General features: G+C 67.6%; 49 protein-coding genes (2 of these 49 cut by a window edge). 38 read left to right on the forward strand and 11 right to left on the reverse strand.

Annotated elements, in window-relative coordinates; genetic code table 11:
- Nucleotides 1-502 carry the 5' portion of a LytTR family DNA-binding domain-containing protein gene (locus BV908_RS05015; RefSeq protein WP_015914004.1) on the reverse strand. The gene continues 251 nt to the left of window position 1, outside the view, so 502 of the gene's 753 nt are visible here — the first part of the coding sequence; it begins with the start codon at nt 500-502; its stop codon lies off the left edge, out of view.
- 46 nt (nt 503-548) lie between these two features.
- On the reverse strand, nt 549-1,616 hold the full coding sequence (locus BV908_RS05020) for a histidine kinase (RefSeq protein ID WP_103737402.1): 1,068 nt from the start codon (nt 1,614-1,616) through the stop codon (nt 549-551).
- Nucleotides 1,617-1,665: 49 nt separating this feature from the next.
- Between BV908_RS05020 and argH the strand changes: the two genes are divergently transcribed.
- Both argH and BV908_RS05030 read left to right on the forward strand, forming a co-directional pair.
- Entirely contained in the window at nt 1,666-3,126 is a 1,461-nt protein-coding gene (argH, locus tag BV908_RS05025; RefSeq protein WP_103737403.1) for an argininosuccinate lyase, read from the forward strand.
- 133 nt (nt 3,127-3,259) lie between these two features.
- The gene (locus BV908_RS05030; protein WP_103737404.1) at nt 3,260-4,234 is read left to right on the forward strand and encodes a Bug family tripartite tricarboxylate transporter substrate binding protein; all 975 of its coding nucleotides are present in this window, start codon (nt 3,260-3,262) and stop codon (nt 4,232-4,234) included.
- 78 nt (nt 4,235-4,312) lie between these two features.
- On the opposite strand, the gene BV908_RS05035 is transcribed toward BV908_RS05030, so the two are convergent.
- Nucleotides 4,313-6,421, reverse strand: coding sequence for a catalase (locus BV908_RS05035; RefSeq protein ID WP_103737405.1), 2,109 nt, complete (start codon nt 6,419-6,421; stop codon nt 4,313-4,315).
- Between the two features lie 228 nt (nt 6,422-6,649).
- Here BV908_RS05035 and BV908_RS05040 point away from each other — a divergent pair, with 228 nt between their 5' ends.
- From BV908_RS05040 to BV908_RS05065, 6 genes are all read left to right on the forward strand, one after another.
- Entirely contained in the window at nt 6,650-12,670 is a 6,021-nt protein-coding gene (locus BV908_RS05040; RefSeq protein WP_210433994.1) for an MG2 domain-containing protein, read from the forward strand.
- 164 nt (nt 12,671-12,834) lie between these two features.
- Complete coding sequence (locus tag BV908_RS05045) at nt 12,835-13,875, forward strand: ABC transporter ATP-binding protein (protein WP_103737406.1); 1,041 nt, start codon at nt 12,835-12,837, stop codon at nt 13,873-13,875.
- A 93-nt stretch (nt 13,876-13,968) separates the two neighbouring features.
- Complete coding sequence (locus BV908_RS05050; RefSeq protein WP_103737407.1) at nt 13,969-15,264, forward strand: ABC transporter substrate-binding protein; 1,296 nt, start codon at nt 13,969-13,971, stop codon at nt 15,262-15,264.
- A gap of 13 nt (nt 15,265-15,277) precedes the next feature.
- Nucleotides 15,278-16,180, forward strand: a complete 903-nt coding sequence (locus BV908_RS05055; protein ID WP_103737408.1) for a sugar ABC transporter permease — start codon at nt 15,278-15,280, stop codon at nt 16,178-16,180.
- 147 nt (nt 16,181-16,327) lie between these two features.
- Nucleotides 16,328-17,149, forward strand: a complete 822-nt coding sequence (locus BV908_RS05060) for a carbohydrate ABC transporter permease (protein WP_011806423.1) — start codon at nt 16,328-16,330, stop codon at nt 17,147-17,149.
- Between the two features lie 70 nt (nt 17,150-17,219).
- On the forward strand, nt 17,220-18,095 hold the full coding sequence (locus BV908_RS05065; RefSeq protein WP_103737409.1) for an endonuclease/exonuclease/phosphatase family protein: 876 nt from the start codon (nt 17,220-17,222) through the stop codon (nt 18,093-18,095).
- A gap of 12 nt (nt 18,096-18,107) precedes the next feature.
- Here the strand turns inward: BV908_RS05065 and BV908_RS05070 are convergent, their stop codons facing one another.
- The gene (locus tag BV908_RS05070; RefSeq protein WP_011806421.1) at nt 18,108-18,323 is read right to left on the reverse strand and encodes a DUF3079 domain-containing protein; all 216 of its coding nucleotides are present in this window, start codon (nt 18,321-18,323) and stop codon (nt 18,108-18,110) included.
- 144 nt (nt 18,324-18,467) lie between these two features.
- Here BV908_RS05070 and BV908_RS05075 point away from each other — a divergent pair, with 144 nt between their 5' ends.
- From BV908_RS05075 to BV908_RS05110, 7 genes are all read left to right on the forward strand, one after another.
- On the forward strand, nt 18,468-18,845 hold the full coding sequence (locus BV908_RS05075) for a DUF1232 domain-containing protein (RefSeq protein ID WP_103737410.1): 378 nt from the start codon (nt 18,468-18,470) through the stop codon (nt 18,843-18,845).
- Between the two features lie 78 nt (nt 18,846-18,923).
- Nucleotides 18,924-19,796, forward strand: coding sequence for a hypothetical protein (locus BV908_RS05080; protein WP_015913994.1), 873 nt, complete (start codon nt 18,924-18,926; stop codon nt 19,794-19,796).
- Nucleotides 19,768-22,044, forward strand: a complete 2,277-nt coding sequence (gene pbpC / locus BV908_RS05085) for a penicillin-binding protein 1C (RefSeq protein ID WP_103737411.1) — start codon at nt 19,768-19,770, stop codon at nt 22,042-22,044. Before BV908_RS05080 ends, pbpC begins: the two co-directional genes overlap by 29 nt.
- A 195-nt stretch (nt 22,045-22,239) precedes the next feature.
- Nucleotides 22,240-23,439, forward strand: coding sequence for an alpha-hydroxy acid oxidase (locus BV908_RS05090; RefSeq protein WP_281631023.1), 1,200 nt, complete (start codon nt 22,240-22,242; stop codon nt 23,437-23,439).
- A 157-nt stretch (nt 23,440-23,596) separates the two neighbouring features.
- Entirely contained in the window at nt 23,597-24,532 is a 936-nt protein-coding gene (locus BV908_RS05095) for a DMT family transporter (RefSeq protein ID WP_011806416.1), read from the forward strand.
- Between the two features lie 216 nt (nt 24,533-24,748).
- The gene (locus tag BV908_RS05105) at nt 24,749-25,906 is read left to right on the forward strand and encodes a DNA polymerase IV (protein WP_103737412.1); all 1,158 of its coding nucleotides are present in this window, start codon (nt 24,749-24,751) and stop codon (nt 25,904-25,906) included.
- 136 nt (nt 25,907-26,042) lie between these two features.
- The gene (locus BV908_RS05110; protein WP_103737413.1) at nt 26,043-27,602 is read left to right on the forward strand and encodes a PAS domain-containing methyl-accepting chemotaxis protein; all 1,560 of its coding nucleotides are present in this window, start codon (nt 26,043-26,045) and stop codon (nt 27,600-27,602) included.
- Nucleotides 27,603-27,717: 115 nt separating this feature from the next.
- Here BV908_RS05110 and queF read toward each other — a convergent pair whose 3' ends face one another.
- The 5 genes from queF to BV908_RS05135 form a co-directional block, all read right to left on the reverse strand.
- On the reverse strand, nt 27,718-28,563 hold the full coding sequence (queF, locus tag BV908_RS05115) for an NADPH-dependent 7-cyano-7-deazaguanine reductase QueF (protein WP_011806413.1): 846 nt from the start codon (nt 28,561-28,563) through the stop codon (nt 27,718-27,720).
- Nucleotides 28,564-28,621: 58 nt separating this feature from the next.
- Nucleotides 28,622-29,491, reverse strand: coding sequence for a 2OG-Fe(II) oxygenase (locus tag BV908_RS05120; RefSeq protein ID WP_103737414.1), 870 nt, complete (start codon nt 29,489-29,491; stop codon nt 28,622-28,624).
- Nucleotides 29,492-29,513: 22 nt separating this feature from the next.
- A complete protein-coding gene (locus BV908_RS05125) occupies nt 29,514-29,900 on the reverse strand; it encodes a hypothetical protein (RefSeq protein WP_103737415.1) in 387 nt (128 codons plus the stop codon).
- Between the two features lie 31 nt (nt 29,901-29,931).
- Nucleotides 29,932-30,714, reverse strand: a complete 783-nt coding sequence (gene yaaA / locus BV908_RS05130) for a peroxide stress protein YaaA (RefSeq protein WP_173370366.1) — start codon at nt 30,712-30,714, stop codon at nt 29,932-29,934.
- Between the two features lie 147 nt (nt 30,715-30,861).
- Nucleotides 30,862-33,951 (reverse strand): Rne/Rng family ribonuclease, encoded by a 3,090-nt coding sequence (locus BV908_RS05135; protein WP_103737416.1) that lies wholly within the window; start codon nt 33,949-33,951, stop codon nt 30,862-30,864.
- 589 nt (nt 33,952-34,540) lie between these two features.
- Here BV908_RS05135 and BV908_RS05145 point away from each other — a divergent pair.
- From BV908_RS05145 to BV908_RS05160, 4 genes are read left to right on the forward strand one after another with little or no spacing between them, the layout of a single operon-like run.
- A complete protein-coding gene (locus BV908_RS05145; RefSeq protein WP_015913985.1) occupies nt 34,541-35,560 on the forward strand; it encodes an RluA family pseudouridine synthase in 1,020 nt (339 codons plus the stop codon).
- Nucleotides 35,553-36,221, forward strand: a complete 669-nt coding sequence (locus BV908_RS05150; protein ID WP_103737418.1) for an HAD-IA family hydrolase — start codon at nt 35,553-35,555, stop codon at nt 36,219-36,221. The genes BV908_RS05145 and BV908_RS05150 overlap by 8 nt, the downstream gene beginning before the upstream one ends.
- Nucleotides 36,221-36,598: a Rieske 2Fe-2S domain-containing protein gene (locus tag BV908_RS05155; RefSeq protein ID WP_011806407.1), complete on the forward strand. Its 378-nt coding sequence runs from the start codon at nt 36,221-36,223 to the stop codon at nt 36,596-36,598. Before BV908_RS05150 ends, BV908_RS05155 begins: the two co-directional genes overlap by 1 nt.
- Before the next feature lie 4 nt (nt 36,599-36,602).
- Entirely contained in the window at nt 36,603-37,646 is a 1,044-nt protein-coding gene (locus BV908_RS05160) for a S49 family peptidase (RefSeq protein ID WP_047351569.1), read from the forward strand.
- A gap of 84 nt (nt 37,647-37,730) precedes the next feature.
- Here the strand turns inward: BV908_RS05160 and BV908_RS05165 are convergent, their stop codons facing one another.
- Both BV908_RS05165 and BV908_RS05170 read right to left on the reverse strand, forming a co-directional pair.
- Complete coding sequence (locus tag BV908_RS05165; protein WP_011806405.1) at nt 37,731-38,537, reverse strand: SAM-dependent methyltransferase; 807 nt, start codon at nt 38,535-38,537, stop codon at nt 37,731-37,733.
- Nucleotides 38,534-39,133, reverse strand: a complete 600-nt coding sequence (locus tag BV908_RS05170; RefSeq protein ID WP_011806404.1) for a Maf family nucleotide pyrophosphatase — start codon at nt 39,131-39,133, stop codon at nt 38,534-38,536. Before BV908_RS05170 ends, BV908_RS05165 begins: the two co-directional genes overlap by 4 nt.
- A gap of 26 nt (nt 39,134-39,159) precedes the next feature.
- Between BV908_RS05170 and BV908_RS05175 the strand changes: the two genes are divergently transcribed.
- From BV908_RS05175 to BV908_RS05270, 19 genes are all read left to right on the forward strand, one after another.
- On the forward strand, nt 39,160-39,711 hold the full coding sequence (locus tag BV908_RS05175; RefSeq protein ID WP_015913981.1) for a YceD family protein: 552 nt from the start codon (nt 39,160-39,162) through the stop codon (nt 39,709-39,711).
- Between the two features lie 132 nt (nt 39,712-39,843).
- On the forward strand, nt 39,844-40,026 hold the full coding sequence (rpmF, locus tag BV908_RS05180; RefSeq protein ID WP_011806402.1) for a 50S ribosomal protein L32: 183 nt from the start codon (nt 39,844-39,846) through the stop codon (nt 40,024-40,026).
- A 122-nt stretch (nt 40,027-40,148) separates the two neighbouring features.
- Nucleotides 40,149-41,180 carry a phosphate acyltransferase PlsX gene (gene plsX, locus BV908_RS05185; RefSeq protein ID WP_103737419.1) on the forward strand — a complete coding sequence of 344 codons (1,032 nt, stop codon included), beginning with the start codon at nt 40,149-40,151 and terminating at the stop codon, nt 41,178-41,180.
- Between the two features lie 18 nt (nt 41,181-41,198).
- A complete protein-coding gene (locus tag BV908_RS05190; protein ID WP_011806400.1) occupies nt 41,199-42,176 on the forward strand; it encodes a beta-ketoacyl-ACP synthase III in 978 nt (325 codons plus the stop codon).
- Nucleotides 42,177-42,232: 56 nt separating this feature from the next.
- Entirely contained in the window at nt 42,233-43,186 is a 954-nt protein-coding gene (gene fabD / locus BV908_RS05195) for an ACP S-malonyltransferase (RefSeq protein WP_103737420.1), read from the forward strand.
- Nucleotides 43,183-43,923, forward strand: coding sequence for a 3-oxoacyl-ACP reductase FabG (gene fabG / locus BV908_RS05200; protein ID WP_103737421.1), 741 nt, complete (start codon nt 43,183-43,185; stop codon nt 43,921-43,923). Before fabD ends, fabG begins: the two co-directional genes overlap by 4 nt.
- Before the next feature lie 103 nt (nt 43,924-44,026).
- On the forward strand, nt 44,027-44,266 hold the full coding sequence (acpP, locus tag BV908_RS05205) for an acyl carrier protein (RefSeq protein WP_003058049.1): 240 nt from the start codon (nt 44,027-44,029) through the stop codon (nt 44,264-44,266).
- A gap of 57 nt (nt 44,267-44,323) precedes the next feature.
- Entirely contained in the window at nt 44,324-45,568 is a 1,245-nt protein-coding gene (gene fabF / locus BV908_RS05210; protein WP_103737422.1) for a beta-ketoacyl-ACP synthase II, read from the forward strand.
- Nucleotides 45,569-46,189: 621 nt separating this feature from the next.
- A complete protein-coding gene (gene rpoE / locus BV908_RS05220; protein ID WP_103737424.1) occupies nt 46,190-46,825 on the forward strand; it encodes an RNA polymerase sigma factor RpoE in 636 nt (211 codons plus the stop codon).
- Nucleotides 46,826-46,865: 40 nt separating this feature from the next.
- A complete protein-coding gene (locus BV908_RS05225) occupies nt 46,866-47,489 on the forward strand; it encodes a sigma-E factor negative regulatory protein (protein WP_103737425.1) in 624 nt (207 codons plus the stop codon).
- 146 nt (nt 47,490-47,635) lie between these two features.
- On the forward strand, nt 47,636-48,580 hold the full coding sequence (locus BV908_RS05230) for a MucB/RseB C-terminal domain-containing protein (RefSeq protein WP_281631024.1): 945 nt from the start codon (nt 47,636-47,638) through the stop codon (nt 48,578-48,580).
- Nucleotides 48,581-48,674: 94 nt separating this feature from the next.
- Entirely contained in the window at nt 48,675-50,150 is a 1,476-nt protein-coding gene (locus BV908_RS05235; protein ID WP_103737427.1) for a DegQ family serine endoprotease, read from the forward strand.
- A gap of 440 nt (nt 50,151-50,590) precedes the next feature.
- Nucleotides 50,591-52,399 carry a translation elongation factor 4 gene (gene lepA, locus BV908_RS05240; protein WP_011806391.1) on the forward strand — a complete coding sequence of 603 codons (1,809 nt, stop codon included), beginning with the start codon at nt 50,591-50,593 and terminating at the stop codon, nt 52,397-52,399.
- A 5-nt stretch (nt 52,400-52,404) separates the two neighbouring features.
- Nucleotides 52,405-53,382, forward strand: coding sequence for a signal peptidase I (gene lepB / locus BV908_RS05245; protein ID WP_088888474.1), 978 nt, complete (start codon nt 52,405-52,407; stop codon nt 53,380-53,382).
- A gap of 27 nt (nt 53,383-53,409) precedes the next feature.
- Nucleotides 53,410-53,787, forward strand: a complete 378-nt coding sequence (locus tag BV908_RS05250) for a DUF4845 domain-containing protein (RefSeq protein ID WP_015913969.1) — start codon at nt 53,410-53,412, stop codon at nt 53,785-53,787.
- 5 nt (nt 53,788-53,792) lie between these two features.
- Nucleotides 53,793-54,479, forward strand: coding sequence for a ribonuclease III (gene rnc / locus BV908_RS05255; protein ID WP_103737428.1), 687 nt, complete (start codon nt 53,793-53,795; stop codon nt 54,477-54,479).
- Nucleotides 54,476-55,489, forward strand: coding sequence for a GTPase Era (gene era / locus BV908_RS05260; protein ID WP_011806387.1), 1,014 nt, complete (start codon nt 54,476-54,478; stop codon nt 55,487-55,489). Before rnc ends, era begins: the two co-directional genes overlap by 4 nt.
- A 253-nt stretch (nt 55,490-55,742) precedes the next feature.
- Complete coding sequence (gene recO, locus BV908_RS05265) at nt 55,743-56,531, forward strand: DNA repair protein RecO (protein WP_011806386.1); 789 nt, start codon at nt 55,743-55,745, stop codon at nt 56,529-56,531.
- A gap of 216 nt (nt 56,532-56,747) precedes the next feature.
- A protein-coding gene (locus BV908_RS05270; protein ID WP_246867444.1) for a DUF4153 domain-containing protein crosses the window boundary here: on the forward strand, nt 56,748-57,671 show its 5' portion. It continues 765 nt past the right edge of the window; 924 of the gene's 1,689 nt are visible here — the first part of the coding sequence; the start codon lies at nt 56,748-56,750; its stop codon lies beyond the right edge, outside the window.

Below are 57,671 nucleotides of genomic sequence, written 5' to 3' on the forward strand. Positions count from 1 at the left end.
TCACGTATTTCTGCTCGGCGCGCAGGAACAGCACGTCGTCCAGCGGCACGCGCTCGGTGCGCCCGCGCTCCTGGATCAGCAGCACCTCGCAGCTGGGTGCCGGCAGCGGCGAGCGCGTGGGAGCGGCGCTGGGGGCGGCGGCGCGCTGCGCCTTGGCCAATGCCTGCTGCAGGCGCTGCAGGCGCACGGGCTTGGTCAGGTAGTCCACGGCATCCAGTTCGAAGGCCGACAGCGCATGGTCCGCGTGGGCGGTCACGAACACGATGGCCGGCGGGTGCGGCAGGCGCTGGATGTGGTGCGCCAGTCCCAGGCCGTCCTGGCCGGGCATGTGGATGTCCAGCAGCACCACGTCCACCGCGCGGCCGCCGCTGGCCTCGAGCTGCGCCAGCGCGTCCGCGGCGTGCGCGGCCTCCGTCACGCTGTGGCGGGGGTCGCAGTCGGCCAGCAGCGTGCGCAGGCGGCTGCGGGCCAGGAGTTCGTCGTCCACGATCAGGATGTGCATGGGGCGTCGACTGTAGTGGATGTGGCGTGCCGCGTGGCCCGGGGATTCAGGGCGCGGGCAGCGAGATGCGCACCTGGTACAGGCCGCCCTGTACGCCGGCGCTGAAGTCGCAGTCCACGTCGTGCAGCAGGCGCAGGCGGTCGCGCACGTTTGCCTGGGCGATGCCGTGGCCGCGCGGCGCTTCCTCGGCCGTGGGGCGATCGGTGGGCAGGGTGTTGGTGATGGTCAGCACCACGCGGCCGCCGCGCCGCTCGGTGGCGATGCGCAGCTTGCCCCCGCGCGCGCTGGGCTCCACGCCGTGCTTGACCGCGTTTTCCACCAGCGGCTGCAGCAAGAGCGGCGGCAGGCGCGCGGCGTTGGCGCGCGCATCCAGCACCCATTGCACGCGCATGCGTTCGCCAAAGCGCACCTGCTCGATGTCCAGGTAGCGGCGTGCCAGCACGATCTCTTCCTCCAGCGTGGCGGACTCGCCCTGCTCCACCAGGGCGTGGCGGAACAGGTCGCTCAGGTCTTCCAGCAGCGCCTCGGCCTTGGCGGGTTCGTCGCGCACCAGGGCGATGGCGCTGTTGAGCGTGTTGAACAGGAAGTGCGGGCGGATGCGCGCCTGCAACTCGGTCAGGCGCGCGGTGGTGGCGGCGGGCGTGCGCGCGCGTGCGCGCATTTTCAGCGCGGTGACCAGCAGCGCCGCCAGCAGCGCGCCGCTGGCGGCGCTGGCCAGCCACGGTGGCGGGGCGCCCGCGGGGCCGCTGGCCAGGGCCAGCATGGCGCAGGCCAGCAGGCCGGCCAGTGCGCCCAGCAGCACGCCGGCGGCGTACTGCAGCGGCTCCTGCAGGCGCTGCAGCGCTGTCTTGAGGCTGCAGGCCGTGATCAGCCAGGCGAGGGTGGCCGGCAGCGCGCCGCCCGTGAGCAACGCCAGGCGCGCCAGCCATTCGGCCAGGCTGCCCGCGCCGAACAAGGCGCCCACGCCCAGCACCAGTTCCACGAACAGCACGGCGCGCAGCACCACGCCCACCTGGCAGGCGTCGAACACCAGCGCGCGGCCGCGTACCGCGCTGCGCGGTGCGGCTTCGGGCAGGGCGGCGGGGCGGGTCGATAAAATTTGCGTCTCTTGCATTGCGGCATCCGGGCGTTCCGGGTGTCGAAACCCCCGGATTATTGCCCCCATGTCCTCTTCTTCCGCCTCGCAACCGTCCCACGACCAGCTCGCCACCAAGGCCCAGGCCTGGTCGGCCTTGTTCTCCGAGCCCATGAGCGATCTGGTCAAGCGCTATACGTCGAGCGTGTTCTTCGACAAGCGCCTGTGGCAGGCCGACATCGCGGGCAGCCTGGCCCATGCCGAGATGCTGGCCGCGCAAGGCATCATCAGCGCGCAGGACCACGCCGACATTCAGAAGGGCATGGCCCAGATCACGCAGGAGATCGCGTCCGGCGCGTTCGAGTGGAAGCTGGACCTGGAGGACGTGCACCTGAACATCGAGGCGCGCCTGACCCAGCTGGTGGGCGACGCCGGCAAGCGCCTGCACACCGGCCGCAGCCGCAACGACCAGGTGGCCACCGACGTGCGCCTGTGGCTGCGCGGCGAGATCGACCTGATCGAGGGCCTGCTGAGCGAGCTGCAGCTGTCGCTGGTCGAGGTGGCCGAGCAGAACGTCGAGGTGATCCTGCCCGGCTTCACCCACCTGCAGGTGGCGCAGCCCGTGAGCTTTGCGCACCACCTGCTGGCTTACGTGGAGATGTTTGCACGCGATGCCGAGCGCATGCGCGACGTGCGCCGCCGCGTGAACGTGCTGCCGCTGGGCTCCGCCGCGCTGGCCGGCACCACCTACCCGCTGGACCGCGAGCGCGTGGCCAAGACGCTGGGCATGGAGGGCGTGTGCCAGAACAGCCTGGACGGCGTGAGCGACCGCGACTTCGCCATCGAATTCACGGCCGCCGCCAGCCTGTGCATGGTGCACGTGAGCCGCCTGTCCGAAGAACTCATCATCTGGATGAGCCAGAACTTCGGCTTCATCCGCATCGCCGACCGCTTCACCACCGGCTCGTCGATCATGCCGCAGAAGAAGAACCCCGACGTGCCTGAACTCGCACGCGGCAAGACCGGCCGCGTGGTCGGCCACCTGATAGGCCTGATCACGCTGATGAAGGGCCAGCCCCTGGCCTACAACAAGGACAACCAGGAGGACAAGGAGCCGCTGTTCGACACGGTGGACACGCTGAAGGACACGCTGCGCATCTTCGCCGAGATGATCGGCGGCCAGATGAACCCCGCCACCGGCTGCAAGGACGGCGGCATTACCGTGAACGCCGATGCCATGCGCGCCGCGGCGCTCAAGGGCTACGCCACCGCCACCGACCTGGCCGACTACCTCGTCAAGAAGGGCCTGCCGTTCCGCGACGCGCACGAGACCGTGGCCCACGCGGTGAAGGCCGCCGTGTCGCACGGCGTGGACCTGTCGGAGCTGCCGCTGGCCGTGCTGCAGGGCTTTCACCCGGCGATCGAGAAGGACGTGTTCGATGCCCTGAGCCTGCAGGGCTCGCTGAACGCGCGCAACACCCTGGGCGGCACCGCGCCCGCGCAGGTGCGCACGCAGCTGGCGCGCCACCGTGCGCGGCTGTCCGCCTGATTGCCCGTCAAAAATAGGAGCTGTCAGCGCTTGATGTAGGCGGTTTTCAGTATGTTTTGATGCTGAAACGCTTTGCTGGCAAGCGCGAACAGCTCCTGAATTTGTATCGCCCTGCCGCCCCAGGAGAGCCACCATGAACCTGCACCGCCGCCACCTGCTGGCCCGCGCCGTTGCCGCCAGCGTGCTGCCGGCGTTGCCCGCCTGGGCCGACGGCACCAAGCCGGTGCGCATCCTGGTGGGCTTTCCGCCCGGAGGCGGCTCGGATGCCATCGCCCGCCTGCTGGCCGACAAGCTCAAGGACGTGCTGGGCACCCCCGTGGTCGTGGACAACCGACCCGGCGCGGGCGGGCAGATCGCGGCGCAGGTGCTCAAGGCCGCGCCGGCCGACGGGACCACGCTGTTCCTCACGCACGACCACACCCTCTCCATCCTGCCGCTGGTGGTGAAGAACCCCGGCTTCGACCCGGTGAGCGACTTCGTGCCCGTGGCGGGCTTTGCCACCTTCGTGAACGCGTTTGCCGTTTCGGGCGGCACGCCCGCGCGTTCGTTCAACGAGTATGTGCAGTGGCTCCAGGCTGCGCGGGGCGGCCAGGGCGCGGTGGGCGTGCCGGCGCCGGCATCCACGCCGGAGTTTCTGGTCAAGCTGCTGGGCCGCAAGTACCGGCTGGACCTGGTGGCCGCTCCCTATCGCGGCAGCGCGCCCATGATCGGCGACATGCTGGGCAACCAGATCGCGGCGGGCGTGGGATCGGTGCAGGACTTCATCGAGCACCACCGCGGCGGCAAGCTGCGCGTGGTGGGCGTGCTGGGCACGCAGCGCCAGGCCGCGCTGCCCGATGTGCCCACGTTCGACGAACTGGGCCTCAAGGGCTTCGAGGACCTGCCGTACTACGGCATCTACGCGCCGGCCGGCACGCCCGGCGCTTTCATCGCGCAGTTCTCCGCCGCACTGGCGCAGGTGCTGGCGCAGCCCGCGGTGCATGAGCAGCTCACCACCCTGGGCCTCACCGTGGGCCACATGGCGCCCGGACAACTGGCCGCGCGCCAGAAGGCCTACACCGCAGCCTGGGCGCGCATCATCCGCAACAGCGGCTTCACGGCGCAGTAGGCGTGCAGTAGCCGCGCGGTAGGGGCGCGGTAGGGGCGCACCCCGGCCGCTGCCCCGCAGACCAGCGCAGGCCCGCGCTCACGCCAGCGTGCGCACCTGCGGCTCGCGCGCCCACTGGCGCGTCTGCGCGGCAGCGATGAAGCCCTGCGCGTCGGCCGGGTCCACCACGCCCGCGTCGGGTTCGATGCCGCCGGCCTGCAGGATGGCCTGCGTGCCCTTGCAGGCAGCGATGGCCTTGAGGTGGCCGAAGGCGTCGCGGAACCAGTCCACCGCCACGGCCTCGCGCGCCAGCTGCGCGCCCATCTCCGGCGAGAGCACCGAGGCCACCGCGTCGAACACCGCCGAGGGCGTGCCTGCCAGCTGCCCGTCGGCAGGCAACTGCGTGCCGTCCTTGAGCAGCGCGCCACCCACCTTGGGCGCGACGATCTTCACCTGCGCGCCCGCCTTCTCCAGCGCCTTGCGCAGGTTGGCCACGGTGGTGCCGTTGGAGCCGTCGGCCACCAGAATGCCCACGCAGCGGCCCTGCAGCGTGGGCTTCATGCGGTCGATGATGCGCAGGGCGGGCGAGGGCGGCAGGTCCTGCACCGGCACGGCCAGCGGGGGGGCGGGCGGCAGCTGCGGCAGCGCCAGGCCATCGGCCACGCGCTGGGCCAGCTGCGGGTCGATGTGCAGCAGATGGCCCACCACGCCTTCGCGCACGTGCAGCGTCTGTACCTTGGACAGCTCGAACACCAGCGCCGACGCCAGGTGCGCCTGCTCCAGCGGGCTCTGGCTGCGGTAGAACATGCGCGCTTGGCTGTAGTGGTCGGCAAAGCTCTCGGGGCGGATGCGCCCCTTGCCGCTGCCTTCGTCGGTCTGCGCCACATGCCGAAAGCCTGCCGCCTGCGATGCGCGGGGCGAGTCGGCCTGCAGGCTGCTGGGCTCGTAGTTCACGCGGCCCTGCGGCACGAGCATCTGCATGTGGCCGTCGCGCTGGTTGTGGGCGAAGGGGCACTTGGGCGCGTTGATGGGGATCTGCACGAAGTTGGGGCCGCCCAGGCGCAGCAGTTGCGTGTCCAGGTAGCTGAACAGGCGCCCCTGCAGCAGCGGGTCGTTGCTGAAGTCGATGCCCGGCGGCAGGTTGGCCGGGCAGAAGGCGACCTGCTCGGTCTCGGCGAAGAAGTTGTCGGGCCAGCGGTTGAGCACCATGCGCCCGATGGGCCGCAGCGGCACCAACTCTTCGGGGATGAGCTTGGTCGCGTCCAGGTGGTCGAAGGGGAACGTGCCGGCCTCTTCCTCGGTGAACAGCTGCACGGACAGCTCCCACTCGGGGTAGTCGCCCGCCTCGATGGCCTCGAACAGGTCGCGGCGGTGGAAGTCGTTGTCCGCCGCCTGCAGCTTCATCGCCTCGTCCCACACGGTGGACTGAATGCCCAGCTTGGGCCGCCAGTGGAACTTGACGAATGTGCTCTCACCCGCGGCATTCACCAGCCGGAAGCTGTGCACGCCAAAGCCCTCGATCATGCGCAGGCTGCGCGGAATGGTGCGGTCGCTCATGATCCACATCACCATGTGCATGGATTCGGGCATGAGCGAGATGAAGTCCCAGAACGTGTCGTGCGCGCTGGCGGCCTGCGGGAAGGCGCGGTCGGGCTCCATTTTCACGGCGTGCACGAGGTCGGGGAACTTCATCGCGTCCTGGATGAAGAACACCGGGATGTTGTTGCCCACCAGGTCCCAGTTGCCCTCGGGCGTGTAGAACTTCACGGCAAAGCCCCGCACGTCGCGCGGCGTGTCCACCGATCCGGCGCCACCGGCCACCGTGGAAAAGCGCGTGAACACGGGCGTGCGCGTGCCGACTTCGGTCAGTACCCGTGCCGTGGTGTAGTCCGCGAGGGAGTGGGTGAGCTCGAAGAAACCGTGCGCCGCGGAGCCGCGCGCGTGCACCACGCGCTCGGGAATGCGCTCGTGGTCGAAGTGGGTGATCTTCTCGCGCAGGATGAAGTCTTCCAGCAGCGCCGGCCCGTGCGGCGAGGGGCGCAGGGTGTTCTGGTTGTCGGGCACGGCAATGCCCTGCTGGGTGGTCAGCACCGGGTGTTGGCCGGCGGCCTGCTGCTGCAGTTCTCCGGCATGGCCGCGGTAGCTGTCCGCATGGGCCGCGGCCTGGCGGGCGGGTAGGGGTTGCTTGGTGGCGGGGGTTCGTGGCATGGACGCTCCTTGGGCGAAATGGCGGTGGGTGTTGCACGGTGCCGCGCTGCGGCGAGCCGCCATGTTTCGCGCGGTTTTGCGGCGCCTGGGTAGGACTTGCGCCCCTTTGCGCGTCGTCATGCGCCACCGCACGGGACGGGGTCTGCCCAGGCTGTAAGCGCATGCAACAGCCGCGTGGCGCATGGAGCGCTTTGATACGCTCGGCCAAAGCACTGCAGGGGGGATCTCTTGAATACATGGATACGGTGGGTTGCCGCGGGTGGCGCACTGCTGGCGGGCGGCGCGCAGGCGCTGCAGGTGAGCAGCTTTTCGCCCCAGGGCGAGGTGGCGCAGGTGCGCCAGGTGGTGGCGCGGTTTGACGCGGCCGCCGTGCGCTTTGGCGACCCTCAGGCGCCGGCTCCCTTCACGGTGCAGTGCAGCGACGCCGATGCGGCCAAGGGCACGGGCCGCTGGACGGGCGAGCGCGAATGGGTGTTCGACTTCGCGCGCGACCTGGCGCCGGGCGTGCGCTGCACGGCCACCGCCAGGTCGGGGTTCAAATCGGTCTCCGGCGCAGAGCTGTCGGGCGCGAAAAGCTATCAGTTCAATAGTGGCGGCCCGTTTGTCCAGCGCATCCTGCCCGGCACCTACCAGTCCATCGACGAGGAGCAGGTGTTCGTGCTGCAGCTGAACGGCGCGGCCACGCAGGACAGCCTGCGCAGCCATGCCTGGTGCGCGCTGGACGGCGTGGGCGAGCGCGTGCCTGTGCGCCTGGTCGAAGGTGCGCAGCGCGGCGACATCCTCAAGGCCCTCGGGCTGGACAAGCGCGCCGCCCAGGCGCCGCTGCAATACGCCACGCTGGCATGCAACCGCCGCCTGACCTCGGGCACGCGCATGCAGCTTGTCTTCGGCAAGGGCGTGGCCACGCCCAGCGGCGTGGCGAACACGGTGGAAAAGCGCTTTGCCTTCCAGGTGCGCGAGCCCTTTGCCGTGGAGTTCCAGTGCGAGCGCGAGAACGCCCAGGCCGCGTGCCTGCCGATCCGCCCCATGGTGCTGTCGTTCAACGCACCCGTGTCGCGCAAGGTGGCGGCGGGCATACGGCTGAAGTCCAGCTACGAAACGCTGCTGCCGCGCTTTGAGGGCGAAGGGGAGGGCACGGCCGCGCAGCCGGGCGACGCGCTGGTGAATGCCGTGCGCTTCGGCGTGCCGCTGGCCGAGAGCACGTCCTTCACGGTGGAGCTGCCGGCGGACTTTCGCGATGCCGCGGGGCGCGCGCCGCGCAATGCGGCGAGCTTCCCGCTCAAGGTGGCCACGGGCGGCATGCCGCCGCTGGCCAAGTTTGCGGCGGCGCCTTTTGGCATCGTCGAGCGCTTTGCCGAAGGCCCGGCCGAGGACCACCCGCCCGCGCTGCTGCCCGTGACGCTGCGCAAGGTGGAACCCGCGCTGCGCGTGCAGGGCCTGCAGCCTGCGTCCACCCCCGAGGCGCCGGCAGGCCGGGTGCGCACGCTGCAGCCCGGCGGCGATGCGGAGATCATCGCCTGGATGCGCAAGGTGCGCCGCTACCACGGCGCGCTGGTGGAGCGTGGGCAGGCCCGCCGGGACGGCGTGAGCACCCTGCCCCAGCCGCTGCAGGGGCAGGAGAACAAGGAGTACGTGCAGACCCGCATGCTGTCGCTGCTGGCCGGCCAGAGCGGCGCCAAGGCGCTGGAGCTGCCCCGCGCCGCGGCAGCGGACCCGCGGCCGTTCGAGGTCGTGGGCATACCGCTGGCGCCGGGTTTCCATGTGGTGGAGGTGGCGTCGCAGGCGCTGGGCGGCGCGCTGCTGGACGAGCGCCACGGCGCCGGCCGCACCATGTATGTGCGCACGGCGGCGCTGGTGACCAACCTGGGCGTGCATTTCAAGCTGGGCCGCGAGAACGCGTTGGCCTGGGTGACCACGCTGGACAAGGGGCAGCCCGTGCCGGGCGCGAGCGTGCGCGTGTCCGATTGCCGGGGCCGCCTGCTGGCCCAGGCGCAGACCGATGCGCAGGGTATTGCGCGCTTTGACGGACTGTCGCCCGAGCCGCCGCGCTGCGACGACGCAGACGGCTACGACGACTACGGCGATGGCTCGCAGGCCTACTTCGTGAGCGCGCGCCACCGCGGCGCGGACGGGGTGGAGGATCTGGCCTTTGCCTGGAGCGACTGGCAGCGCGGCATCGAGCCCTGGCGCTTCAACCTGCCCACCAGCAGCGACCCGCGCCCGGATACCGTGGCCCACACCATCTTCGACCGCACGCTGCTGCGCGCGGGCGAGACCGTGTCCATGAAGCACGTGCTGCGCCTGCAGAACCGCCAGGGCTTTGCGCTGCCGCAGGAGCGGCCGTCGGAACTGGCGATCACCCACGTCGGCAGCGGCCAGCAGTTCACCCAGCCGCTGCAGTGGCGCAAGACGCGCACGGGCGGCCTGTCGGCCACCAGCGAGTTCGCGGTGCCGCCGGCCGCCAAGCTGGGCCTGTACCAGGTGGAGCTGCGCGGCGCTGACGTCAATGGGGGCGAGCGCTCGTTCGAGTCCGGGAGCTTCCGCGTGGAAGAGTTCCGCCTGCCGGTGCTGGAAGGGCGTATCGCGCCCGCGGACAGCAAGCCGCTGGTGCGCGTGCGCTCGGTGCCGGCCGACGTGCGGGTGGGCTACGTGTCTGGCGGCCCTGCCGGCCAGTTGCCGGTGCGGGTGTCGGCCATGGTGCGCGGCAAGTTCCTGCAGTTCGGCGACTTCGACGCCTTCAGCTTTCAGCCGCCCCGCAAGCGCGGCGCGCAGGCGGGCGATGACGACGAGGAGCCCGCGGCGCGGCAGGACGCGCGCGTGGTGGCCGACAAGCTGGCGCTCACGCTGGACAAGAGCGGCGCGGGCCGCGTGACCATCGAAGAGCTGCCCCAGGCCCGCCAGGCGCAGGACCTGGTGCTGGAGGCCACCTATGCCGACCCCAATGGCGAGGTGCAGACGGTCCGCAGCACGCACACGCTGTGGCCGGCCGCCGTGGTGGCTGGCGTGAAGACCGAGGGCTGGGCATCGGCTGCGAGCCGCGTGCGCTTCCAGGCGCTGGCGCTGTCGCTGCAGGGCCAGCCCCAGGCCGGAGTGCCACTGGCCGTGCAGGCCATCGCGCATGTCACCACCACCAGCCGCAAGCGCATGGTGGGGGGCTTCTACAGCTACGACAACAAGACCGAGACCAAGGACCTGGGCACCGTGTGCACCGGCAAAAGCGACAGCCGCGGCCTGCTGCTGTGCGACGCCAAGCTGGACGAGCCCGGCGAGGTGGAGCTGGTGGTCACCGCGCGCGACAAGGACGGCAACGAGGCCCAGGCCGCGTCCTCCGTCTGGGTTACGCGGCGCGGCGAGCTGTGGTTTGGCGGCGAGGACCATGACCGCATCGACGTGCTGCCCGAGAAGAAGAGCTACCAGCCCGGCGAGACCGCGCGGCTGCAGGTGCGCATGCCGTTTCGCCATGCCACGGCGCTGGTCAGCGTGGAACGCGAGGGCATCATCGACACGCGCGTGGTGCAGCTCAATGGCCAGGACCCCACGGTGCAGGTACAGATCGGGCAGGACTGGAGCCCCAACGTCTACGTGAGCGTGCTGGCGCTGCGCGGGCGTCTGCGCGAGGTGCCCTGGTACAGCTTCTTCACCTGGGGCTTCAAGGCGCCGCGCGAATGGTGGAACGCCTTCTGGTATGAGGGCCGCGAGTACGTCGCCCCCACGGCCATGGTGGACCTGTCCAAGCCCGCCTACCGGCTGGGCGTGGCCGAGCTGCGTGTGGGCCATGCCGCGCACCAGATCGCGGTGCAGGTCAAGGCCGATAAGGACAGCTACCCGGTGCGCGGCAAGGCGCAGGTCACCATCACCGCCACGCTGCCGGACGGCAAGCCCGCTGCCGGCGCCGAGGTGGCGCTGGCCGCCGTGGACCAGGCGCTGCTGGAGTTGATGCCCAACACCAGCTGGAACCTGCTGGAGGCCATGCTGCAGCGCCGGGCGTGGGGCGTGGAGACTTCCACCGCGCAGATGGAGATCATCGGCCGGCGCCACTACGGCAAGAAGGCCGTGCCCGCGGGCGGCGGCGGCGGCCACACGGCCACGCGCGAGCTGCTGGACACGCTGCTGCTGTGGCGGCCCGCCATTCAGCTGGACGCGAACGGCCGGGCGCAGGTGACCGTGCCGCTTAACGACGCGCTCACCACCTTCAAGGTGGTGGCGGTGGCGGATGCGGGAACGGGCCTGTTCGGCACCGGTGCCACGCAGATCCGCGCCACGCAGGACCTGCAGATCATCAGCGGCCTGCCGCCGCTGGTGCGCGAGGAAGACCAGTTCCGCGCGCAGCTCACGCTGCGCAACACCACCAAGGCGGCGATGAAGGTCGAGGTCACGCCGCGTGCCACGCTGCTGCAGCTGAACCAGCAGACCGTGGAGATCCCCGCGGGCGAGTCGCGCGAGGTGGCGTGGTCCGTCACCGCGCCCGCGCAGCTGGCCCAGACGCGTGCCCAGGCGCTGCTGTGGGAGATCGAGGCGCGCGATACGGTGAGCGGCGCGCGCGATGCGCTCAAGGTGACCCAGCGGCTGGTGCCGGCCGTGCCGCTGGCCGTGCAGCAGGCCACGCTGGTACAGCTGGACGGCAGCTTCCAGACGGAGGCGGCGCCGCCCGCCGATGCGCTGCAGGGGCGCGGCGGCCTCAAGCTGGCGCTGCAGCCCCGGCTGGCCGAGGGCCTGCCCGGCGTGCGCGACTGGTGGGCCAACTACCCATTCGCCTGCCTGGAGCAAAAGGCCAGCAAGGCCATCGGCCTGCGCGATGCCGCACTGTGGCGCAGCGTGGCCGCGCAGATGCCCACCTACCTGGACGGCGATGGCCTGGCCTACTACTTTCCGCCGAGCGAAGGCAGCGCGAACCGGGGCAGCGACACGCTCACCGCCTACCTGCTGGCCGCCACGCACGAAGCAGCCGCGCTGTACCCCGAGTTCACGCTGCCTGTCGAAGTGCGCGAGGCCATGGAGCGCGGGCTGACGGCCTTCGTGGAAGGACGCATCCAGCGCGACTTCTGGAGCCCGCGCAAGGATCTGGACCTGCGCAAGCTGGCGGCCATCGAGGCGCTGTCGCGCACGGGCCATGCCCCGGCGCGGCTGCTGGAGAGCATCACCATCGCGCCCAACCAGTGGCCCACGCATGCGGTGATCGACTGGATCAATGTGCTCAAGCGGGTGCAGGGCGTGCCACAGCGCGAGCAGCGCCTGGCCGAGGCGACGCAGATCCTCAAGGGCCGCCTGTCCTACCAGGGCACCAAGCTGCTGTTCAGCACCGAGCAGCAGGACTACTGGTGGTGGCTGATGCAGAACGGCGACGTGAACACCGCGCGCCTGATGCTGGCCGTGCTGGACGACCCCGCGTGGAAGGACGACATGGGGCGCCTGGCCAGCGGCTTCATCGCGCGCCAGCAGGGCGGCGCATGGCACACCACCACGGCCAACCTGTGGGGCGGGCTGGCGCTGGAGAAGTTCAGCGCCCGCTTCGAGTCCACGCCGGTGGCCGGCACCACCCGCGCCACGCTGGGCGGCCACAGCGCCAGCGTGGACTGGGCCAAGGTGGGGCCGGCCAAGGCCAGCGACGCCGCGGGCGCCGCGCACCAGACCCGCTGGTTCGGCGCGCCAGCGGCGCCCGGCATGCTCAAGAACAACGGCATGTTCCTGCCGTGGGGCATGGGCGCTGGCGCGGCGCAGCCGCTCGTGGTCACGCACCAGGGGCCGGGCAAGCCGTGGCTCACGCTGCAGTCGGTGGCGGCCGTGCCGCGCCAGCAGCCGTTCAGCGCGGGCTACACCCTCAAGCGCACGGTCACGCCGGTTGAGCAGGCCGACAAGGCACTGCCCGCGGGCAGCTACTCGCGCGGCGACGTGCTGCGCGTGACGCTGGAGGTGACCAGTACGGCCGACATGACCTGGGTGGCGATCACCGATCCCATCCCCGCAGGGGCGACCATCCTGGGCAGCGGCCTGGGACGCGACTCCGAGATCGCCACGCAGGGCGAAAAGCGCGAGGGCCGGGGCTGGCCCGCGTTCGAGGAGCGCGGCTTCGAGTCCTTCCGCAGCTACTACGAGTACCTGCCCAAAGGCACGGTGACGATGCAGTACACCGTGCGCCTGAACAATGCGGGCGACTTTGCGCTGCCGCCCAGCCGCGCCGAGGCACTGTACGCGCCCGAGATGTTCGGCGAGGCACCGAATGCACGGGTGAACGTGGTGCAGCGCCCGTGACTATTCAATGCATAGCTGCTGGCGCTTGATGGACGGGCGTTAGCGGCAGTTTTGGTGTCGCACCGCCACGGACCGATCGACGGGCCGTGGCGGGTGGGCGGGTGGCCCGCCGCGGCGTGCGGGTGCGTAACGCCAGCGTCACAAGCGGTCCCTACACTGCCGCGATGTCACTGATCGAACTTGATGCGGTTGCCAAGTCCTGGGGGAGCACCACGGCATTGCAGTCCATGAACCTGCGCATTGAGCCCGGTTCTTTCTGCGTGCTGCTGGGACCCTCGGGCTGCGGCAAATCGACCACGCTGCGCATCATTGCGGGGCTGGAGTCACCCACGTCGGGCAGCGTGCGCATCGACGGGCAGGACGTCACGCAGCTGCCGCCGGCGCGGCGTGGCATCGCGATGGTGTTTCAGAACTATGCGCTGTTTCCGCACCTGAGCGTGGCGCAGAACATCGGCTTTGGACCGGCGGTGCGCAAGGTGCCCAAGGCCGAGGCCGCGCGGCGCGTGGCGCAAGCCGCCGAGCTGCTCGGCCTGGCCCCGCTGCTGGAGCGCCGGCCCGCACAGTTGTCCGGCGGGCAGCAGCAGCGCGTGGCGCTGGGCCGCGCCCTGGTGGCCCAGGCCCGCGTGTGCCTGATGGACGAGCCGCTGTCCAACCTGGATGCGCAATTGCGCCAGGAGATGCGCACCGAGCTGCGTGAGCTGCAGCAGCGCCTGGGCCTCACCGTGGTGTACGTGACGCACGACCAGGCCGAGGCCATGAGCATGGCCGACCAGGTGGTGCTGCTGCACCAGGGGCGCGTGGAGCAGTGCGCGCCGCCGCGCGATGTGTACGCCGCACCCGCTTCCACCTTTGCCGCGCGCTTCATCGGCACGCCCGCCATGAACCTGGTGCGACTGGAACAGGGCCGCATCGCGGGCACCGATATCGCCGTGGGTCGCACGCAGGCGCACTGGCTCGGCCTGCGTCCCGAGGCCGTGGCCCTGGACGACGGCAGCGGTGGGTCGAGCGGCGTGGCCGCCTCCGTGCACAGCCAGGAATACCTGGGCGCGGATGCCGTGCTGCGCTGCGCTATCGGCACCGAATTCATCACCGTGCGCGCGCCGGGGCAGCACGCCCCCGCAGCCAACGGGCAGGGTGTGCGCCTGCGGTGGTGCGGGCACGACCAGCATTTCTTTGACGCCCAGGGCCAGCGCCTGGCGGCTTGAGCCACTTCTTACGCAGCCTGCGCCGCATGCGGGTGCACGGCGCTGCCTTTCGTTTCCTCTCCCCACTCTTTCCAGACCTCAGGAGCTTTCGCAATGCAACGCAAGATGTTTTTGAAGACCTTGGCTGCGCCCGCCCTCGCGGCCATGGCGCTGTGTGCCGTTACCGCCCATGCGCAGACCCCGGTGGAAGTGCCGTTCTACTACCCCGTGGCCGTGGGCGGCCCCATCACCAAGGTGATTGACGGCTACGCGGCCGACTTCAACAAGGCGCATCCGCAGTACAAGGTGGTGCCCATCTATGCCGGCACGTACCAGGAGACCATCGTCAAGGCGCTCACCGCGCACAAGTCCGGCAAGGCGCCGGCCACTTCGGTGCTGCTGTCCACCGACATGTTCACGCTGATCGACGAGGACGCCATCGCCCCCATCGACGACTTCGTGAAGACCGACGCCGACCGTGCCTGGCTCAAGGGCTTCTACCCGGCCTTCATGGCCAACAGCCAGACGGGCGGCAAGGCCTGGGGCGTGCCGTTCCAGCGCTCCACGGTGGTCATGTACTACAACAAGGACGCGTTCAAGGACGCCGGCCTGGACCCGAACAAGGCGCCCCAGAACTGGAAGGAACTGAAGGAAGCGGCGCACAAGCTCACCAAGAAGGATGCCAGCGGCAACGTGACGCAGTACGGCATCCAGATCCCGTCCACCGGCTTTGCCTACTGGATGCTGCAGACGCTGACCACGCCCAACGACGTGCTGCTGGCCAACGGGGCCGGCACCCAGGTCACCTTCGACCACCCCAAGGTCATCGAGGCGCTGGACTTCTGGGTCAACCTGGCCAAGGAAGGCGTGCACCCCAAGGGCGTGGTGGAGTGGGGCACGACGCCCAAGGACTTCTTCGAGAAGAAGGCTGCGATCATCATCACGACCACGGGCAACCTGACCAACGTGAAGAACAACGCCAAGTTCGACTTCGGCGTGGCCCAGATTGCCGGCAACCTGCGCAAGGGCTCGCCCACGGGCGGCGGCAACTTCTACATCTTCAAGACGGCGCCGCAAGAGCAGCAGCAGGCCGCGTTCGAGTTCGCCAAGTGGATCACCCAGCCCGAGCGCGCCGCGCAGTGGAGCATGGACAGCGGCTACGTGGCCGTCTCGCCTGCTGCCTACGACACGCCGGCGCTCAAAAAATACGGCCAGGACTTCCCGCCCGCGCTGGTGGCGCGCGACCAACTGCCGGTATCGGTGGCCGAGTTCTCCACGCACGACAACCAGCGCGTGACCAAGGTGCTCAACGACGCCATCCAGGCCGCGCTGAACGGCACCAAGACCTCGGCGCAAGCGATGAAGGACGCACAGCGCGAGGCCGACCGCATTCTGCGCAGCTACAAGTAAGGGCGAGCCTCCCATGCCGGTGATGCGCAGCACGCCGGATGCGGGCAGCAGCCAGCGTGCCGTGCACGCCTGGCTGCTGCTGCTTCCGGCACTGGTCCTGTTGGTGGCCTTCACGCACTGGCCCACGCTGGCCACGCTGATCGACAGCTTCCATTCCACGCCCCGCGGCGGCCGTGCGGGGGTGTGGGTGGGGCTGGAGAACTATGCGGCCATGGTGGACGACCCCGTGTTCTGGCAGGCCGCGCGCAACAACCTGTGGTTCGCTGGCGCGACCATTCCGCTGTCCATCGGCTTGGCGCTGATCATGGCGCTGTGGGTGAATGAGCGCATGGTCGGGCGTACCTGGGTGCGCATGGCGTACTTCACGCCCACCGTGCTGCCGATGATCGCCGTGGCCAACATCTGGCTGTTCTTCTACACGCCGCAGTACGGGCTGCTGGAGCAGATCACCAGCCTGCTCGGGCTGCCGTCGCGCAACTGGCTGGGCGACCCGGCGACGGCGCTGGCCTGCGTCACGGTGGTGGCGGTGTGGAAGGAGGCGGGCTTCTTCATGATCTTCTACCTGGCCGCGTTGCAGACGCTGAACCCCAGCCTGAAGGAGGCCGCGGCCATCGAGGGCGCGTCGCGCTGGTACTTCTTTCGCCGCGTGCAGTGGCCGCTGCTCATGCCCACCACGCTGTTCGTGCTGGTCAATGCCGTGATCAACGCCTTCCGTCTGGTGGACCATCTCTTCATCCTCACGCGCGGCGGGCCGGACAACGCTTCCACGCTGCTGCTGTACCACCTGTACGAGGTGGGCTTCAAGTTCTGGGACACGGGCTATGCCGCGGCGCTCACGGTGGTGCTGGTGGTGGCGCTGGCCGGCGTGGCGCTGGTGCAGTTCTTCGTGTTCGACAAACGGGTGCATTACCAGTGAAACACCCCCCTGAGCGCTGCACCGCTTCCCTCTTCTCTCACGCTGCGCGTGGGAAGGAGGACGCTGCCCGTGCGGCGGGGCGGCCCTTGCACGGCGGCCCTGGCTTGGGTGGTGCCGGTTTCATCCCTTAGGAGGGCGCGACGCGCCATGAGAACCAATACGCTGTACCAGGTCACCCTGCTGGACACCCTGGCCGCCTGGACGCTGGCCCTGCTGTGGCTGCTGCCGCTGGCCTATGCGGTGTGGACGGCCTTTCACCCCGCGGAGTACGCCACGCGCTTCGACCTGCTGGCGCCCTGGACGCTGGAGAACTTCCGCCGCGCCTGGGAGGCCGCGCCCTTCGCGCGCTACTTCCTCAACACCACCGTGCTGGTGGCGATGATCCTGGCCGCGCAGCTGGTGCTGTCCACGCTGGCGGCCTATGCCTTCGCGCGCTATCGCTTTCGCGGCCAGAACGTGGCCTTCGCGCTGGTGCTGGTGCAGCTCATGGTCATGCCCGACATCCTGCTGGTGGAGAACTACAAGACCATGGGTCGCCTGGGCCTGGTGGATTCGCTGGTGGCCATCGGGCTGCCGTACTTCGCCTCGGCGTTTGCCATCTTCCTGCTGCGCCAGACCTTCATGGGCATTCCCAAGGAGCTGGATGAAGCCGCGCGCGTGGAGGGTGCCAGCGCCCTGCAGATCCTGTGGCGCGTATACGTGCCGCTGGCGCGGCCGGTGTACACCGCGTTTGCGCTGGTGTCGGTGAGCTTTCACTGGAACAACTTCCTGTGGCCGCTCATCATCACCAACAGCGTGGAATCCCGCCCGCTCACCGTGGGGCTGCAGGTGTTCTCGTCGGTGGAGCAGGGCGTGGAATGGTCGCTCATCACCGCGGCCACGCTGATGTCAACCGCGCCGCTGCTCATCGGGTTCATACTCTTTCAGCGCCAGTTCGTGCAAAGCTTCATGCGCGCGGGCATCAAGTAGCGATTCAAAACAAATCAGCCTCCAGCGCCCGTGCAGCAAGCGCGAGCAGCTCTGTTTTCAGGAGTAAACCATGCAGCTCGTCACCTGGAACACCCAGTGGTGCCGCGGCCTGGACGGCCGCGTGGACCCCGCGCGCATCGTGCAATACGCAGTGGCGCTGGGCGACGTGGATGTGCTGTGCCTGCAGGAGATCGCGGTGAACTACCCCGGCTTGGCCGGCGCGCCCGGCGACCAGGTGGCGCAGGTGCAGGCCGCGCTGCCCGCAGGCTGGCAGGTGTTCTTTGGCGCGGCGGTGGATGAGTGGACCGCCGCGGGCCGCCAGCGCTTTGGCAACCTGATCGCCACGCGCCTGCCCGTGCTGCAGCTGCAGAACCACCCGTTGCCATACCCGCCCGATGCCGGCGTGCGCAGCATGCCGCGCCTGTGCAGCGTGCTCACCGTGCAGGACCCCGCGCTGGGCCCGGTGCGCGTGATGACCACGCACCTGGAGTACTACTCCAAGCCCCAGCGCATGGCGCAGGCGCTGGCGCTGCGTGCGCTGCACCTGCAGGCCTGCGCGCAGGCTGCGCAGCCGCCGCAGGGCCTGGCCGACGGCTCGCCGTTCCAGCCCAAGGCGTACACGCCCCACGCCGTGCTGTGCGGCGACTTCAACCTGCAGGCGCACGAGCCCGAATACGCCGCCCTGGCCGCTGCGCTGGCGGACGAGGAGGGCGCGACCGCGGGTCAGGCAGGCCAGCCCCCGCTGTGGGATGCATGGCGACTGCTGCACCCCAGCACGCCACAGCCGCCCACGTTTTGCGTGTTCGACCAGACCTATGCGCCGCAGCCGCTGGCCTGTGACTTCATCTGGGTCAGTGATTCGCTGAGGAGCCGGGTGCGTGCGGTGCGGGTCGATGGCGTGACGCAGGCATCAGACCACCAGCCCGTGCTGCTGGTGCTGGAATGAGTGACCGCGCGGTCAGGCGGGCTGTGATGCGGCGGGCTGCTGCTGTGCAGGCGCCTCGCCGGCAGAAGGCGGCTCCCACTCGGCCCAGTCGGGGCCGAACAGCTCCGCCGGATGCTGGCTGCGCTCCGATCCGTTGCCGCACTGCATGGCATCGGCGGCGCAGTAGCGGTCGCAGCCCCAGCACGTGCGCTCGGGATGCGCGGGGTTCAGCGGAAACTTCTTGGCCATGGGGCAGGGGAGGGTGTCGAAGGGAGAATGCAGCCACTGTCGTCACCCGATCCCAGTGGGGTTTTGATGTACATCAAGCCATTTCCGCGCGGGGCAGCTCGTACGATGCAGCCCTTTGGATGAATCACCCCGCCTGAACACGCCATGGGACTGCTGCAAACCGCCAAGCAATGGGCGCGTGCGCTCAAGCGCGACGTGCTCGTCGTCTATTTGGCTGCGCGCGACCCCCGTACCCCCTGGGCGCTGCGCCTGCTGGCGCTGGCCGTGGCCGCCTATGCGCTGAGCCCCATCGACCTGGTGCCCGATTTCATTCCCGTGTTGGGCTATCTGGACGACCTGCTCATCGTGCCCCTGGGCCTGGCGCTGGTGCTGCGCCTGCTGCCGCCGCCGGTGCTGCTGGCCGCGCGCGAGCGTGCCGCGCGCATGCTGGCACGCCCGCGCAGCTGGCTGGCCGCGGCGATCATCGTCATGCTGTGGGTGCTGCTGGCTGTGCTGCTCTTCGCCTGGTGGCGTGGTCGGTAAGGCCGCGGCAGCGGTGGCGTGTGCGGCTGCGACTATGCTCGGCAGTTGTCCCTCTTCTTCGTCTGAAAGCCTTTGCACATGCTGATGGGTCTAGCCGCCAACCGTTTGCACCACCATACCGAAGACGGGGCGCTGTTCGCCTTCCTGCGCGCCTGCGAGGCGGGCATACGCGAACTGCGGCTGGGCCTGCACACCGTGGGCCGCACCCATGATGCGATCGCCGCCGCCGGCATGCTGCAGGGCTACCGGCCGCTGGTGCGCTACCCCTATGGGCGCGAGGGCGGGCTGATGAAGCTCGTGGCCGAGGTGGTGGGCATGCCCGAGCCGGGCCGCACGCTGGACGGCGCCATCTACCTCATCGACCCGGTGGACCCGTCGTCCATCTTCCCGGAGGCGCTGGCGCTCAAGCGCCAGTGCGTGATCCACGGCAAGCCGTTCCTGTCCACGGTGGCCAGCGCGCGCGACTGGGTGGAGATGGAGCGCATGCATGCCGGCCTGCCAGCCGACCGCAACGCCGACCGCTTCCATGACTACGGCGCGCAGACGCTGGCATTGATCGCGCACGATGCGATGAAGTCCGCCATGCTGGACTTTGCGGCGCGCAACTTCGAGCTGCTCTCGCGCTTTCGCCAGCGCGTGGCCACGGGCACCACGGGCCAGCGCTTGAACGAGCTGGCCTGGGCGCGCGGCTGGCCCGCCGATACGCCCTGGGTGCAGCGCTTCAACAGCGGCCCGCTGGGCGGCGACGCGCAGATTGCCGACTGGGTGCTGCAGCGGCGCTGCCACCGCGCCATCTTCTTCGAGGACCCGCATGTGGCGCGCCAGCACGAGGCCGACATCCAGTTGCTGGAGCGCGCAGTGACCACCGCCACGCACGACGCGGTATGCACCACCTCGCCCCAGGTGGCGCAGCGCTGGTGCGATGCGGCCGCACTGCGCGCCACGCGGTGATGCGCCTGTGAGGTGGCGACGCGCCCTCGCGGCGGCGTGTCTGGCGCTGGCCAGCACCGTCAGCCTGGCGCTGCCCACGTTCGATGAGGTGCGCGCCGATTTCCGCTCGTCCGAGACCCTGGTGCTTTCGCGCGAGGGCGAGGTGCTGCAGCGCCTGCGTACCGACGCCACCGTGCGCCGCGGCCAGTGGCTGGGCCTGGCCGATGTGTCGCCCGCGCTGCGCCAGGCGCTGGTGCTGAGCGAGGACCGGCGCTTTTACGAGCACAGCGGCGTGGACTGGGCCGCGGTGTCGGCCGCCGCCTGGGGCAACCTGTGGAACCAGCGCACGCGCGGCGCCAGCACGCTGACCATGCAGCTGGCGGGGCTGCTCGACGGCCCGGATGCCGATTTCTTGCGCCAGGGCCCCGGTGGGCGCAGCGTGCCGCAGAAGCTGGGGCAGGCCGTGGCCGCACAGGTGCTGGACCGACGCTGGCGCAAGGACCAGATCCTGGAGGCGTACCTCAACCTGGTGCCGTTTCGCGGGGAGATCGTGGGCATCGACGCGCTGGCGCGCACGCTGTTCGGCAAAGCCGCGCACGGCCTGGATGAGCGCGAGGCCGCCGTGGCCGCGGCCCTGGTGCGCGCGCCCAATGCGCGGCCCGCATTGGTGGCCCGGCGCGCCTGTGGCGTGCTGCGCGACATGCAACGGGCGGGCCACAGCGGCGCGCAGGGTGCCGATTGCGACGCGCTGGACCTGTTCACCACCGCCGCGTTGCAGCGCCGCGCGTTCGACGCCAGCGAGGGCATCGCGCCGCACTTTGCGCGCCAGCTGCTGCGCCAGGGGGCGCGCATGCCGTCGGGCAGTGCGCAGCAGCGCGTGCGCGCCACGCTCAGCGCGCCGCTGCAGCGCATGGCGGTGGACACGCTCACGCGCCACCTGCGCGAGCTGCGCGGGCGCAACGTGGAAGACGCCGCGCTGGTGGTGCTGGACAACGCCACGGGCGAGGTGCTGGCCTGGGTGGGCTCGTCCGGCCCCTTGAGCCAGGCGGCCGAGGTGGATGGCGTGCTGGCCCTGCGCCAGCCCGGCTCCACGCTCAAGCCCTTCCTGTACGCGCAGGCGATTGCCGAGCGGCGGCTCACGGCCGCCTCGCTGGTGCACGATTCGCCCGCGCACATCGCCACCGCCGGCGGGCTCTACATCCCGCAAAACTACGACCGCCAGTTCAAGGGCTGGGTGTCCGCGCGCACCGCGCTGGCCGCCTCGCTGAACGTGCCGGCGGTACGCACGCTGGTGATGGTGACACCCGACGCCTTCTTCGAGCAACTGCGGCGCCTGGGCCTGCCGCTGCCGGAATCGGGCGGCTATTACGGCTACAGCCTGGCGCTGGGCAGCAGCGAGGTGCCGCTGCTGCACCTGACCAATGCCTACCGTGCGCTGGCCAACGGCGGGCGCCTGAGCCCCGTGGCCTATGCGCCTGCGCAGCGCCCGGCGTTCACGCCGGCGCTGGATGCCGGCGCGGCCTTCATCGTGGGGGACATCCTGTCGGATGCCAACGCGCGCGTGCGCACCTTTGGCACCGACAGCGTGCTGGCCACGCGCTTCTGGACGGCGGTGAAAACCGGCACCAGCAAGGACATGCGCGACAACTGGGCCGTGGGCTGGTCGCAGCGCTACACCGTGGGCGTGTGGGTGGGCAACGCCAGCGGCGCCGCCATGCATGACGTGAGCGGCACCAGCGGCGCAGCGCCCATCTGGGCCGAGGTCATGGGCTGGCTGCACCGCAGCACGCCCAGCCGCGCGCCGCGCCCGCCACAGGGCCTGGTGCGGCAGGCGGTGCGCTTCGGGCCGGGCGACGGTGGCCAGCCGCTGGAGGGTGCGCGGCAGGAGTGGTTCATGGGCGGCACGCAGCAAGCGTTATTTGCTATCGAAAGTGAAGCTGGTGGCGCAAGCGAGACGGGCGTTACAGGCACAAATGATGCAAGTCCTGAGGCGGTAGCGGCGCGCATCCTGGCGCCGGCGTCGGGCACCGTGGTGGCGCTGGACCCGGACATTCCGCCCGCGCACCAGCGCCTGCAATTCACGGCGGGCGGTGTGGGCCGCGCGGCGGTGCGCTGGCGCATCGACGGGCGGATGGCCGGCAGCGGCGCGCAGTGGGCATGGCTGCCTTGGCCGGGCCGCCACCGCGTGGAGCTGATGGACGCCCAGGGCAAGGTACTGGACCAGGTGCAGATCGAGGTGCGCGGCGCGGGCGTGCGCGCGCGGCGCTGACGCAGCGGCACGTGCGAGCCCGGTGCCTGGTGCCCGCGCCCGCGCCCGCGCTGCAAAATTTTCACAGCGCGCTCAAATCCTTCAAGCACGCGGCGCCGGGCTGGGACTACGATCCACGCTTTTCCGTCAACGCACTCACCAAGAGCCTGCCGGACTGGGAAGGCACCGGCCATTCGCTGGCGCTCCAGGCGCGGCATGCTCGCACAGCCCGAGGGATTTGCCGTGGCCGACCTGTCCAAAATCACCTGCATCGAAGACCTGCGCGTGGTCGCTGAACGCCGCGTGCCGCGCATGTTCTATGACTACGCCGACTCGGGCGCCTGGACCGAGGGCACCTACCGCGCCAACGAAGACGATTTCCACCCCATCAAGCTGCGCCAGCGCGTGGCGGTGAACATGGAAGGGCGTACCACGGCCACCACGCTGGTGGGGCAGCAGGCCAAGATGCCCGTGTGCATCGCGCCCGTGGGCCTCACGGGCATGCAGCATGCCGACGGCGAGATCCACGCCGCGCGCGCGGCCGAGAAGTTCGGCATTCCGTTCACGCTGTCCACGATGAGCATCTGCTCCATCGAGGACATTGCCGAGAACACCAGCGCGCCGTTCTGGTTCCAGCTGTACATGATGCGCGACCGCGATGCCATGGCCCGCATGATCCAGCGCGCCAAGGACGCCAAGTGCAGTGCCCTGGTGCTCACATTGGACCTGCAGGTGATCGGCCAGCGCCACAAGGACATCAAGAACGGCCTGACCGCGCCGCCGAAGCCCACGCTGGCCAACATCATCAACCTCATGACCAAGCCCCAGTGGTGCCTGGGCATGGCCGGCACGCGCCGGCGCACCTTCCGCAACCTGGTGGGGCATGTGAAGGGCGTGTCGGACATGAGTTCGCTGGCCGCCTGGACCAACGAGCAGTTCGACCCGCGCCTGTCCTGGGCCGACGTGGCCTGGGTGAAGGAGCAGTGGGGCGGCAAGCTGATCCTCAAGGGCATCATGGTCGAGGAGGACGCGCGCCTGGCCGTGCAGCACGGCGCCGACGCCATCGTGGTCAGCAACCACGGCGGGCGCCAGCTGGACGGCGCGCCGTCCGCCATCCATGCGCTGCCAGCCATCGTGGATGCCGTGGGCACGCAGACCGAAGTGTGGATGGACGGCGGCATCCGCAGCGGCCAGGACGTGCTCAAGGCCTGGGCGCTGGGCGCGCGCGGCACCATGATCGGCCGCGCCATGGTGTATGGCCTGGGCGCATTCGGCGAGGCGGGCGTGACCAAGGCGCTGCAGATCCTCCACAAGGAGCTGGACGTGACCATGGCCTTCTGCGGCCACACCAACATCCAGAACGTGGACCGCTCCATCCTCGTGCCCGGCACCTATCCCACCGCGCCGCAGAGCTGACGCGCACTATTGTTTTAATAGCTGCTGGCGCTTGGTAGATAAGCGCTGGCGGCCGATTTGGCTTCGGGTATTCAGGATGGCCATCGCCATGGGCTGAGGCGCCCCTCGCCAATCGCAGGGGCTGCGCGGCGATGGCGCTGGCTATGCTCGGCGGCGCATGACCTCCTCCCTGACCGCCGTTGCACCCTGGCTCTGGGTGCCCGTGGTGCTGTTTGCCGCGCTGGCGCAGACCGTGCGCAACACCGCGCAGCGCTCCCTGACCGCCGAGCTGGGCACGCTGCCCGCCACGCTGGTGCGCTTTCTCTACGGCCTGCCGTTTGCCGGCGTGTGGCTGGCGTTGCTGTACGCCTGGCCCGCGCAGCCGCCGGCCGTGCCGCATTTCAGCGCCGCCTACCTGGGCTGGATCGCGCTGGGCGCGTTCTTCCAGATCGCGGGCACGGCCTTCCTGCTGCTGGCCATGGCCGAGCGCAACTTCGCCGTTGCCGTGACCCTGTCCAAGACCGAGGTGCTGCAGGTGGCGCTGTTCGCCAGCGTGTTCCTGCACGAACTGCCCACGCCGCTCGCGCTGCTGGCGATGGTGGTGGCCACGCTGGGCGTGCTGCTGCTGTCGCTGCCCCCGCGCGGACAGCTGCTGTCGCCTGCAGCCTGGCTGAGCCGCCCGGCCCTCTATGGGCTGGCCTGCGGCGCCAGCTTTGCGATCGCCTCGGTGGGTTTTCGCGGCGGGGCGCTGGCGCTGGGGGCCGAGACGCCGTGGCTGTCGGGCGCCTGGGGCGTGCTGATCGCGCAGACGCTGCAGACGCTGGGCCTGGGCGCCTGGGTGGCGCTCAAGACCGAGCGGGGCCTGGCGCCGCTGTGGCCGGCGTGGCGCATGTCGCTGGTGGCGGGCAGCATGGGTGCGGCCGCGTCGCTGGCGTGGTTCACCGCCTATGCCATGCAGACCACGGGCGCCGTGCGCACGCTGGGCATGGTGGAGGTGGTGTTCAGCTACCTGGTGTCGCGCCGCCTGTTCAGCGAGTCTTTCACGCGGCCCGAGAAGATCGGCATGGCGTTGATGCTGGTGGGGTTGGTGCTGATCTGCCTGCAGGGCGTGTGAAGAGAAACACCCCCTGAGTCGCTTCGCGCCTTCCCCCCGCTCTCGCATTGCTGCGCAATGCGGGCAGGGGGACGCCACCAGCGCGGCGGGGCGGCCCTTGCGCGGTGGCCCACGCCGGGGGGCGCGCCAGTTTCCTAGGCGGCACGCCTCGCGCAGCGCGCGACAATTGCCGCCGTGACCGCTACTGCCTCTGATCGCCGCATCGCCCACCTCGACATGGATGCGTTCTACGCCTCCGTCGAACTCCTGCGCTACCCGCAACTCAAGGGGCTGCCCGTGGTGATCGGTGGCGGCCGCCGCCCGCAGGACGAAGCGCTGACCGCTGCCTACGCCGGGCGGCCGGGGGATATTCCGGTGGCGGCGTTTGCGCTGCTGAAGGACTACGCGGGCCGCGGCGTGATCACCACCGCCACCTATGCGGCGCGCCAGTTCGGCGTGGGCTCGGCCATGGGGTTGATGAAGGCCGCGCGCCTGTGTCCGCAGGCCGTGCTGCTGCCGGTGGACTTTGCTGCCTACCGCCGCTACTCCAGGCTTTTCAAGGAAGTGATCCTCTCCATCGCGCCCGTCATGGAAGACCGCGGCGTGGACGAGGTGTACATCGACTTTACGCGAGTAGCGGGCGGCCAGCGCGACGGCGGGCGGGTGCTGGCGCGGCTGATCCAGAAGAGCATCTTCGACGCCACGGGGCTGACCTGCTCGATCGGCGTGGCGCCCAACAAGCTCATCGCCAAGATGGCGAGCGAGTTCAACAAGCCCAATGGCATCTCCATCGTGCAGCCAGGCGACCTGCAGCCCCTGATCTGGCCGCTGGACTGCCGCAAGATCAACGGCGTGGGCCCCAAGGCCGAGGCCAGGCTGCTCGCCCACGGCATCCGCACCATTGGCGAACTGGCCCAGCGGCCGCTGCCGTGGCTGATGCAGCAGTTCGGGCGTTCCTACGGTGCCTGGCTGCACGACGCGGCCTGGGGGCGCGACGAGCGCGCGGTGGTGACCGAGAGCGAGCCCGTCTCCATGAGCCGCGAAACCACCTTTGAGCGCGACCTGCACGCGGTGCACGACCGGGCAGAACTGGGCCGCATCTTCACCGCACTGTGCGAGCAGGTGGCGGGGGACCTGCAGCGCAAGGGCTACGCGGGCCGCACCATCGGCATCAAGCTGCGCTACGACGATTTCAAGATCGCCACCCGCGACCAGACGGTGGCGGACTTCACCCAGGATGCGGCCACCATCCGCCGCGTGGCGGGCCTGTGCCTCAAACGCGTGCCCTTGACCAAGCGCCTGCGCCTGCTGGGCGTGCGCGTGGGCAACCTGCTGCCCCAGGCAGCCGTTGCCCAGCAGGCGGCGGGTTGGGGCGAAAGCGCGCCGTTGTTCTGATCGGGGCGGGATGTCGCACCATGTTGGTGCGAATTTGCTTGACGTAAATCTAGGGGTAATTCATAAAAGTTACACTCGTTTACTCACAGTCCTGACGGCCCCGCATAGAGGCCGTTCGTCCTTTCAGAGGTTCTGCATGCGTGTGAACGTCCCGGTCACGGGCCGCGGGTATGACTATCCCGCCGATGAGTTGCTGGTGTCTCTCACCAATACCCGGGGTGAAATCACCCACTGCAATCCCGCGTTCGCGCGGGTGAGTGGCTATTCCCATGACGAACTCATGGGCCAGCCGCACAACCTCGTCCGCCATCCCGACATGCCCCCGGCGGCCTTCAAGGACCTGTGGTCCACCATCGGCCGCGGCAAGCCCTGGACGGGGCTGGTCAAGAACCGCCGCAAGAACGGCGACCACTACTGGGTGCGCGCCAACGTGGTGCCGGTGCTGGAACGCGGCAAACCCGTGGGCTACATGTCGGTGCGGGTGAAGCCATCGGCCGACGAGGTGGCCGCGGCCGACGCTCTGTATGCGCGCATGCGCGCCGAGGCCCAGTCCGGCCGCGTCACGCTGGTGCTGCGCGAGGGCGAGCTGCTGCACGGCGGCCCACGCGGCTGGATGGAGCGTCTGGTACGCCTGGGTCTTACGGCACGCATGGCCCTTACGTTGGCGCTGCTGTCCATCGCGGTACTGTTGCCCGACGCGCTGGGCCTTGCGGGCTGGGCGGCCGTGGCATGGCGGGCCGCCGCGCTGGGGCTGGGCGCGGGCGTCATGCTGAACTACTTTCACCGCCACTTCTCGACCGCGCTGGAGGAGGCCGAGCGGTTTGCCGGCGACATCGCGGGCTGCAACCTGGCCACCACGGCGCGCACCGACTATTCGGCGTCGCTGGGCGCGCTCATGCGCCGTCTGGTGCAGATCCAGATCAACCTGCGCGCCGTGGTGGGCGATGTGCGCACCGAAGTGCAGGGCTTTTCTTCCGCCGCCACGCAGGTGGCGCAGGGCGGACGCGAACTGTCGGCGCGCACCGAAGCGCAGGCCGGCAGCCTGCAGCAGACTGCAGCCGCCATGGAGGAACTGGCCAGCACCGTGGCCCACACGGCGGATGCGGCGGCGCAGATGGCGAGCGAGAGCGAGCGCAATATGGCCGTGGCCAGCCGCGGCGGCGCCGCCATCGCCGAGGTGGCGCAGTCCATGGAGCACATCCGCCGCTCGTCGGCGCGCATGGGCGAGATCATCGGCGTGATCGAGAGCATTGCCTTCCAGACCAACCTGCTGGCGCTCAACGCCGCGGTGGAAGCCGCGCGCGCGGGCGAGCAGGGCCGCGGCTTTGCCGTGGTGGCGGGCGAGGTGCGCGCGCTGGCGCAGCGCAGTGCCACCGCCGCCAAGGAGATCAGCGGCCTGATCGGCCAGACGGTGGACGGCATCGCCGATGGCAACCGGCGCATGGCGCAGGCGGGCCGCACCATCGAGGAGATGGTGGACGCGGTGCGGCGCGTGAGCACCCAGGTGCAGGAGATCACGACCGCCACGCGCGAGCAGTCCGAAGGCATCGGCCAGGTGAACGAGGCCATCGTCCAGCTCGACAGCGTGACGCAGCAGAACGCCGCGTTGGTGGAGGAGTCGGCCGCCGCGGCCCAGGCGCTGCGCGCAGGCGTGACTTCGTTGGGCCGCAGCGTGGATGTGTTCCGCCTGGGCTGACGGGCCGTCCAGCGCGTGGCGCTTTCGGTGAAAAGGCACGCGCGGCCACCGGCTGCATGGGGCGGTGCCGGGCCCTGTGCTGCTACGGGCGCGCGGCTGCCATGCGATTGCCGCTTTATTGCCGCGCGGTGCGCACGTTGCGCTGCAGCTGCTGCGGGTGGCTGGTGCGCAGGGGGTTGATGTCCAGGCCGCCGCGGCGTGTGTAGCGCGCGTACACGGCCAGCTTGATGGGGCGGCAGCGCGTCCAGATGTCCATGAAGATGCGCTCCACGCACTGCTCGTGGAATTCGTTGTGGTTGCGAAAGCTCACCAGGTACTGCAACAGGCCGGCCTGGTCGATCTGCGCGCCGCTGTAGGTGATCTGCACGCTGCCCCAGTCGGGCTGGCCGGTCACCAGGCAGTTGCTCTTGAGCAGGTGGCTCACCAGCGTCTCGGTCACCGGGGCCTCGTCATGGTGGGCGGCCAGCAGCTCGGGTGCGGGCTGGTAGCGCGTGCATTCCACGTCCAGGCGGTCCAGCAGCAGGCCGTCCAGCTCGTGGATGGGCTCGCGGTCGAAGGCCTCGGGCAGCAGCAGCGTCACGCCCACGGTGCCGGGATGCTCGGCGCCGCGCCACACGGCCTCGCTCACGTCGGCGCGGATGCGCGCACGCACTTCGGCCTCGCTGGCAAAGCGGGTGTTGTTGAAGCTGTTCAGGTACAGCTTGAACGACTTGCTCTCGACGATGTGGGGCGTCTCGCAGGGAACGGTGATGTGGGCGATGGCCACCTGCGGCTTGCCGCGCAGGTTGAGCCACGACAGCTCGAACGCCGTCCACAGGTCCGCGCCGAAGAAGGGGGCGTTGCCGTCGATACCGATCTCGGCGCGCTTGTCCGCGCGCGGGATGGGAAACAGCAGCGACGCGTCGTACTGGTCGGCATAGGCCGAGGCCTTGCCGAGCTGGGAGTGTTCCGGGGTGTTCATGGTGTGCTATGGATTGGATAGCTGCTAGCGCTTGTCGAATAAGCGCTAGCGGCCCATTTCATTTGAATTCCCGTTCGCGCAGCCATTTGGTGGCGATCCACTTCTCGCCCTCGATCACCGAGGCGCCGCCGTGCAGCGTGCGCGTGCTGGGGTGGGGCCGTTCGTAGCTGAAGAACACCGCATTGCCCTGGCGCGGCGCCACCTCCAGGGGCACGTCGGGGAAGGTGGTGCCGCCGCCCTTGAGCGGGTTGTTCAGGTAGATCACCAGCGTTGCCACGCGCTGGCCGCCGCGGCGCACGATGGTGGAGGTGCCGGGCTGGTCGGGGTCGAAGTAGTCGTAGTGCGGCTTGTATTCCGCGCCGGGGCGGTAGTGCAGCACCTGCAGGCCTTCGCCGTTCTGGATGGGCCAGCGCACCAGGCGGGCGATGCGCTCTTCCAGCCGCTGCACCACGGGCGTCTCGCCGCGCTGGAAGAACATGCCGTCGCTGGTGCGGTCCGCGTTCACCTCTTCGCCGCCGGTGGTGGTCTGCACGGTGAGCGAGCGTGCCATGCGTGGCCGTGCGGCATCGATGATGGCCTGGCATTCCTCGGGCGACAGCAGGTTGCCGAACAGCACCACGCGCGGGTGGGCCATCGACATCAGCACCTCGACCTGGCGGTCGCCCACGTCGACGAAGAGCGGCGCGTCGGCGATGTCGGGCTCGGGCACCGGCACGGCGGGCGGCAGGCCTTGCGGCTGCACCGCGCCGTCCAGATGCGCGCGCAGTACCTCCTCCACCGCGCGCACGGCAACGCTATCGGCCCAGCCCGCGTTGCGCATGGCCTCGATCAGTGCGGGCGTGGCGATGCCGGCGCCGGACTGGTCGAGGATCCACTGGCGCAGCTCGGGCGTAACGGACTGGGAGGAGGCGAAGCTGTGATCGGGCATGGGCTTTCGTTGGGGCAGGGTTTCAGGTGCGCTTGAGGCCCAGCACCTGCAGTTCGGCATCGCTCAAGCGCGACAGCACGTCGCTGCGCAGCGTCTGCAGGCGCTGGTGGTGGCGAAAGTCCAGGTCTACACCCTGCAGCGGCTGCACGCCGTCGGACGCGAGCGCATAAGCCTCGCCGGCCGTCTCGTTCACCAGCAGCCACATGCGCCGCACCTGGCCCCGCTGGCCGCCATGCGTGTGCTGGGCGGCAAACGCCTGCGCATCGGCGCGCCGGGTGAAGGTGGCTTTCAGGAATTCTTCGCGCATGAACGTGATCCACACGCCCCAGCCTTCGCGCACGGTGGCCTCGAAGGGCTGGTCGACGGCTTGGGTGGCGGGGTAGTGCGCGGTTTCGACGGCGTGGTTCATGGGGGGCGTCCAGGAAAGGAGGGGAACCTGTCTAGCTGCCGGCGGCGTGGCGGCGGAACACGAGCCGGTCGGGCTGGGACGAGGCCGGGTGGAAAGCATAGCCTTCCAGGTCGAATTCCTCCAGCCGCCGCGGGGTGGCCGCGCGCTGCTGAATGGCCCAGCGCGCCATCAGGCCGCGCGCGCGCTTGGCGTAGAAGCTGATGATCTTGTACTGGCCGGCCTTGTGGTCCTCGAACACGCATTCGATCACGCGCGCCTTGAGCACCTTGCGGTCCACGGACTTGAAGTACTCCTGCGAAGCCAGGTTGACCACCACCGGCGTGGCGTCCGCGGCCAGGCGCTGGTTCAGGTGTTCGGCGATGCGCGCGCCCCAGAACTGGTAAAGGTTGGCGCCGGCATCGGTCGCCAGGCGCGTGCCCATCTCCAGGCGATAGGGCTGCATGCGGTCCAGCGGCCGCAGCACACCGTACAGGCCGCTCAGGATGGCGACATGCTGCTGCGCCCACTGCAGGTCTTCGAGGGAGAGCGACTGTGCCTGCAGCCCTTCGTACACGTCGCCGTTGAAGGCCATCACCGCCTGGCGCGCGTTGGCGGCCGTGAAGCGCGGCTGCCAGGCCGCATAGCGCGCCACGTTGAGGGCGGCCAGCGGGTCGCTGATCGACATCAGCGCGGCCACTTCCTGCGGCGACTTCTCGCGCAGCACCGCGATCAGGCGCTGTGCGTCGGGCACGAACGCGGGCAGCGTGTGCGGCAGGCCGGCGGGCAGGGGGGTGTCGTAGTCCAGCGACTTGGCGGGCGACAGCAGGAACAGCACGGTCATTACTCCCAATGTGCGAGCTGCCGTGGCTATCAGCTGAATATGCCTCTAAGGCTTATCCATCAAGCGCCAGCAGCTCATTTATCGATAGCGTAAAACGCCACCGGGGGCATGATGCCCCCGGTGTTCTGCCATGGCGCGGGCTTAGGCGGCCGCGTTGTCCTGGTCGAACGGCAGCTGCATCGCACCCAGGTCGCGGCGGGTTTCCACCAGCACCAGCGGACCTTCATCCAGCACCACCACGGGCGCGCGCTCGCGCGGCACGTGGACGGGCTTGGGCTCGGCCGCAATCGCGGCCTGCGCGGCGGCGATCTTCTGGGCGTCGGAATTCACCCATTGCAGGCCCGAAGCCTGCGCCACCTGCTGCAGCGTGTCCACGGGCAGCGTGAATGCCTGCACGCGCGGCATGCCGCCGGTTGCCGGCGCTACCGCGGTGGCAGCCGGAGCCGGTGCGGGCACAGGTGCCGCTGCAACGGGCGCGGGCGCCGGTGCGGGGGCTGCCACGGCGGCCGGGGGCGGCGTCACTGCGGCAGCGGCTTCGGACGCGGCCTGCGGCGTTGCCGCCGGGGCAGATGCCGGAGCGGAGGCGAAATAGCTGCGGCGTGCGGGGGCGGAGTCCTCCTCGGCCGGCGCAGCGGGAGCGGGGAGGTCCAGGTCCATCAGCGGCGCGCCAGGCGCTTCGGCATCGGCACCGGTGGCGCTGGCCTCGGCATTGCGCGGGCCGCGCTCGCCACGTTCGCGGCGGTCGCGTCCATAGCGGTCGCGCGAACGGCGCTCGCGGCGCTCCTCGCCGGCGGGGGCCTCGGCGCCGGACGTACCGACTTCAGCGCCGGACAGGTCCAGGTCCGGCAATGCGGCCAGGGGCGCAGTGTCGGCAAAGTCGGCGCCAGCGGCGGGGGCGTTGGCGTCGATGGTGCGCGGGCCGCGTTCGCGGCGCTCGCCGCCGCGTTCGCCACCGCGCTCACGGCGCTCGCCTCGTTCACCCCGTTCGCGGCGTTCACCGCGCTCGCCGGTGCGTGCCGTGCGCTCCTCGGTCACTGCCACGTCGGCATCGGTCGTGACCGGTGAGTTGGCCAGGTCGGCCGCAGACTGCACGGGCGGCTGTGCGTTGCGCTCACCGCGCTCGCGGCCGCCACGGCCTTCGCGCGGCTCGCGGCGGCTCTCGCCTTCCGCGCGATCGCCACGGCGTTCGCCGTCGCGGCCATTGCGTGGCTCACGCGGTTCGCGGTTCTCGCGGCCCTCGGCGCTGCGCTCGCCGCCACGGCCTTCGCCACGGCGGCCGCGGCCTTCGCCGCCTTCGCGGTTGCCATTGCGCTCACCGCCACGCTCGCCGCTGCGTTCACCAGTGCGTTCGCCACGGCGACCGCCGCGCTCACCGCGACGCCCTTCGCCGCGTGCGCCGGGTTCCGCGGGCGTCTGCGCGGGGGCGGCCACAGGTGCGGGCGCGGGTGCGGCGCCAAAGCCGAACAGGCTCTTGATCCATGCGAAGAAGCCCTGCTCGGGCGCAGGTGCGGCGGCCGGGCGCTGGGGCGCAGGCGTGGGGGCCGTTGCCGGGCGCTGCTGGCCCTGGCCCTGCGGGCGCGTGGCGCCGCGGGCGGCGCCTTCGGGGCGCGGCTCGGCCACAGGGGCCGGTGCGTCGGGCAACACGCCCTTGATCACGGGCGTCTGCTTGTTGGTGGGCTCCTGCGAGCGGCGCGTGACCTTGGTCTGGTCTTCCTCCACGTCGGCCAGCTTGTAGCTGGCGTCCAGGTTTTCCAGGCGCGGGTCGTCGTGCTTGAGGCGCTCCAGCTTGTAGTGCGGCGTTTCCAGCGACTTGTTGGGGATCACCACCACGGAGACGCGCTGCTTGAGTTCGATCTTGGCGATCTCGGTGCGCTTTTCGTTGAGCAGGAAGCTGGCCACCTCCACCGGCACCTGGCAGTGCACGGCGGCGGTGCTGTCCTTCATGGACTCTTCCTGGATCATGCGCAGCATCTGCAGCGAGAAGCCTTCCGTGTCGCGCACGTGGCCGGTGCCGTCGCACAGCGGGCAGCGGATGTGCGCGCCTTCGGACAGCGAGGGCTTCAGGCGCTGGCGGCTCATCTCCATGAGGCCGAACTTGCTGATGGTGCCGAACTGCACGCGGGCGCGGTCCTGGCGCAGCGCGTCGCGCAGGCGGTTTTCCACTTCGCGGCGGTTCTTGCTCTCCTCCATGTCGATGAAGTCGATCACGATCAGGCCGCCCAGGTCGCGCAGGCGCATCTGGCGTGCCACCTCGTCGGCGGCCTCCAGGTTGGTGCGCGTGGCGGTTTCCTCGATGTCGCCGCCCTTGATGGCGCGTGCCGAGTTCACGTCCACGCTGACCAGCGCCTCGGTGTGGTCGATCACGATGGCGCCGCCCGAGGGCAGGGTCACGGTGCGCGCGTAGGCGGACTCGATCTGGTGCTCGATCTGGAAGCGCGAGAACAGCGGTGCGTCGTCGCGGTAGCGCTTGACCTTGCCGGCATGCTCGGGCATGACGTGCGCCATGAACTGGTGCGCCTGCTCGTAGATGTCGTCAGTGTCGATGAGGATGTCACCGATGTCGCTGTTGAAGTAGTCGCGGATGGCGCGGATCACCAGGCTGGATTCCTGGTAGATCAGGAAGGCGCCCTTGCCGGCCTTGGCGGCGCCATCGATGGCGGTCCACAGCTTGAGCAGGTAGTTCAGGTCCCATTGCAACTCGGGCGCGGAACGGCCGATGCCGGCGGTGCGCGCGATGATGCTCATGCCCTTGGGGTACTCCAGCTGGTCCATCGCCTCCTTGAGCTCGGCGCGGTCCTCGCCCTCAATGCGGCGCGACACGCCCCCGCCGCGCGGGTTGTTGGGCATCAGTACCACATAGCGGCCGGCCAGGCTGATGAAGGTGGTCAGGGCCGCGCCCTTGTTGCCGCGCTCTTCCTTCTCGACCTGGACGATCAGCTCCTGGCCTTCCTTGATCACGTCCTGGATCCTGGCCTGGCTGGGTGATACGCCCTCGGCGAAATACTGTTTGGAGATTTCCTTGAACGGCAGGAAGCCGTGGCGGTCTTCGCCATAGTCAACGAAGCAGGCCTCCAGCGACGGTTCCACGCGCGTGACGACGGCTTTGTAGATGTTGCCCTTGCGCTGCTCGCGCCCTTCGATCTCGATCTCGTAGTCCAGCAGCTTCTGGCCGTCCACGATGGCCAGGCGCCGCTCCTCGGGCTGCGTGGCATTGATGAGCATCCGCTTCATGATGCAATTCCTTTTCGTTGTGTCGTGGCGGCCCGCGCGCAGCGCTCTCTCAGGGCTGCAGCGGCGCGTACCGCCGGTTCCAAACCAAACAGGCTCTACACGAGCCGGAAATGCCTGGACTGACGCATCGAAACGAGGGAATTGCCGGGATGCACCACGACTGCTGGGTTGGCTAACTCAGCAGGCGGGGTGGTGGCGCGTGGATGGGGGCGAGCCGGTCAGCGCGCAGGCGTGCTACTAAAAATGTAGCTATTGGCGCTTGACCGGCGGGTGTTGGTGGCGATTTGCGTGCACGTGGCAAAGGCTGACGCCCTCGCCACAATGACACCATCCATGCCAGCAACACCCACATGATTTTCGCTTTGATCCGCTGGCCGCAGTGCCCGGGTGGGGTGAGCGGCCAGCTTGGGATTCCGTAGATTCAGTGTTTCGATTTGTCAGCCTGCGCGGTCGACACGCGGGCCTTCGCAGGCAACCGGCCTGCAATCTGCGCGCATGACGCCCGTTGGCATCAACCATGCTGCGCGCCGAGCCGGGCTGGGTCCATTAAACTCCAGACAAATCAACCACTTACACATTCGTCGCGCAGGTGAAACACATTATAGGGGGCAAACCGGCCGCAGGCCGCACCCCGCCGGAAGCCCCGGCGGCCCGCATCGTCGAGGTCGACGCCGAATCCGCGGGCCAGCGGCTCGACAATTTCCTCATCCGCCATCTGAAGGGCGTGCCCAAGACTCATGTCTACCGCATCATCCGCAGCGGCGAGGTCCGCCTGAACAAGGGGCGCACCAGCGCCGACGCGCGCGTGGCACCGGGCGACCTGGTGCGTCTGCCCCCCGTGCGCGTGTCCGACAAGGTGCTGGACAAGGCGGAGCGCCCCGCGCCCGCGCGCGAATTCCCCATCCTGCTGGAAGACGAGCACCTGATCGCCATCGACAAGCCCGCCGGCACGGCCGTGCACGGCGGCAGCGGCGTGAGCTTTGGCGTGATCGAACAGTTGCGCCAGGCGCGGCCGCAGGCGCGCTTCCTGGAACTGGTGCACCGGCTGGACCGGGAGACCTCGGGCATTTTGCTGGTGGCCAAAAAGCGCTCGGCGCTCACACATCTGCAGGACCAGTTCCGGGGGCGCGAGACGGGCAAGACCTATCTGGCGCTGGTCACCGGCCACTGGCCCGCCAACAAGAAGGTCATCGACACGCCGCTGCACAAATACCTGCAGGAGGATGGCGAGCGCCGCGTGCGCGTGACCACGCCCGACGACCCGGACGGCATGCGCTCCGTCACCCTGGTCAAGGTGCGCAGCCAGCTCGCGCCGCGCCCCTTGCAGGGCCTGCCGGCGATGAGCCTGCTGGAGGTGACCATCAAGACCGGGCGCACGCACCAGATCCGCGTGCACCTGTCCTCCCAGGGCCACCCGATCGCGGGCGACGACAAGTACGGCGACTTCGACCTGAACCGGCGCCTGCAGAAGCAAGGCTTGAAGCGCATGTTCCTTCACGCATGGCGGCTACAGTTTGACCACCCGGCCAGCGGCGAGCGCCTGGAATTGCGCGCCGAATTGCCGCCCGAACTGACCGCTTTTCTTTCCGACGACCCCGCACATGCCTGATTTCCGCCCGCGCCGATTCGATCTCATTGCCTTCGACTGGGATGGCACGCTGTTTGACTCCACCGCCATCATCGTGCGCAGCATTCAGGATGCGGTGCGCGATGTGGGCGGCACCGTGCCTACGGATGAAGCCGCCGCCTGGGTGATCGGCATGGCGCTTCCGCAGGCTCTGGCCCATGCGGCCCCCGACGTGCCGCGCGAGCGCTATACGGAGTTGGGCAACCGCTACCGCTACCACTACCTGCAGCACCAGGACGACCTGAGCCTGTTCGACGGCGTGCTGCCCATGCTGGAGGGCCTGCGCACGCGCGGCCACCTGCTGGCCGTAGCCACGGGCAAGAGCCGACGCGGCCTGGACCAGGTGCTGCACCAGGTGCAACTGCGCGGCATGTTCGACGGTTCGCGCACCGCGGACGAAACCGCCGGCAAACCGCACCCGCTGATGCTGCAGGAACTGATGGCCGAGTTCGGCGTGGAGCCCGAGCGCCTGCTGATGATCGGCGACACCACGCACGACCTCGAAATGGCCCGCGCCGCGGGCTGTGCCAGCGTGGGCGTGGGCTATGGCGCGCACGACACGGCGGGCTTTGCCGAACTGGGGCCGCTGTGCGTGGCTTCGTCCGTGGCCGATCTGCACCGTTGGCTGCAGGAGCACGCGTAATGGCGACTCCGGTGGAGCAACGCATCGACCTCTGCCCCAGCGAGGCACTGGTGGATGGCGGCCGCGCCGTGGCGTTCGACGTGCGCTACTGCGGCCAGATCTGCCGCGCTTTCGCCATCCGCTATCAGGGCCGCGTGCACGCCTACCTGAACCGCTGTACCCATGTACCGATGGAGATGGACTACCAGGAAGGTCAGTTTTTCGACGACACCGGCCGCTGGCTGCTGTGTGCCACGCATGGCGCGGCCTACCAGCCCGACACGGGAGCCTGCGCTGGCGGTCCGTGCCGCGGCGGGCTGGTGAAGATCGCCTTGTCCGAGGAAGGGGGCCGGGTGCGCTGGCATACTGCCCTCCATCTGCACACCGTAGAGTTTTGACTCCATGACCGATCCCAACCGCACCGAACCCACGGGATTTGAGGGAAATCCGCCCGCAGCGCCCGACCTGTGGGCGCAACAAGCCACAAAAAATGAAGCGAGCAAGGCCGCAGCCGCCCCCGGCTGGGAGCGCGAGACGCTGGAGAAGCTGGTGCTCGGCACCCTGGCCGAGCAGCGCGCGGCGCGCCGCTGGCGCAACTTCTGGCGCCTGGCGTGGGTCCTGTTGGCGGGCGCGGTGATCTGGGCCGCGCTTTCGCGCGAAATGACCGCCACCAGCAAGAGCACGCCGCATACGGCCGTGGTGGACGTGAAGGGCGAGATCGCCGCGGGCGCCGAGGCCAGCGCCGAATTTGTCGTAGCCGCCATGCGCAGCGCATTCGAGGATGCGGGTTCGCAGGCCGTGGTGCTGCTCATCAACTCGCCGGGCGGCAGTCCGGTGCAGGCGGGGATCATCAACGACGAGATCGTGCGCCTGAAGGCCAAGTACAACAAGCCCGTCTATGCCGTGGTCGAGGAAACCTGTGCCTCGGCGGCCTACTACATCGCCGCGGCGGCGGACGGCATCTTCGTGGACAAGGCCAGCATCGTGGGCAGCATCGGCGTGCTGATGGACGGCTTCGGCTTCACCGGCACCATGGAAAAGCTGGGGGTGGAGCGCCGCCTGCTCACCGCCGGTGAGAACAAGGGGTTTCTCGATCCGTTCAGCCCCCAGACCGAAACCCAGCGCGCATACGCCCAGGCCATGCTCGACCAGATCCACCAGCAGTTCATCGGCGTGGTGAAGCAGGGGCGGGGCGACCGGCTCAAGGTCACGCCCGAAACCTTCAGCGGCCTGTTCTGGACGGGCCAGCAGGCGGTGGAGATGGGACTGGCCGACCAACTGGGCAACCTGGACTACGTGGCGCGCGAGGTGGTCAAGGCCGAAGACGTGATCGACTACACCCGCCGCGACAACGTGGCCGAGCGCCTGGCCAAGAAGTTTGGCGCCGCGGTAGGCATGGGTGCCGTGAAGGGCCTGGCCGCGCTGCAGCTGCCGCAGCTGCGCTGATATTGGGTTAAATCAGGCTCCAGCGCTTATCTATCAAGCGCTGCAAGCTATTATTTTTGAATCAACCGGGGCCGTACGTGCGGCCTACGCACCGATGGCGAAGACCGTGGGTACGCGGTTGTCCGGCGTGCCGGCGGTGTGTTGGCGCCATTCGCGCACCGTGTGGCTGGCAACTTGCGCATCGGCCAGCGTCAGGCCGCTTGCGCGCGCCAGCCGGGTCTGCGGCTGCAGCCCCTGCAGCAGCGCCTGCCACAGTGCGGCGTTGCGGTAAGGCGTCTCGATGAAAAGCTGTGTCTGGCCCTGCTTGTGGGCCAGAGTTTCCAGCTCGCGCAGGCGTTTGGTGCGCTCGCCTGCGTCCTGCGGCAGATAGCCCACGAAGGCGAAGTTCTGGCCGTTGAGTCCGCTGGCTGCCAGTGCCAGCAATAGCGACACCGGTCCCACCAGCGGTACCACGCGCAGCCCCAGGTCATGCGCCGCGCGCACCACGGAGCTGCCGGGGTCGGCGACTGCGGGCATGCCCGCCTCGCTGACCAGGCCCATGTCGTGCCCTGCCAATGCCGGCGCCAGCAGCGGACGTGCGTCGAACGATGCATGGCCCCGGGCGCCGTGGTCGCCCTTCTTGTGCACTTCGCGCGGCAGTTCGGTGATCTGCTGTGTCTGCAGCGGCGCCCCCAGCGGGTGCAGCGCGTCCACGCGCTTGAGGTAGGCGCGGCAGCTCTTGGCGTTCTCGCAAATCCAATGGGTGAGGCGTGCGGCCTGGCGCAACGTGCCCTCCGGTAGGGCTTCGGTCAGGGGTGCCTGGCTCTCGCAGCCGAAGTCCAGCGGCGCTGGCACCAGATACAGGATGCCCCGACCCAGGGTCGGGCCAACCGTTGCAGTGCTTTCGCTCATGGCAGCACCAGCCCCGCGGCGCGCAGCATGCGGCAGGTGCGTATCAAGGGCAGCCCGATCAGGGCGGTGGGGTCGTCGCTGTCGATCGCGTCGAGTAACGCGATGCCCAGGCCCTCGCTCTTGGCGCTTCCGGCGCAATCGTACGGCTGCTCGGCGCGCAGATAGCGCTCGATCTCCTCGTCCGAAAGGTCACGAAAGCGCACCCGCACCGGCGCCAGGTCCACCTGCTCGAAACCGCAGTCCTGGCAGACCACCGCCACGGCGGTGTGGAACACCACGGTCTTGCCGCGCATGCGGCGCAACTGGACGGTGGCGCGTTCGTGGTCGCCGGGCTTGCCCAGCGGCTCGCCGTCCAGGTCTGCCACTTGGTCGGAGCCGATCACGATGGCCCGCGGATGCGGGCCGGCCACGGCGCGCGCCTTGGCCAGCGCCAGGCGCAGTGCCAGCGCGCGCGGGGCTTCGTCCGGCCGCGGTGTCTCGTCCACCGCGGGGGCAGCCACGTCGAAGGGCAGGCCCAGTCGGGCCAGGAGTTCGCGCCGGTAGCGCGAGGTCGATGCCAATATCAGGGAGCGGGGCAGGGGGGAGAAATCCGGCATGCCTGGATTCTCTTACACTGCCCAGCATGACCAAGGAACACTCCCCCGACCGGCTGGACGTCAAGGCTTTTGCACAGGCCGGCGCTCACCTGTCCGGTCATGACACGCTGCTCAAATACAAGCGTCTGGCCGAGGAGGCGCAGGGGCTGCACCCGGATCTGCGCGTGGATTGGGCGGCGGACGGCGAAGTGCGCACCACGCACGGCGTAGGCGGCCAGGTCTGGCTGCGTCTGAAAGCCAGCGCCACCTTGCCGATGACCTGCCAGCGCTGCCTGCATTCCGTGGACGTGCCCCTGGAGGTGGAGCGCGAATTCCGCTTCGTGGCCGATGAAGCCACCGCCGAGGCACTGGATGGCGACAGCGATGAGGATCTGCTGGCATTGAGCCGCGAGTTCGATCTGCGCGAGCTGATCGAAGACGAACTGCTCATGGCCCTGCCGGTGGTGCCGCGCCATGAGGAATGCCCGACAGATGTCACGCTGGCCTCCAGCGACGAGGACTTCGAGCAGGCCAGTGCCGACAAGCCCAATCCGTTCGCAGCCCTGGCTGGGCTTCGCAAGGACAATCCGGACGCCTGAGAAACGGCCCGTTCGGCGGTTTCGATCAAAAACCATTTGAGATATAATCGAGGGCTTCGCGCGAATCCCCTCGTGTCTTCAATGGGCTGATCGCGTTTTTCACCAACCCTTTCAAGACCCTAGGAGCCGATCATGGCTGTTCAGCAAAACAAGAAGTCTCCCTCCAAGCGCGGCATGCACCGTTCGCACAATGCCCTGACGGTGCCTGGCATCGCCGTGGAGCCCACGACCGGCGAAACCCATATGCGCCACCACATCAGCCCCAACGGCTTCTACCGCGGCCGTCAGGTACTGAAGAACAAATCCGAAGCCTGATCCAGGCTGCGCACCCTCCGGGCCCGCTGCTACGAAAAAAGTAGCGCGGGCCTTTGTCGTTTTGGCATGCGCCAAAATGGCCCTTTTATTTAACGGCCGCCTGACGGCTTGACGATTTGCCGATGATCACACTGGCTGTTGACTGCATGGGGGGCGATCATGGCCCCGGCGTCACGCTTCCCGCGTGCCGACAGTTCCTGGAGCATCACCCTGACGCACGCCTGATACTGGTGGGTGGGCAGGATAGCCTGCAGGGTCTGGTACACGAGCGCGTGACGCATGTCGTGGCATCGGAGGTGGTCACGATGGACGATGCGGTGGAGGTCGCGCTGCGTCGCAAGAAGGACTCCTCCATGCGCGTGGCCATTCAGCAAGTCAAGGATGGCGTGGCGCATGCGGCCATCTCCGCCGGTAACACTGGCGCGCTGATGGCCATCGCGCGCTATTTGCTCAAGACGCTGGACGGCATCGACCGCCCCGCCATCGCTACCCAGATGCCCAATGCACAAGGCGGTGCCACTACCGTGCTGGACCTGGGCGCGAATGTCGATTGCACGGCCGAGCATTTGCTGCAATTCGCTGTCATGGGATCTGCGTTGGTGTCGGTGCTGCAGGACCACGATGAACCGCTCGTAGGATTGCTGAACATTGGCGAAGAGGTCATCAAGGGCAACGATGTCATCAAGAAAGCCGGTGAACTGCTGCGTTCTGCGGCCAAATCCGGGGACCTGAACTTTCACGGTAATGTGGAAGGCAACGACATCTTCAAGGGCACTGTGGACATCGTGGTGTGTGACGGTTTCGTTGGCAATGTGGCACTCAAGGCCAGTGAGGGCGTGGCATCGATGATTGCGGGAGCGCTCAAACAGGAGTTTTCGCGCAACATTTTCACGAAAATGGCTGCCATCGTCGCTTATCCAGTGTTATCTGCCATCATGAGGCGCATGGATCACCGGCGTTACAACGGAGCCGCCCTGCTCGGACTGCGGGGGCTCGTGTTCAAGAGCCACGGTTCGGCCGACGCGCTGGCTTTCGAGCAGGCTTTGATCCGGGCGTATGATGCGGCCCGCAACAACCTGCTCGACCGCGTCCGCGCGCGGGTTGCGCATGCGGCGCCTTTGCTGGCAGCCGCAGACGCCCAGCCCGCTTCCTGACCGGCCGTGCCTCCCCCAATGACACGCTATTCACGCATTACCGGCACCGGCAGCTATTTGCCGCCGCACCGGGTAACCAATGATGACCTGGTGGCCCAGCTGGCGCAGCAGGGCATCGAGACCTCCGATGAATGGATCGTGGAGCGCACGGGCATCCGCGCACGCCATTTCGCCGACCGGGACGTCACCAGCAGCGACCTGGCGTTGGAGGCATCGCGCCGCGCGCTGGAGGCCGCCGGTTGCCAGGCGCAAGATCTTGACCTGATCATCGTCGCCACCTCCACACCGGACATGGTGTTTCCCTCCACCGCCTGTATTCTGCAAAACAAGCTGGGTGCCAATGGCTGCCCCGCCTTCGACGTGCAGGCCGTGTGCAGCGGCTTCGTCTATGCACTCACGGTGGCCGACGCCATGATCCGCTCCGGGGGAGCGCGCCGTGCGCTGGTCGTGGGGTCCGAGGTCTTCAGCCGCATTCTGGATTTCAACGACCGCACCACCTGTGTGCTATTCGGCGACGGCGCCGGCGCAGTGGTGCTGGAGGCCTCGGAAGCGCCCGGCATCCTTGCGAGCGACCTGCATGCCGATGGCAGCCATGTCGGCATCCTCTGCGTGCCGGGCAACGTCTACGGCGGCCAGATTCTGGGCGACCCTTTGCTCAAGATGGATGGCCAGGCCGTCTTCAAGCTGGCCGTCGGCGTGCTGGAGAAAGCGGCGCGGGCCACGCTGGACAAGGCGGGCATGACCGACGCCGATATCGACTGGCTGATTCCCCACCAGGCCAACATTCGCATCATGCAGAGCACGGCGCGTAAGCTGAAGCTGTCCATGGACAAGGTGGTGGTCACGGTGGATCAGCACGGCAATACGTCGGCCGCCTCCATTCCCTTGGCACTGGACCATGGCGTGCGCAATGGCCAAGTCCAGCCGGGCCAGACGGTGCTGCTGGAAGGGGTGGGCGGCGGCTTCACCTGGGGTGCGGTGCTCCTGAAAATGTAGCTATTGGCGCTTGCTGTGCAAGCGCTGGAGCCGCTTTTGTCTTGAACTGTTTGACCATGTCGAAAACTTTTGCATTTGTGTTCCCCGGCCAAGGCTCGCAGTCGGTGGGCATGCTGGACGCTTGGGATGACCATCCCGTGGTGGCCGAGACGCTGCGCGAGGCTTCAGAGGCGCTCGGCGAAGACGTCGGTGCGTTGATTCATGCGGGGCCCAAGGAGGCGCTGGCCCTTACCACCAACACCCAGCCGGTGATGCTGGTGGCCGGGATTGCGGCTTGGCGCGTGTGGTGCGCTGAGGGCGGGGCACTGCCGGCTGCCGTGGCCGGGCACTCCCTGGGCGAATACTCCGCGTTGGTGGCCTCGGGTGTTTTGAGTCTGGCCCAGGCAGCTCCGCTGGTGCGCCTGCGTGCCGCTGCCATGCAGGAGGCCGTGCCCGTGGGGGTTGGCGCCATGGCGGCCATCCTCGGACTGGAGTCAGCCAAGGTGATCGCCGGTTGCGCCGAGGCTATGGCCAGCTTTGGTGCTGGATCCACCGATGTGGTGGAAGCCGTGAATTTCAACGATCCCGCTCAGACCGTGATTGCGGGTACCAAGGCGGGCGTGGAGAAAGCCTGCGAAGTGCTCAAGGCAGCGGGCGCAAAGCGTGCACTGCCACTGCCGGTGTCGGCGCCCTTCCACTCCAGCCTGATGAAGCCCGCCGCAGAAAAACTGCGTGCCGCGCTCGCTGCACTGGAATTGGGCGCTCCGCGCATTCCCGTGGTCAACAATGTGGACGTCGCGGTGCAGCAAGACGCAGATGCCATCCGCGATGCACTCTATCGGCAGGCCTTCGGCCCGGTGCGCTGGGTGGAGTGTGTGCAGGCGCTGAAGGCGCGTGGCGTGACGCATGTGATCGAATGCGGGCCCGGCAAGGTGCTGGCCGGGATGACCAAGCGCATCGACCCCGAACTGGTTGGCGCCTCACTGTTTGACCCGGCCACGCTGGCCGAAACCAAGGAACTGCTGGCATGAGTGAATCCGCCTCTCCCCAGATTGCGCTGGTTACCGGCGCCACCCGCGGCATCGGAGCCGCCATTGCCGCCGAGCTCGCCCAGCGGGGCTTGCGCGTGATTGGTACGGCCACCACAGATGAAGGCGCGCAGCGCATCGGCCAGGCCCTGGCGGCCTACGGCGGCAAGGGCGTCAAACTGAACGTGACCGACGGCGCAGCCGTGGACGCGCTGGTGGATGCCATCGTCAAGGAGCATGGGGGCCTGCATGTGCTGGTGAACAACGCGGGCATCACGCGTGACACGCTGGCCATGCGCATGAAGGACGACGACTGGGATGCCGTGCTTGACACCAATCTCAAGGCCGTTTTCCGCGTCAGCCGTGCGGCTATTCGGCCCATGATGAAACAGCGCTTTGGGCGCATCATCAGTATCACCAGCGTGGTGGGCGCATCGGGCAACCCCGGACAGGCCAACTACGCGGCCGCGAAGGCTGGTGTGGCTGGTATGACCCGCGCGTTGGCGCGTGAACTGGGCAGCCGCGGTATCACGGTGAACTGCGTGGCTCCGGGTTTCATTGCCACCGACATGACTGCCGATCTGCCGGAAGAGCAGAAAAAAGCGCTGAAATCCCAGATCGCCATGGGCGAATTGGGGCAGCCCAGTGACATCGCCCATGCCGTGGCTTACCTTGCATCGGCTGGTGCAGGTTATGTGACGGGACAAGAGTTGCATGTCAATGGCGGCATGTACATGTAATTAAAGTCAGTTGACGCCGTTTTGTCCGTACGGCGGGCTGCTACGGGGCTTTACCCGGAGCGGCTAGAATCGCGGATTCATTCACAACCCCCTGAGGGAAACCATGAGCGATATCGAAGCACGTGTCAAAAAAATCATTGCCGAACAACTCGGCGTGGAAGAATCCCAAGTCACCAACGAAAAAGCCTTCGTGGCAGATCTGGGTGCCGACTCGCTGGACACGGTGGAACTGGTGATGGCGCTGGAAGACGAGTTCGGCATCGAGATCCCTGACGAAGACGCAGAGAAGATCACGACGGTGCAAAACGCCATCGACTACGCCAATACCCACCAGAAGGCCTAAGTCGCTGCCGCCCCGCACTCCCTGGGGCGCGGCATCCCATCAGCAAAGGTTTAGCGCATGAGCCGTCGTCGCGTTGTCGTGACCGGCCTGGGTTGCATCACCCCCGTTGGCAATACGGTGGCCGATGCCTGGGCCAACATCCTCGCCGGGAAATCCGGCATAGACCTCATCACCAAGTTCGATACGACGAACTTTGCCTGCAAGATAGCTGGCGAGGTCAAGGGTTTTGACCTGGACTCCTTCATCAGTGCCAAAGATGCGCGCACGATGGATACGTTCATCCATTACGGTATCGCGGCGGCCGAAGAGGCAGTGCGCGACGCTGGTCTGCCCACGGGCGAGGCGCTGGACGATGAATTGGCCACCCGCATCGGCTGCATCATTGGTTCCGGCATCGGCGGACTGCCGCTGATCGAGAACACGCATGCGGAGTTGACCAACCGGGGGCCGCGCCGCATCACGCCGTTTTTCGTCCCTGCATCCATCATCAACATGGTGGCTGGCCAGGTGTCGATGCGCTTTGGCTTCAAGGGACCGAACCTGTCGGTGGTCACAGCCTGCACCACGGGCCTGCACTGCATCGGCGAAGCGGCCCGCAAGATCGAATACGGGGACGCCGACGTGATCGTCGCTGGCGGTACGGAGTCCACCGTCTCGCCCCTGGGTGTGGGCGGCTTCGCAGCCATGCGTGCCCTGTCCACGCGCAACGATGATCCGCAGACGGCGTCACGCCCCTGGGATAAGGACCGCGATGGCTTCGTTCTCGGCGAGGGTGCGGGGGTTCTGGTGCTGGAAGAGTACGAACACGCCAAGGCGCGTGGCGCGCGCATCTACGCCGAGGTGTTGGGCTATGGCATGAGCGCCGACGCCGGGCACATGACGGCACCCAATATGGATGGCCCGAGGCGTGCCATGGTTGCCGCACTGCGCAATGCCGGCGTGAATGTCGACGAGGTGGATTACCTCAATGCGCACGGCACGTCCACGCCGCTGGGGGATCTCAACGAAACCAATGCCATCAAGGCGGCACTGGGTGACCATGCCAAGAAGATGGTGGTGAGTTCGACCAAATCGATGACCGGGCATTTGCTTGGTGGAGCGGGAGGCATTGAGAGTGTGTTCACCGCACTCGCTTTGCACCAGCAGAAGGTGCCTCCTACCACGAATATCTTCGAGCAGGATCCGGAGTGCGATCTGGACTACTGTGCCAACACGGCGCGGGACATGAAGATCGACATCGCAGTCAAGAATAATTTTGGCTTTGGTGGCACCAACGGAACGCTGGTGTTTCGGCGCGTCTGATTGATCGGGCCTGGCGCGGCGGCCGGCGCGTCCGCGAGTCTCTGGATCATCGGGCGGGCTCGTCCTCACCAGTGTTTGGCTAACGTCCGCCATGCGTGAGTCCTTGCACGCTCCCGCCGTTCGCTACCCCTATGGCCGCTCGCTCGTGGTGGCCCGCACCCTTGTCGTGTTGGCGCTGGCCGGCATGGCCTGTCTATCGGTCTGGTTGCTATCCCATGGACGTCAGCCCGACCTGGCCATGCGCGCCTGGGTTGGCGCTGTGGCCTGGGTGTTGGGTATGGCGGCGGCCTGGCGCTTCTGGCACCGCCTGCCGGAAGGCTTTTTGGTGTGGGATGGCAGCCTATGGTGGTTGGAGACTGGGCGAACGGGCATGCGTATGCCCGTGGATCAGTCACCCGCGGTGCATCTTGACTTTCAGACCATCCTGATGCTTTCCGTGCAAGGGGCATCCCACACACGGCAATGGCTGTGGATGGAATGCAGGAGCGACCCTCTCCAATGGCCGGCTCTGCGGCGTGCGGTATATTCGCGCGCCCGTGGCGGCTCCCTGGCTGGCGCTCCCGCGAAGCAGACAACCGACGGAATGCCACCCCCGCAGGGTGGCGGAGCATCCCACAAGACATGACGACCCCATCGCCCGCGCCCCAAGAGCCCGCCGACAGTGATCTGCGATTGGTCGAGCGCACCGTCGCGGGGGACCAGCGGGCTTATGAACTTCTGGTCATCAAATACCAGCGGCGCATCGAGCGCCTGGTGGGGCGTATGGTGCGCGATACCGATCTGGTAGCCGACATCACGCAGGAAACCTTTCTGCGTGCCTACCGAGCCTTGCACCAGTTCCGTGGAGAGGCACAGTTCTATACCTGGCTCTACCGCATCGCCGTGAACACCGCCAAGAAGGCGTTGGTAGACATGAAACGCAATCCGGTTGTCACGGAGAGCGCTCTTCGCGGCAGCAGCGACTCCGAAGATGAAACTTCCTTCCTGGATCGTGAACTAATCAGCGACGAAACCCCCGAAACCGTGTTGGCGGCCCAGGAAATCGCTGCCGCTGTCAATGCGGCCATGGAGGCATTGCCCGAGGATTTGCGGCAGGCCGTGACTCTGCGGGAGATCGAGGGGTTGAGTTACGAGGAAATTGCCGTAGCCATGGAATGCCCCATCGGTACGGTGCGCTCGCGGATCTTCCGTGCGCGCGAGGCAATTTCCGCGCGGGTCAAGCCTTTGCTGGAGAAGCGCTCCGGCAAGCGGTGGTAGGCGTGTGAATGGCAATGGCGCGGTTTGGCGAGTAAACACCATGAACGACGACATGATGATGCGAGAACAGCTGTCGGCTTTGGCCGATGGGGAGTTGCAGGGCGAAGAATTTGCGCACGCGCTCACCTATGCCGCGAACGCCGAGGGGAGGGCGACGTGGCAGCTCTACCATTTGATAGGTGACACCCTGCGCAGTTCTGAAGCAGCGGGTATGGGAGACCTTGAACTCGTAGACCGCCTGCGCACGCAACTGGCGCGCGAACCGGCGCCCCGTTTGGCGGCCGCGGAAGTAGGTCACGTGGCCTCTATGAAGGCGGGGCGGACGAAAGACAACGCAGCCAACGCCGCAGTGTTCCGCTGGAAGGTGGCGGCAGGGTTCGCGTCGTTTGCCGCAATCGCGGCTGTTGGATGGAGTGTTTATCTGGGCGCCGAAGGTGACGGCCGCGCGGCAGGCGCGCAGTTGGCGGCGGCCCAGCCAGCCATGACGGCCACGGCGCCCGCTCTGCTGGCCACAGCCGCCGGCCCTGATGGGCAACAGGTCATGTTGCGTGATCCGCGTCTGGATGAGTTGCTCGCGGCGCACAAGCAGTTTGGCAGCACGACTGCACTGCAGATGCCGGCAGGCTTCCTGCGGAACGCCACGTTTGAAGCGCCTGCGCGCTAAAGGGTCGGGCTCATCGTTGGAATGTCTAGGCTAGGGAGTCCAGGCGCGTGATTCGGTGGCGAGTAATGCAGTGCTGCCGCAGGTTGCGGTCATGGTGGTTGGTGTGTGGCGGTTTGATGCTCTGTGGCGTGGCTGCGGCGAACTGCATGTCAGGCCCCGCACCAACGACCCCTGGCGAACCACGCGACGTGGCGGAGTGGGTTGCGCGCATGCACCATGCTTCGCTGTTTCGCAGCTACCGCGGCACGTTCGTGGTCCTTTCTTCCAGTGGGGCCATGGTCAGTTCCCGGATCTGGCATGCCTGCGAGGGTGCGCGGCAAATTGAGCGGGTCGAGGCGCTGAGCGGAACACCACGGGTGGTCTTCCGGCGCGAAGAGGAGGTCCGCACCTTCCTTCCGCAGGCCCGTGTGGTACGCAGCGAACTGCGCGACGTGCCCGGTGCTTTTCCGCGTGTTGCCGACGCCAAGGGTGTCCATCCTTCGCAGCATTACGCACTGCGGGCGCTTGGGCAGGAGCGCGTGGCCGGGAGGGATGCCGATCGGCTTTTATTCCAGCCCCGTGACGCCTGGCGATTCGGCTACCAGATCTGGGTGGATCGCGTGTCTGGACTGGTTGTCAAGATGCAGACCTTGGACGGCGAGGGGCGGCTCCTGGAGCAGGCGGCGTTTTCGGAACTGAATCTGGATGCCCCGGCGGATCTGTCGCGCATCGAACAGATGATGGAGGACTTGCAGGGGTATCGTCTCGTGAAGGTCCCTCTTCAGCGGACGACGGCCGAAGCGCAAGGCTGGACCATGGGCAAGGCTGTGGCCGGATTCGTCTCCCAGGGCTGCTATCGCAAAGACGTGATGGCCATGGCGTCCGGCCCGCTATTGCAGTGCATTTACTCAGACGGCTTGGCCACGCTTTCCGTCTTTGTGGAGCCGTTCGATGCCGCACGCCATGCTGCATCTGTGCGCAGTGCCAGTATGGGCGCCACACAAGTGGTGGGCCGGCAGGTGCACAAAACTGCCTGGGTGACCGCTGTGGGGGAAGTTCCTGCCCGCACGCTCCAGCGGTTTATCGAGTCCGTTCAACGCAAGGACGAGTGATGCGCGCCGTTCCCGGTGTACGGGAACCAATGCGCGCCGCTTTCCCACAAACCGCTATTCCCGCTGTTGCGGGTTGTCTGGAAAAGAAAGGCTGATGATGACGAAACTCCGTGCAAAGCGCGCATGGTGGCCCTGCGCTATGGCCATCGCCTTGGCAATGGGCGGCGCAGGCTTGCTAGCGGCGCCCGCTTCGGTACAGGCCCAGCCTGCTGCCGTGGTGCGTGGCCTGCCTGACTTCACCGAACTGGTCGAGCAGGTGGGCCCGTCCGTGGTGAACATTCGCACAACCGAGAAGGTTACGGCGAGGCCCTCCATCGGGGGCATGGATGAAGACATGCTGGAGTTCTTCCGGCGTTTTGGTGTCCCGGTGCCCAACATTCCACGCCAGCAGGGGCCGCAGCGTCCGCAGCCCGAAGAGCAGCCGCGTGGCGTGGGGTCGGGGTTCATTCTGAGTCCTGACGGCTATGTCATGACCAACGCCCACGTGGTGGAGGGGGCGGACGAAGTGATTGTGACGCTGACGGACAAGCGGGAGTTCAAGGCCAAGATCATTGGCTCGGACAAGCGCACCGACGTTGCCGTCGTTAAGATCGACGCCACGGGACTGCCCGCGGTAAAGGTGGGTGACGTCGGTCGTCTTAAGGCGGGTGAATGGGTCATGGCAATCGGCTCTCCCTTTGGCCTGGAAAACACCGTGACCGCCGGCATCGTAAGTGCCAAGCAGCGCGATACGGGCGACTATCTGCCCTTCATCCAGACGGACGTGGCCATCAATCCCGGTAACTCCGGCGGCCCTCTGATCAACATGCGGGGTGAGGTGGTGGGCATCAACAGCCAGATCTACTCCCGCTCCGGCGGATTCATGGGTATCTCGTTCGCCATTCCCATTGACGAGGCCATGCGCGTGAGCGAGCAACTGCGCGTGAGCGGTCGCGTGAGCCGTGGCCGCATTGGTGTTCAGATTGGCTCGGTACCCAAGGATGTGGCGGAGTCCATCGGGCTTGGCAAAACCGACGGCGCGCTGGTGCGCGGCGTGGAGACTGGGTCCCCCGCGGAGAAGGCTGGCATCGAGGCGGGCGACGTGATCACGCGCTATGACGGCAAGGCCGTCGAGAAGGTGTCTGACCTTCCCCGCTTGGTGGGCAACACCAAGCCAGGCACCAAGACCCATATCACGGTGTTCCGCCGTGGCGCATTGCGCGACCTGTCGATCACCATCGCCGAGGTGGAGCCTGATGAAAAGGTGGCAGCCAAGGCAGCCGAAGCAGAAGGCAAGGGCAAGTCCTCGACAGCGGCTCAGCAGATCGGCTTGGTCGTTGCCGACCTGACCGCTGCGCAGGCGAAGGAGCTGAAGGTGAAGGGGGGGGTGCGCGTGGTCTCTGCCAACGACGCGGCGGCGCGTGCCGGCCTGCGGGCAGACGATGTGATCGTCGCGCTGGCTAACACCGAAGTCCGTAACCTCAAGGATTTCGAAGCGGTACTAGCGAAGGCTGACATGGGAAAACCCATCAACGTGCTTTTCCGTCGCGGCGAATGGGCGCAATATGCACTGATCCGCCCCAGCCGTTAGGCAGCGTCGCCAGGGCTCGCTGGAGCCCTGCGATTCCGTAGCGGGGAACGCTCTTTCGCAGGGTCGGTATCAACGGGGCGCTATGTACTTATTGATAGAATAAGTGCGTTTCAAAGGCGCCAATCAATATAACTCCACCTTGAACGTCGCCATGCGGAAAACGCGCTAAGTCATGCACAGGTTTTCCATGGCTTGTTCACTTGTTATTCAGCAATTTGAGATGTGTTGGTTGAATAAGATGTGGATAAGTGCCTCGTTGCAGCCCGGCAACGACCCCGGGCGCTTGTAGGACGCACCCCTTGTCGGGGCCTTTTTGCCTACAATGAAGCTCCAACTATCGCAGTTGCCAAAGATTGTTGGTTCAGGGCGCGTCGCTTGTTTGACGCGCCCTTTTTTCTTGTCATGAGCCTTGCGGTTCAAATACTTGTCGTATCCCGTTGATGAACCACATCAGAAATTTTTCGATCATTGCGCACATTGACCACGGCAAGTCCACGCTTGCTGACCGCATCATCCAACGCTGCGGGGGACTGGCCGACCGGGAGATGGAAGCACAGGTGCTCGACTCGATGGACATCGAGAAGGAGCGCGGGATCACCATCAAGGCGCAGACCGCGGCACTGCAATACAAAGCGCGTGATGGCAAGGTCTACAACCTGAACCTGATCGATACGCCGGGCCACGTGGACTTCTCTTATGAGGTGTCGCGCTCGCTTTCGGCGTGTGAGGGTGCATTGCTGGTGGTCGATGCATCGCAGGGCGTCGAGGCGCAGACCGTGGCCAACTGCTACACCGCGCTGGATCTGGGTGTGGAAGTGCTGCCCGTGCTCAACAAGATGGATCTGCCCCAGGCCGATCCAGACACCGCCAAGGCCGAGATCGAGGATGTGATTGGCATCGACGCAAGCGAAGCCATTGCCATTTCGGCTAAGACAGGCATGGGCATCGACGACGTGCTGGAGCAGATCGTTGCCAAGGTGCCGGCCCCGCGCGGCCAGTCCGAGGCGCCGCTGCGCGCGATGATCATCGATAGTTGGTTTGACTCCTACGTGGGCGTCGTCATGCTGGTCCGTGTGGTCGATGGCCGGCTGCAGAAGGGCGAACGCTTCAAGATGATGGCCAGCGGCGCTGCCTACGAGGCGAACAACCTCGGTGTGTTCACGCCCGCGCAGCAGTCGCGCGATGCGTTGGAGGCGGGCGAGGTGGGCTACATCATCGCCGGCATCAAGGAACTGAAGGCAGCGAAGGTGGGCGACACCATCACGCTGGAAAAGAAGCTGCCCAACAACCTGGGCCCCGCCACGGAGGCGCTGCCGGGCTTCAAGGAAATCCAGCCCCAGGTGTTTGCCGGCCTGTACCCGACGGAAGCCAACCAATACGACGCGCTGCGCGACGCCCTGGAAAAGCTGCAGCTCAACGATGCGTCGCTGCACTTCGAGCCCGAGGTTTCGCAGGCGCTGGGCTTCGGCTTCCGGTGCGGCTTCCTGGGGCTGCTGCACATGGAGATCGTGCAGGAACGCCTGGAGCGCGAATTCGACCAGGACCTGATCACCACCGCGCCTAGCGTGGTGTACGAGGTGGTCAAGGGCGACGGCGAGGTCATCATGGTCGAGAACCCGTCCAAGATGCCCGACCAGGGCAAGATTCAGGAGATCCGCGAGCCCATCGTCACCGTGCACCTGTACATGCCGCAGGACTACGTGGGCCCGGTGATGACGCTGGCCAACCAGAAGCGCGGCGTGCAGATGAACATGCAGTACCACGGCCGCCAGGTCATGCTGACCTACGAACTGCCGCTGGGCGAGATCGTGCTGGACTTCTTCGACAAGCTCAAGAGCGTCTCGCGCGGCTATGCCTCGATGGACTATGAGTTCAAGGAGTACCGCCCTTCCGACGTGGTCAAGGTGGACATCCTGCTCAACGGCGAAAAGGTGGACGCGCTGTCCATCATCGTCCACCGCAGCCAGTCGCAATACCGCGGCCGCGCGGTGGCGGCGAAGATGCGCGAGATCATCTCGCGCCAGATGTTCGACGTGGCCATCCAGGCGGCCATCGGCGCCAACATCATCGCGCGCGAGACCATCAAGGCATTGCGCAAGAACGTGCTGGCTAAGTGCTACGGCGGCGACATCACCCGCAAGCGCAAGCTGCTGGAAAAGCAGAAGGCAGGCAAGAAACGCATGAAGCAGATTGGGTCGGTGGAGGTGCCGCAAGAGGCCTTCCTGGCGATCCTGCAGGTTGAGGATTGATCGCTGTGCAAGTCATGCAATACATCACGGCCGCGGTGCTCGCGGCATTCGTGGGCTATGTGGGCGCGTGGTATTTCGGCGCGCTTGAGGGCAACTTCGCGCTGCTGCTGTTCCTGGCCACGGTGGTGACCGGGGCGTACTGGCTGGCCGAGCGCTTCATCTTCCTGCCCCGGCGCCGCCAGGCCGCGCAGGCACTGGAGGCTGCAGCGGCCCAGCGCCGCGCCGAGTTGGATCGCATGGGCATCCAGAAGGTGGACCAGGACGACCTCCAGGAAGCCAAGGGGCGCATCCTCATGCAACCCTGGTGGCTGGACTGGACGGCGGGGCTCTTCCCCGTGATCGCCATCGTCTTTCTGCTGCGCTCGTTCCTGTTCGAGCCCTTCAAGATTCCCTCGGGTTCGATGATCCCGACGCTGCTCGTGGGCGACCTGATCCTGGTGAACAAGTTCACCTACGGCCTGCGCCTGCCCGTGATCAACACCAAGATCACTGAAGGCAATCCGCTGCAGCGTGGTGACGTGGTGGTGTTCCGCTACCCGCCGCAACCCAACATGGACTACATCAAGCGCGTGGTGGGTATCCCAGGGGATGAGGTGGCCTACCTGAACAAGCGCCTGACGGTGAATGGCACACCAGTGCCCACCACGGCACTACCGGACTTCTTCGACCCGGATGCGATGCGCTATTTCAAGCAGTTCGAAGAGCAACTGGGCGCACACCCGCACCGTCTTCTCAACAACCCCGAAGTTCCGGCGTTCGTGCAGGGTGCGAGCAATTACCAATTCCGCGATCAGTGCCGCTACAGCGTCGAGGGCGTGACCTGCAAGGTGCCTGAAGGGCACTACTTCATGATGGGTGACAACCGCGATAATTCGCTCGATTCGCGCTACTGGGGTTTCGTGCCGGACGGGAACATCGTGGGCAAGGCCTTCTTCGTGTGGATGAACTTCGGTAATCTCAAGCGCATCGGACCATTCAACTAACCAGTATTGGCAGAGAGGGAAGCAGACATGGGAGCACAACGCACCACCACTCGTTCGCGTCAGCGGGGGCTGTCGTTCATCGGCGTGATTTTCGTGGGCCTGATCGCTGTGGCCGCATTCGCGATCGGCGGGCAGTCCGTACCCATCTTCCTGGAATACTTAGCGATCAAGAAGGCCGCGGTGAAGGCGGCGCGCGACGGCTCGACGGTGCCCGAGATCCGCGCAGCGTTCGACCGGGCAGCAGCCATTGACGACATCCATTCCATTGCCGGCAAGGACCTGGAAATCACCAAGCGCAATGACAAGATCGTGGTGTCATTCAGCTATTCGCGTGAAATTGCCCTGGCGGGACCGGCCTTCCTGGTCTACCGCTTCCAGGAATCGACCCAACCCCCGAATTACTAGTCTTAGTGCAACCGGCCAGTCTCTCCACGCTGCAGCAACGCCTGCAGCATCAGTTCTCCGATGCGTCGCTGCTGCAGCGCGCGCTCACCCACCGCAGCTTCAGCGCGGACCACAACGAACGCCTGGAATTCCTGGGCGACTCGGTGCTGAGCCTCGCGGTCTCCAGCCTGCTGTTTCGCCGCATGCGCGACCTGCCCGAAGGGGAGTTGTCGCGCGTGCGTGCACTGCTCGTCAAGCAGGACTCGCTGCACCAGATCGCCGTGCGGCTGCAGTTGCCGCCGGTGCTGCGCCTGGGTGAGGGCGAGGCCAAGTCCGGCGGCAAGCTGCGCCCGTCCATCCTGGCCGATGCATTGGAAGCGATCATCGGCGCGGTGTACCTGGATGCGGGCTATGAGTGCGCCGAGCAGCTGGTGCACCGCCTGTTCGAGGGCGTGGAATTGAGTCCGCGCTTGCAGGAGGCTGCGAAGGATGCCAAGACCGCGTTGCAGGAGTGGCTGCAGGGCCGCAAAATGAATCTGCCTCAGTACCGGGTCGTCTCCACCACGGGCGCCGCGCACAACCAGGTGTTCCATGTGGAGTGCGAGGTGGTCGAGTTGCAGCGCGTGGAGCGCGGCAGCGGCGCATCGCGCCGCGCCGCTGAGCAGGCCGCCGCCAGCGCCATGCTGGCCCAGTTGAAAGCGAAAAACGTATGAATGCTACTGAAACCGTAGCTGGTAGCGCAGACGATTCGGGCGCTAGCGGCCAAAATGACCTGGAAGCCATGCTGGCGGCCGCGCGCCCCGGCGGCGATGCCCCGGCCGAGGCCAGCGGGCAGCGCTGCGGGCTGATCGCCATCGTGGGCAAACCCAATGTGGGCAAGTCCACGCTGATGAATGCGCTGGTGGGGCAGAAGATTTCCATCACCAGCCGCAAGGCGCAGACCACGCGCCACCGTATCACGGGCATCCGCACACGCGGCGCCACGCAGTTCGTGTTCGTGGACACGCCGGGCTTTCAGACCCGGCACTCCACCGCGCTCAACAAGTCGCTCAACAAGACCGTGATGGGCGCGATTGGCGACGTGGACCTGATTCTCTTCGTGGTCGAGGCCGGCAGCTTCACGCTGGCCGACGCCAAGGTGCTGTCGCTGTTCAAGCCGGGCATCCCCACGCTGCTCATCGCCAACAAGCTCGATACCGTGCACCGCCGCGCCGAGATCGCACCGTGGCTGCGGGACATGCAGGGCCGCCACCCGTTCGCGGAGTTCGTGCCCATGTCGGCCAAGAACAAGGGCGATATCGAGCGCCTGTACGGCATCTGCGAAAAGTACCTGCCCGAGCAGCCCTGGTGGTATGCCGAGGACGAGTTGACTGACCGCAGCGAGAAATTCCTCGCCTCTGAAACCGTGCGCGAGAAGCTGTTCCGCTTCACGGGCGACGAATTGCCCTACACCTCCACGGTGGTCATCGACAAGTTCGATGAGGAAAAGAGCAAGCAGCACAAGCGCTTCATCCGCATCGCGGCCACCATCGTGGTGGAGCGCGACGGTCACAAGGCCATGGTGATCGGCGAAAAGGGCGAACGCCTGAAGCGCATCAGCACCGAGGCACGGCAGGAGCTTGAAAAGCTCATGGATGCCAAGGTGTTTCTGGAGGTCTGGGTCAAGGTGCGCTCCGGCTGGGCCGATGATGAAGCGCGCGTGCGCTCCTTCGGTTATGAATAGGACCGTCCCGTGAACGGCTGTGCCGTCTTCCCCCGCGCGCGGCGCTGCGTTTCGCGGGCACAGGGGTGACGCGGTGGCTGGGCAAGGCTCGCTCCGCGCAGGCTTCTGGCGTGGCCCGTTTCGCTGCTCTCTGACGGGTGGTGCAGTGGCGACGTCACGCGGCGCGGGTGATGCTTGCACACGGATTTTCAAGCAAATCAGCCTCCAGCGCTCATCTGTCAAGCGTTGGACGCTATTTAAAAGATAGCAATTCATGGCCGCCCGCCGCATCGCCGACGAGCCCGCCTACGTACTCCACAGCTACGACTGGAGTGAATCCAGCCTGATCCTGGAGACGTTCACGCGCCATTACGGCCGCGTGGCGCTGGTCGCCAAAGGGGCGAAGAAGCCCACCTCCAACTTTCGGCCCGTGCTGCTGCCGCTGCAGCCGCTGCGGGTGACCTACACGCTGGGCGGCGAGGGGCATGGCGAGATCCATGCGCTCAAGGGCGCGGAGTGGGCGGGTGGCCATGTCATGCCGACGGGCGATGCGTTGCTATCGGGCCTGTACCTCAACGAACTGCTCCTGCGGCTGCTGGCGCGTGAGGACACCCACGCGCCGCTGTTCGATACCTATGCCGGCGTGGTGCGCGTGCTGGCAACCGTGGACCACGAGGGGGAACATGGCGATGCGCTGGAGCCCGTGCTGCGCAGCTTCGAGCTGCTGCTGCTGCGCGAGATCGGCCTGTTGCCGGGCCTGGATGCGGAGACCTCCACGCTTGCTCCGCTGCACGCGGCGGCCCGCTACGCGCTCGTGCCGGAAGCCGGCCTGCGCCCGGCCGTGCCGGCCGACCGGGCGGCGCTTTCGGGAGGCCAGTGGCTGGCCCTGCAGGGCGCGCTGGACGAGCCCGCGCGCTACACCGCCACGCTGCGGGCCATCGCGACAGCCGAGGCGCCGGTGGCGGCCGATCTCAAGACGCAGTTGCGTGCGCTGCTGCAATACCACTGCGGCAGCCCCTTGCTGCGCACGCGCCAGCTGATGATGGATCTGCAGAAACTCTGAGAAGTTGTCCTCAGGCTTTCCTCGCGGCGCTTGGTCTTAGCTCCGTGCCCAGGCGCCGTGACATATCTTGCCAATGGCACGCGCTGTCGGCGCCCGATGTGCCGTGCAGACGGGCCAGTCCGCGAGAATCGCTTCCGCGATGGGTTTGAGGGCAGCTTCTGAAACACAGACGACGGGAGGGAACAGGGCATGGACCATGGCAGGGCAAGAGGGTGGATGATCGGCTGGGCGATCGCGCAGGGCGCCGCATTGTGGGCGTTGCACGGGCTGCTGCCGAAGGGCGACGCCGCTGTGCTCTGGCCGCTCTACGCCGTGGTGCTGGCGGTGCCGCCGACCCTGCAACTGCTGGCCGCGTACCGTGCACGCCGCCTGCTGTGGGTGTACGCAGCGGCCCTGGCCATGGTGTTCGCCGCGGCCGCGGCTTATGCGGGCCATGCCTCGCTGGGTGAGAACCGCGGCCGCGCCGCCATGGCCCTGGGGGTGCTGCTGTCCTGCAGCTGGTTCGTGCTGCTGCCTTTTGCCGAGCAACGCCTGGCCAGCGGCACCTGGGCGCGCGACTACGCCCGGCTCTTCGCCACGGCCTGGCGCCATGCCTTCCAGTTGCTGTTGGCGGGCCTGTTCGCCGGGCTGTTCTGGGCCCTGCTGTTCCTGCTGGCCGGGCTGTTCAAGGTGCTGGGCGTGTCGCTCTTCATGGACACATTCACCAGCCGCCCGTTCGTCTACATGGCCACCCCGATGGCGTTCAGCATGGGGTTGTCGCTGTACGCGGCGCGGGAAGAAGCGTTGGCGGGTTTCTGGCGTTCGATGCTCCAGGTGCTGGGCTGGCTGTTGCCGCTGGCCTGCATGATCGCTTTGCTGTTCCTCGTGGCGCTGCCGGTGCGCGGCCTGGCACCGCTGTGGAAGACCGGGCACGCCACGGCGCTCATGCTCGGGCTCATGGCGTGGCTGGTGTTTCTGTTCAACGTGGCCTGGAGCGACGGCCGGGCAGAAAGCCAGCGCTTCGGCCCCGGGCTGCAGCGCTTTTGCGCGGCCGGCCTGCTGGCAATGCCCGTGTATGCCGCGCTGTGCGCCTATGCGCTGGGACTGCGGGTGGCGCAGTACGGCTGGAGCGCGGACCGCGTCTGGGCCGCGCTGGCCGTG

Source organism: Diaphorobacter sp. LR2014-1 (assembly GCF_002916785.1).
GTDB lineage: Bacteria > Pseudomonadota > Gammaproteobacteria > Burkholderiales > Burkholderiaceae_C > Diaphorobacter > Diaphorobacter nitroreducens.

Coding starts and splice junctions, on each gene's coding strand:
- BV908_RS05020 (WP_103737402.1), bottom strand. CDS start 1,616: ATGCAAGAGACGCAAATTTTATCGACCCGCCCCGCCGCCCTGCCCGAA.
- argH (WP_103737403.1), top strand. CDS start 1,666: ATGTCCTCTTCTTCCGCCTCGCAACCGTCCCACGACCAGCTCGCCACC.
- BV908_RS05030 (WP_103737404.1), top strand. CDS start 3,260: ATGAACCTGCACCGCCGCCACCTGCTGGCCCGCGCCGTTGCCGCCAGC.
- BV908_RS05035 (WP_103737405.1), bottom strand. CDS start 6,421: ATGCCACGAACCCCCGCCACCAAGCAACCCCTACCCGCCCGCCAGGCC.
- BV908_RS05045 (WP_103737406.1), top strand. CDS start 12,835: ATGTCACTGATCGAACTTGATGCGGTTGCCAAGTCCTGGGGGAGCACC.
- BV908_RS05050 (WP_103737407.1), top strand. CDS start 13,969: ATGCAACGCAAGATGTTTTTGAAGACCTTGGCTGCGCCCGCCCTCGCG.
- BV908_RS05055 (WP_103737408.1), top strand. CDS start 15,278: ATGCCGGTGATGCGCAGCACGCCGGATGCGGGCAGCAGCCAGCGTGCC.
- BV908_RS05060 (WP_011806423.1), top strand. CDS start 16,328: ATGAGAACCAATACGCTGTACCAGGTCACCCTGCTGGACACCCTGGCC.
- BV908_RS05065 (WP_103737409.1), top strand. CDS start 17,220: ATGCAGCTCGTCACCTGGAACACCCAGTGGTGCCGCGGCCTGGACGGC.
- BV908_RS05070 (WP_011806421.1), bottom strand. CDS start 18,323: ATGGCCAAGAAGTTTCCGCTGAACCCCGCGCATCCCGAGCGCACGTGC.
- BV908_RS05075 (WP_103737410.1), top strand. CDS start 18,468: ATGGGACTGCTGCAAACCGCCAAGCAATGGGCGCGTGCGCTCAAGCGC.
- BV908_RS05080 (WP_015913994.1), top strand. CDS start 18,924: ATGCTGATGGGTCTAGCCGCCAACCGTTTGCACCACCATACCGAAGAC.
- pbpC (WP_103737411.1), top strand. CDS start 19,768: ATGCGGCCGCACTGCGCGCCACGCGGTGATGCGCCTGTGAGGTGGCGA.
- BV908_RS05090 (WP_281631023.1), top strand. CDS start 22,240: ATGCTCGCACAGCCCGAGGGATTTGCCGTGGCCGACCTGTCCAAAATC.
- BV908_RS05095 (WP_011806416.1), top strand. CDS start 23,597: ATGACCTCCTCCCTGACCGCCGTTGCACCCTGGCTCTGGGTGCCCGTG.
- BV908_RS05105 (WP_103737412.1), top strand. CDS start 24,749: ATGGATGCGTTCTACGCCTCCGTCGAACTCCTGCGCTACCCGCAACTC.
- BV908_RS05110 (WP_103737413.1), top strand. CDS start 26,043: ATGCGTGTGAACGTCCCGGTCACGGGCCGCGGGTATGACTATCCCGCC.
- queF (WP_011806413.1), bottom strand. CDS start 28,563: ATGAACACCCCGGAACACTCCCAGCTCGGCAAGGCCTCGGCCTATGCC.
- BV908_RS05120 (WP_103737414.1), bottom strand. CDS start 29,491: ATGCCCGATCACAGCTTCGCCTCCTCCCAGTCCGTTACGCCCGAGCTG.
- BV908_RS05125 (WP_103737415.1), bottom strand. CDS start 29,900: ATGAACCACGCCGTCGAAACCGCGCACTACCCCGCCACCCAAGCCGTC.
- BV908_RS05135 (WP_103737416.1), bottom strand. CDS start 33,951: ATGAAGCGGATGCTCATCAATGCCACGCAGCCCGAGGAGCGGCGCCTG.
- BV908_RS05150 (WP_103737418.1), top strand. CDS start 35,553: ATGCCTGATTTCCGCCCGCGCCGATTCGATCTCATTGCCTTCGACTGG.
- BV908_RS05155 (WP_011806407.1), top strand. CDS start 36,221: ATGGCGACTCCGGTGGAGCAACGCATCGACCTCTGCCCCAGCGAGGCA.
- BV908_RS05160 (WP_047351569.1), top strand. CDS start 36,603: ATGACCGATCCCAACCGCACCGAACCCACGGGATTTGAGGGAAATCCG.
- BV908_RS05165 (WP_011806405.1), bottom strand. CDS start 38,537: ATGAGCGAAAGCACTGCAACGGTTGGCCCGACCCTGGGTCGGGGCATC.
- BV908_RS05170 (WP_011806404.1), bottom strand. CDS start 39,133: ATGCCGGATTTCTCCCCCCTGCCCCGCTCCCTGATATTGGCATCGACC.
- BV908_RS05175 (WP_015913981.1), top strand. CDS start 39,160: ATGACCAAGGAACACTCCCCCGACCGGCTGGACGTCAAGGCTTTTGCA.
- rpmF (WP_011806402.1), top strand. CDS start 39,844: ATGGCTGTTCAGCAAAACAAGAAGTCTCCCTCCAAGCGCGGCATGCAC.
- plsX (WP_103737419.1), top strand. CDS start 40,149: ATGATCACACTGGCTGTTGACTGCATGGGGGGCGATCATGGCCCCGGC.
- BV908_RS05190 (WP_011806400.1), top strand. CDS start 41,199: ATGACACGCTATTCACGCATTACCGGCACCGGCAGCTATTTGCCGCCG.
- fabD (WP_103737420.1), top strand. CDS start 42,233: ATGTCGAAAACTTTTGCATTTGTGTTCCCCGGCCAAGGCTCGCAGTCG.
- fabG (WP_103737421.1), top strand. CDS start 43,183: ATGAGTGAATCCGCCTCTCCCCAGATTGCGCTGGTTACCGGCGCCACC.
- acpP (WP_003058049.1), top strand. CDS start 44,027: ATGAGCGATATCGAAGCACGTGTCAAAAAAATCATTGCCGAACAACTC.
- fabF (WP_103737422.1), top strand. CDS start 44,324: ATGAGCCGTCGTCGCGTTGTCGTGACCGGCCTGGGTTGCATCACCCCC.
- rpoE (WP_103737424.1), top strand. CDS start 46,190: ATGACGACCCCATCGCCCGCGCCCCAAGAGCCCGCCGACAGTGATCTG.
- BV908_RS05225 (WP_103737425.1), top strand. CDS start 46,866: ATGAACGACGACATGATGATGCGAGAACAGCTGTCGGCTTTGGCCGAT.
- BV908_RS05230 (WP_281631024.1), top strand. CDS start 47,636: ATGTCAGGCCCCGCACCAACGACCCCTGGCGAACCACGCGACGTGGCG.
- BV908_RS05235 (WP_103737427.1), top strand. CDS start 48,675: ATGATGACGAAACTCCGTGCAAAGCGCGCATGGTGGCCCTGCGCTATG.
- lepA (WP_011806391.1), top strand. CDS start 50,591: ATGAACCACATCAGAAATTTTTCGATCATTGCGCACATTGACCACGGC.
- BV908_RS05250 (WP_015913969.1), top strand. CDS start 53,410: ATGGGAGCACAACGCACCACCACTCGTTCGCGTCAGCGGGGGCTGTCG.
- era (WP_011806387.1), top strand. CDS start 54,476: ATGAATGCTACTGAAACCGTAGCTGGTAGCGCAGACGATTCGGGCGCT.
- recO (WP_011806386.1), top strand. CDS start 55,743: ATGGCCGCCCGCCGCATCGCCGACGAGCCCGCCTACGTACTCCACAGC.